Below are 56,794 nucleotides of genomic sequence, written 5' to 3' on the forward strand. Positions count from 1 at the left end.
TCGAATGTCCATCTCGCAGATGCCAGCGTCGGATAACGCTCAGTAACGCCATGTCTATCACTCCAAAGTCCCCTGCAATCAACCAGCAGGGGTGGGTTCAAACATGGGTCACTTCTCAATGGAAAAACCGCCCAATCCCGGGTCAGTTCTCGGCGGAAATCAACAGCACCATCAAAGCCCGAGACTAAACACCTAAAAGGGAGGCGCTTGGCCTATCGGAAATCCTGGTTTGTCCGAATTTCGAACGTCCGCTTTCGGGATCACCGACGACCCATGGCAACGACCGGGATGAGGGCGCATTGCGGCTATTTGGCAATCGCCAGATTGCGTGATCATCCAAAGCTCACCACCAGTTCCGGATCAAACTTCGCATTTTCATCCTCATAGCCCCTCGGATTGCACACGGCCCGCGTGGCGCCGACATGGTAGTCGCAACTGTCATGCGTGTGTCCATGAACCCATAGCGCGGGCTGCTGCTCCTCGATGATTTGCGACAAGTCCGAGGCATAGGCGGCGTTCAGCAGATCGCCCCTGAACCTTGCCGGAATGGACTTTTTGTGCGGCAGGTGATGGGTGACGACGACGGTGGGGATGGGATCGGATTTCAGGGCCGTTTCGATGAAGCGCCGCGAATCCTGGTGCATCCGGTAAGCGGTCTGCGGGATGAAGCGCTGCCAGGGGTTTCTTTGGGCGGCGATCTGCCTGTAGTCGTTCATGCGCTCCCTGGCGTAACGCATCGCCAGTTCCGGAGAGCCTTCGATCCGGTAGTCGGTCCACAGCGTGGCACCAAGGAAGCGGATGCCGTCGATGACGACCGACTGGTTTTCGAGAAAGTGAACGGCGGGGAAACGGGCGGCAGCGGCGTGACCATCCTCGAGTCCCTCACGGATCCCACCCTTGTAGAATTCGTGATTGCCGGCGACGTAGACGCAGGGCATCGCATGGGCGACGTTTTCGGCGAGCCAATGGACGCCGTTGGCAGGCGCTCGGCAGAGATCGCCGGCGACGACACAGACGTCGGCATCGGGAATGGCGAGCGGCGCTCGAAGATCGGCGACTTCGAGATGCAGGTCGGAGAACAGCCAGAGTTTCATGGGATCGAATCCTTTGGGTGGCGTATGGGCGTGCCTGTCCGACCGGGGTTTGGGCCCCGGCTGAAGGACTGAATGCTTGTCTGGGCGTGTTTCCGGCTCAGCCGGGCCGCTCGCGGATGCGTTTTCGGGTTTCGGTCAGGACGGCGTCGAGTTCCGGCCCGTCCAGCGTTCCGGCATCGAACAGGCGCTCGGCCAGGAAGTCGATGGCGTCGGCCTGTTCGCGCACGATGGTACAGGCTGCCTGGTAGGCACGCTCGAGCCGCTCATGGACGCGGGCGGCGAGCTCCGGATCGGCGGCAAGCGTGGCGGCGATGTCGGTCGCCTTGCGGTAGATCAGGGGCCATCTGCCGCCGAGGCCAAGGATCGTTTCCATCTCGACCGCAAGCTTCGTGGCTGACGCCAAATCGCTATGATCCACGCCGCCGCTATTCGCCGAAACAGTCTCCAGCATGATTTCCTCGGCCGCGCGTCCCGCGAGCGTTTCGACGAGGACGGCAGTAAGCCAGCTCTCGGTCATTTCGTCCTGACCCGTGCTTCCGATCACGAAGCCACCGCCAGCCTTGGCGTCGACTGTGATTTCGGCAATGGGGCCGAAACCGACCAGCATGCGCGCGACGGCGTGGCCTGCCTCATGCGTGGCGATGCGTGATCGCAACGCCGTCGAGCGCAACGGTCTTGTCCCGACAAGCTGGGTTTCGAGATCGGCATAGGACAGCGCATGACGGTCGCGTCGTGCCTTCTGTCTTGCCTCCCGGACCCATCGCTCGATGTCGGCGCCCGTCATGCCCTGCGCCTTGCGGGCAAGTGCCTTCAGGGCATTCGGAGCCAGTGTCTGTCTGGACGATGCATTGACTTGTAGGAGCGTCATAGCCGCCGAGCCTCCGTCCGGGTTGGAATGGCGGCCTGCACCAGCGCGGCATAGGGCTTGTCCGACATCATCTCGAATCCTTCCTCCAGGACTTTCCGAAGGTCGTTCTCGACCAGGACGGACTTTGAGACGCTGGCCGTGACCGTCTCGATGTCCCTGCCGAGATGGTGGCGCAGGATCGCCAGCCGTGCCTCGGCATCGGGCAAGAGAATCTCGATCTGCCTGTCGATCCTGCCGGAGCGTAGCAATGCCGGATCGATGACGGATGGGTTGTTGGTGGCACAGACTACGATGACACCGCTTGTGCGGGCCGCCCCGTCCAGCAGTTCCAGGCAGCAATTGACCACCGAGTTCCAGTAATCGGCATAATCCCTGGAAAGATCGACGCGACGGCCGATGCCGTCGAACTCGTCGACGAACAGAATGCAGGGCCTTTGCGCTTCCGCCTCGGCGAACGTCCGCTTCATGCGCTTCAGCACGTCGCCGAGATTGGACGGCTCGAGCCAGCGCGCCACCGATGTCGCAAGCAAGGGGACTTGCAACGTATTGCAAAGCGCACGGGCAAAATGCGTCTTGCCGACGCCTGGGGGACCGGACAGCAGCACCTTCGTGCTCATGTCGGTCCAGGCAAGGTCGCCGGCGCGCCAGAGCGGCAATTCATCCCGGATCTGCAAGGCCCATTCCCTGGCCTCGCCATAGCCGGATAAGGTTTCGATCGTCGGCGCAGGATGTCCGGCGCGGGCTTCGGAAGGCGTTTCAGGCTGGATGATGTCGCTTCCGAATCCGGGATCGGCGTTGCGGCGCCACGGATCGGAGGATCGAGCCTTCGCTTTTCCGGAGGGCCTGCCCAGACCATCGCCAGGACGCTCGCCGGATTCGCTTGCCTCGGCTATCCTGCGCAGGCTGTTTGCCGCCGTGTCGGGGGCGACACCGGGGCGGACGGCGATCGCGATGTCGCCGAGGCCGAGCCGCCCGAAGTCGATGCCGTCGAGCCTGCCCGCCGAGGGCGGCGCACCGAGTACGGTCTCGATGATACGGCGAACGATTTCCGCATTCAGCGTTCCGCAGGCAAGATTGAGTTGCGCCGCCTGGACAAGCTTCGGGGAAAGCCGCTCCTGATTCTCGGCGACGGCAAGGATCGGATAGGGGCTGATGGCTGCCGCACCGTATTGCCGGTCGTCCTCCTCCTCGCCACGATCGCTCCCGGCAAAGACGACAACGCGCCGACGGGCGGCGGCGACGTGCTCGAAGCGCACGTTCTCGTAGCGTATGTCATAACCGTTCGAGCGCTCGACGGCGCCGGGCAGGATGTGGCCGCGCTTCAGGAGTTCCAGAAAGGTCCGCTCGAATCCTCTGGTTTCGCCGAGCAGGGTCACGATCGGCCGCCGCAGCCTGAGCGCCCGCAGGACATCGGCAAGGGCGGCCCCATTGTCTGGAACGGCCTGTGCGAGCAGGAGCATGGCGGCGACGTCGGCAGCGGACGGCGGTTCCGCGGCTTCACGTATCGCCTTCACCAAGGCGAGGTCGAAGCGTCGTGCCAGTGTAGAAGACGGGAACTCGCCAGGGATCGCCTTCGAAGATTCTGCTGTAGGTGTTGCGTCCCTTTCTCTGTCCGTATCGAAGGCGAACTCGTCCGACCCGAGGATTGGATGCGTCGTTTCGTCGGGAAGCCTGCGGCGGTGACGCGATAGCATGGCGACAGCTTGAGACGGCAACATCGCACCGGCAGCTTCCGGATGGCGGCGATAGACGGAGAGCACCCGGCCGTGGCTTTCGACATCCTCCTGGCAGAGGATTCCCGCTTCGACGGCATCCGCAAGAGCAAGCGCCGCCGCCTTACGCCGCAGCCGATCGAGGAGATGACGTGCGAGCCGCTCGTTCATGCCGCTTCCTGCCTGGTCGTGTTGCTCGGGCTGAACATGACGGCTCCGTTTCTTCCGGCGTTTCATCGGTGGCTCTCGCTCATTGCTTCACCCTGTGTCGCTCCCGCGCCTCGACCAGCGTTTCCACGAGTTGCTGGAGCCTGCGGATGGAACCGCCGTGCCAATGGTCAGCGAGTGCTGCCAGTTCGAACCGTTCAAGCGGCGTCGCCCAGCGCGGATCATGCCCGGCATCGACATAGATCCGTTCGACGAGACGCGGAGTCAGCACCTCGAGCTGTTCCGGCCCTGGTTCCGGAAAGGCGAGGACCCGGCAGCGGTCCAGCAGCACTGAAGGCACGGTGGTGAGCGTGTTCGCCGTCATCAGCCAGGAGACATGCGACAGGTCGCAGGGGGATTCGATATAAGGGTCAAACCAGCGTTGCGAGGTCTCCCGTTCGAACAGGCCGACCAGCACGTCGTGGACATTGCCGTTGTGCCGCGAGGTGCCGACCTTTTCGATCTCGTCCAGGATAATGACGGGACCGGCGCAACGATGGCGACGGATCGACAGCACCGAGATGCTCGGTTCCCCCGATGACCAGCGCCGGGCGGTTCCGCCGATCGAACTGTCGTTCAATCCGCCGCACGACACCAGTTCGAAGGGAACGGCGAGTTCTTCGCACAACCGCCGCGCCAGCCTTGTCTTGCCGCAGCCGGGCGTGCCGACCAGGACAGTCGGCCGGATATGGACATGGTCCCGGCCGACGAGGCGGTTCAGCAATTCGTCGATGACGGCGACGGCGTATGGGAATTCTTCGACCAGCCGCTCCCGCACGCGGGCGAGATCGGAAACAGGCGGCAGCGGCAAGGCGATATTGAGAAGCTTCTCGAACTCCTTGACGACCCGCTTGCCTTCGGACGTGCTGTCGTTGCCGATCGAGGTGAAGATGACGACGGTGCCTTTCGGTTTGTTGACCTGAGGTGCCTCCGCCGCGGGAACTGTCCGAGCATCATCGACCCTATAGGCAGAAGGAGTTCCGTCTTCCGGCTGTTTTTTCGTTTGCGGTTCCGTCTGCCGGATCGCCGCTTCGAACTCTCGCGCATGGAAGCGCAAATCGCGGCTCACCCGGCCTCGGGGAATGCCGACAGTCCCGTTGTTGCGCATGTGGCCATAGTCGTTGGCCACGACGGACCAGGCGAGTGCCCATGGCAGAAGGCTGAAGTCACAGGAATCACGAACGCCACCGAGCGCAACGGATGCCGTCCTGCCGGCGATCACGGCGGCCGCGTCCGGATCGCCGAGCGAGGCCAGGTAGAATTTGACACGAAGTCGCGCATCGAAGGCAGATATCGTGTCGAAGCCGCCTGCGGCTTCCAGGGCGGCTTCGACACAGCGCAGGGCCTCGTCGCTCTGGTCGACCGCGAGGTCATCAAGGGATGCGACCAGGGGAGCGATTTCGAACTTCGGCTTGTGCTTCAGCCTGCGCGACAGGCGCTCGCCAAACTCCCTGATGTCGCTCGCCATGTCGTCGAACAGGAACGGCATGCCGCGCAGGAGTTCAATCTCCGTCGGCAGGTGCAATCCCGCCTGCGCCGCCTTGCGACGGCGCTCGAAGTGACGGTCCCGACTGCCGCGTGAATCCTTGCCGGACATGGCCATCGCCCCAACCGCTCAGGCGTCCAGGCCGGAACGCTCGGCCGGGCGGCCAAGCCGGTACCAACGGGACAGAGTCCGCGCCCAGCTCATGTCGGCCGACATCAGAAAGACCTGGGACGTGGCGATCGGACGATTGGTTCCAGGAAGAGCCGGATGGCCTGTCGACAACCCCACCAAGGCTGGTGTCAACACGTTCCCGAGAAGCCAACGATCGAGAAGCGGCGGCTCCTCGCTGACAAGCGTCTCCGGAAGCACACCTTCCAGGATTCGCTCCATGTCGGAGAGCAGTGCCCTGATTCTTGCGCTCTCCGCGGCAAGCTGTTCGCCGGCTCCGCACCCCTCGTTGAACAACAGCATCTGCAAGCCTCCGTCTGTCCGGCAAAGGATCCGTTGCAATTGGATCCTTGCGATTCGCTGGAATCAGCAGGACAGGCATACGGCGTCGGGCATTGGGCGTCCACAGGTCATTACAGGCGTCCGGACGCCTGACGATCTGAAGGCTGGTGTTCCCTTTTCGCTCCGGCTAGAACGTTCCCATGCAGGCATCCTACGACTTTCTGCGCGCCGCGCGCGCCCTCTTGGACATCACCCCGGCGCAACTCGCCGAAAAGGCCAAGGTGAGCAAGCGATCGATCGTCCGCATAGAAGCGCGCGAACCTGTCGGCCTGGAAATCAGCCTAAGGGTGCAGCAAGCGTTGGAGGAGCTCGGCGTCGAGTTCCTTCCGGAGACCAAATCGCACGGCCCGGCGATGCGGGTCGGCAAGAACGTCGTCAAGAAGATCGGATTTCAGATTTCCGCGGACTAACTCGTCGACGCAGATGCGCTGGATAGTCGGTGCAAACATCGCGAGACGGTATGTGCCGTAGTAACCAGCGTCCGACTCGCCCCGAGGCGGTTCGGTCTAGCCAACTCGGCGACCGTCTGATGGCGAATCCGGAACCGGAACGGGCCACCGGATTGAGTGCCTCAATGCAAAGCCGCATTTTCGTACGATCCCCGACCTCGACACGGCGTCTTGAAGCCGACACTGGCGGTTGGCAAATCGAAGATAGATCCGCGGTCGTTTGAGTTCTGCGGAAAAACCGTTCTTAAATTCAGCAATTCAACGAGGCCAAGCATTCGCGAAAATAAGCCTGCGCAACCCTGTTGGCTTTTGCCGTGCCTTCTCTGATGACGACCTTTGGTCTCTGCCAAGCAGCTTACGCAGCGGTAACTATCAACGCGCCGCCGGCCAGATTAACCGACGTGGACGCCTGTGAAAAGTTGCCGCTGGGATGTCGCTCTCAAGGCCGGCCTTCGGCCGGGTCAGGGAGCTCTGCATCAACGAATCCGTGAGTCGACCAGCGACTTGCCACCAAGTCGCTGTCGGGGGCGGCTACGGCGCTATTGAGGGCGCGCCGCCCCCGACAGCTCAGGCTGTTAAGCGCCTCAAGAAGTATGCCAACGAAGCGGTTGGTCGCCCACTCAAAGTTGTGACCTTGGCCCCTTCGGATCTTATTGAAATCCCTGTGGAATTTTTTAGGAAGAAATTCCACACCCAAAGTTGTGACTCTGCCAGACGCAAAGTTGTAACCTTGAGTGTTTCCGGAAGGTTTTCCTAGGCGGTTTTTGGCCTTCAAGAAGAGCGTAGGCGGGGTTCCGGATGAGCAAGTCTATCTCGAACTGGGCCAGGTATTGTCGCAACGCAAGTTGTCAGCCCCCTGCTAGAGTTTGCGTCACGAACATCTTAAGAAAAGCAGCCGAAACTTTGCCAACAATATCGATTGCCATCTCACCGACCTTCTCTTTGGCCGCATCCTCAAGGCCATCGCCGATCACCCGTTTTGCCGCTTCAATAAGAGCTTTCCGGGCATTGATATCGTCCCATCGAATCTGACGATTAATGGCCGCGAGTCCCTTATCGGTGATGCCGACATCACTACAAACAGAAGGCCTCCAGTTGTTTCCATTCTTGACCCACTCGTATGGGCTATCGGCCCACATTCGTTCATGTGAGGTGAGGTATCCCTCCACAAGAAGCCATCGAATGGTTTCCCGAGCGACAAAATAGCGTTCGTCAGAATGCCTGTCGTGTGTATCGCCATCAAACTTGAGGCTGACTCGTGTGGGCATGCCATCGGCCGCTTCCACGATGTATTGCACGGCCAATGCTCGGAACATCGTCAAGCGGTCGTCGGCAGACAAAGTGGTAAGTTCCATTCCGACTTTCAGTGCGCGATTTTCCACCTTCAAATCCTTCTTCCGATCCCGCCCCGGGTCATTCTTCTCCGCATTTGACCCATCTCATTCACCACGATGTTCTCCAGCATTCGAAGGGCCTAGGACGTCCGTTATTAACCCTGATTTTCAGGCCTCCTTGCGAGATCCTCTCGAGCCGGCTATCCGTGACCCGTTGACCTGCTGTCTTCGCCCGATGAGGGTTAAGAGGGCTGCGCGCCAAAGTTATCGAGTCCTTTCTGACTCCTCTCGAATCCTACGAGAGTCACAACTTTGGCTGTAGGGTCCAAACTTTGGGTATTGCATCAGGTGACTGATCGTTCACCCAAAGTTGTATCCTGGCCTCTCTGGAAACTATTGAAATCATTGCATGATTTTTTAGGAATTAATTCCACACCCAAAGTTTGGACCCTGCCAGACGCAAAGTTGTATCCTGGGATTGTCCCAGGAGGTTTCCCGATCGGTTTCCGGCCTTCAAGAAGAGGGTGGGCGGCGTTTCGGTCGGTGAAGTCTATCTCGAACTGGCCGTAGTTTTCGCGGTGCCTCTAAATGATCCTTTATCCTACCGCTAGAAGGGCCAATCCGGTCTGGAGCCGTCGCGTCAAAAATCATCCTTGCCAGCAGTTTTGTGGACTCCTTCGTCTGTTCCTGCAGGGCGATGAGCGTATTTTTCCGTTTCCGCCATGCCTTGTTGTTGTGCGAGGTATCGAGCGTCAGAATCTCTGTTTTCCGTTTGTCCTGATCGTTCAACGATGAAAACGACACATGCACATTGACCCCGGAAAAATGCTCGAGCTTTTTGAGAACACCTGTCTCGTTGGTGTGCTTGCTATAGTTCCGGATGATCTTCTGACGAGGAGCAACGACAGATAGTGGATCGAACCCAAGTTGAGAAAGTCGCGGATTAATCCGATCTGAGTTATTCGGACGCTTGTACACATCCAGAACTCTATCCGGGACAAATCTGAACTCGACATCATAAGCAGGATTATCGGTAACATTCTCGAAAACGATGTCAGCGAATTGTTCGACCTCATCGATTTGCGTGTAGATAATGAAGTGAGGCTCCCGTGAGTCTCTGTGGATTCGCTCACTCGCCTCTCGCATTCGTCTCGTTTCCCAGAACAAGACTCCTGTCGTAATTGCCAGGACAACCGTCGCGGCAGCCGTCACCCACGTAGACCAATCAATGCCCGGCTCCGGGGCAGGAACTGGGCCGAAACGGGCATAAGCCTCCAGGAAAGCCGATCGCATTTGATCGAACGCATTCACCACGATGTTCTCCAGCATTCGAAGGGCCTGGGACGTCCGTTGTTAACCCTCACCTTCAAACCCCCTTGCGAGATCCATCCGAGCCGGCTATTCATGATCCGTTGATCCGCTGTCTTCCTCGGATGAGAGTTAAGAGGGCAGCCTGCCAGGTTACCGAGTCCTTCTGGACTTCTCTCGAATTCTACGAGAGTCCCAACTTTGGCTTCCTAGGATACAACTTTGGCTCTCCGATCAGTGACTTGATACGAGAGCCAAAGTTGTGACTCTGGCCACTCTGGAAGTCATTGAAATCATTTCATGATTTTTTAGGAAGATATTCCACACCCAAAGTTGTGACTCTCTCAGACGCAAAGTTGTAACCTTGAGTATTTTAGTAATGTTTTCCGATCGGTCTAGAGCGGCTTTCAAGGCTGCGCAAGGTCGGCCGCCAAGCGCCTCCGACTTTGTAGGCTAGATCAGAATCTCGGAGATGCCGAACCGTTCACGACAATCTCCACCTCGAACTGCCTTAGGAGCATTTCCTTTCGGCGATCATCTGCCTCGATGTCTTCCGGAGTCGGAGTTATCGGGCGACCGAGGTCGGCATCGTTGAACTTCTGTTCCTTCTTATACGGCGATCCCGGTGGCGCCGACATGACTTTGTAGACCAGAAAGGCCATCATGGTTTCGCCAGTGAGCCGTCTGATGTCTTCTGGAAGGATTGCCTGACCCACTCCGCGCCAGAAATCGACGCCGTGCCGTTCATGTGTAGGCGTCGGCAGACGGTCCATGAGAGCGTCGAGTTCGTCGCCGGGGACGCCGACAAGGACGCGGTAGCTATATCTGGAGTTTTCGACGGTGAGTTCCCAGAAGGGCGGCAGTGCGGGATCGTGGAAGGGATTGCGTTTGAAGTGGACGGAATAGTCCGGGAAGCGCCGCGTCCCTGATTGATCGCGCCGGCGCGACGAATTTGGGGTGGGACAATCTTCTCTGTTTTTTCGCCTGCGCATGCTCCGCCTCCAGATCGTAAGAAAGGCTGGGATGGAGCGGAGCAAGCGACAATCGTTCGCCTTGCTTTGCAACTCAGAGGCGCCCCAAATCTTTTTGAGGGGTCAAGGCCAGATGCTCGGGCTCAATTGGCGACCTCGGCTATCGGAGAATATCCGGCCTGAACATCACTCCGTTGACATGGCCTGGATTTGTATCGTCCAATGTCATTATCAAGGCGGTTGACTTGCCCTTGTTGGCAGTGTTCCTTCGAGAAACGAGCGGATGACTGTCGACCAAGAAGTCCTGAGAAGCCAAACTATGTGCACATTTCGTGGCACCCAAACAAAGGGCTTGAAATAATCGGTGGTTGGAGTTATATGATTTCCAGCAGCAGACAACGAGGCTTCCGAAAGGACGCTGTTGCAAGTGCACCCTTAGAGGTCGGTACACCACGGTAAGGCACACTCGTTCGGCGGAAACGCCATGGGAAAGGCTCCTCTCTGGAGCCTTTTTTGTTTCTAAGGCACTTTAATCTGCTGGAAGTGAGCCTTTTTTATGAGTTGGCAGACTTTGTACCGTCGCTTGATGTGGCGAAAATCTATTTCCTTCTGATAAGCGCTTTTAACTACAAGTTCCACATTGTGGTCGTCGGACCTGCTGGGGAACAAGTAGTAAACGATAAGATCATTCATACCGGATTTTAGAATTTGGCCTGCGACGGCAAGATTGCTGGCTTTGTTCTTGTCGAGTGATTCCCATGTTAGATAATTGTGGAGAACCATCCTCTGACAGATCCCTGGAAGCGCGAGGGAATTCTCATATCGCCACTCGCAAAACTGCCTTAGAACGCCTGCTTCATCTCGTAACGCGAAGACTGTAGAATCGCCCTGATGGCGCCGAGAAAAGACATGGGTCTGATAAGAGATGCGGATATTGATGTCGGCACCTTCAGCCCCTTGTCCACCTAGGCTCACAGAGGTTGGTGCCAGATGCTCGAACGTGAATCTCGATCCCTCATGTTCGATAGTTGGAAACGAGTCGTTAATAGTCGTCATGAGGCGCGGTCACCTGAAACGGCAAGACAGCACGAACGATCTGAACCCATTCACTAGAGAATTGGACTAAAGATTGCGCCGGGTAGTCTGGCTCTGAACGTTAAATTTTCTGCCGATATAAGGGCACGTGGCGAGCTTGGCAACCTTGCGAAATATAGCGAATACAACGTTCCTTTAGACGCAATATCGTTCTCTTTACATAGGGTTTAGTTCGGATTGACTCGAATAGAGCGCCAACCTTCTGCTTCCATTCGTCAACGGATCTGTCGCCTATTTCCGGCTGACGTGCCGCTGATCTCTCATCCATCTGGCGTACGTTGCCTGATACCAATGTGCTCTTGGCTTAGCTGTGTCCTTTTTCGAATGGTCCTGTTTTTTTGCGTATCCGATTTATCGTAAATCCAAAAAGTGGGAAATGAAGCCTCCAATCCCTCAACCTGCTCACGGAGGTAGAAGAACGCCCCGGCAGTCTCTCGGGGGATCGCTGCGTCGACGTCCGCATTGCGCAGGATCAGGCGGACCTTCTTGTGATGCAGGTCTGTCTTCTGACATAGCTCGCCAAGCGAGACATATCGTGACCTGAATGCCTCCGCGCTTTCCCGCGAGACCACCGGGATCACGCGCCTTGCATCGGGACTGAATTCCTCGATGAGCACGAGGTGACCTGCCTCGATTAACCTGTTCACGACACGCTCGTGCGTGCCGGGAAGAAACGCCTCGGCCTCGGCCTTGGTAAGGTTGGTGCGCGTTCCGTTCGAGCGGACGATCCGGGTGACTTCGTCGGCGTCGAATAGCAACGCCATGTAATCGTATCTTCCAGAAAGCCGTCCTTTCCAGGCGAGCTTTCCTAGGAAGATCATGTCCAGGAGGTCCGGAATGGTGCAGGTGGCTGCGCGTCGCGCGCCAGTTACGTCGACCTGGCGTTCCCCTGGGTTGGAAATTTCTTGAGCGCCTTCAAACAGCTGGTTCCGCAATTTTTCGACGTCGGTTCTCGAGAAGCGGCGCTTGGCGTTGCGGCGGATGCCTGTCCCTGCCAAGGCGGGGAGGTATCCAAGGGCTACAAGTTGCTTCAGGTGAAGCCGCGGCACGCCCAGAAGCCGCTCGACTTCCGGTGCCGTGATCGCATCCTTCAGCTCGGCGACGACCCGATGGACCTCCTCTGACTTGACCAGGATACGATGGTCCATGACCCCCGAATGGTCGGAAGCCTCGTCAACGCCCATCCGCTTGAAGAGCCGCCGGATGCTGAGGGCGTGCATGCCGGAGTCTCTGGCAGCAGTTCGCACGGTATGCACCCTCCGTTCCCCTGCGGTCTCGCCAAGGACGTCGGTACCAGGTTCGATCGGCATGGTTCCGAGAGCGAACCGCCGCACGGCGTCGCGCAGCTTGGCGTAGCCCGGATCGCCGACGGTCTTCTGTAGCAGCCCGTATGCATAGCCGTAGGTGTCGCGCGGACCCCAATATCCTCGAGTCGAGGATTGGGCAGCATTGAGCCCTCGGAGAAGCGCACATAGCGAATCCTCGCCTGCGCTTGCCACACGGAATCCTTCGTCGGCCGCCGCCGACCAGTCCGAGATCGTCAGGCGGGCGACCCGGACCTTCGGCGGGTACAGGGAAGACACCCCGAGCGCTTCGCAAAACGGAGCGGCAACGTGCAGCGGAAGATCGTCGAGCCAGTTTGCCGGAGACCGACACCCGCGAAGGCGATCCTGAAGCCATGCCTGAAACGGGGATGCTGCTACGATGTCGGTTTCGCCCGCCGTCCGCTGCAGGGCAGGGATCAGGCCCTGCATCGTTTCGTTGAAGTCGAAGGGCGCGAAAGGAGTGCGCGTGGGACTCGTCGCCGTGAGAAGCACGTTATGCCGAAGGCAGGAGCGGAAATGGGAGACCGTCCATTCGAGACGCAGCCATGGCCTGCTGAACGGCGGTCCGTCATAAGCATCCATGTCTTCGAGCGCGCAGCGAGCACAAAAGCGGAAATACGTGCGGTTGATGGCGAGACGGGTGAATGTTTCTCCGCCGACTTCGTACAGTTTTTCCGCGTGCGGCACGGGCGTGTACCGAAGGAGGCGTGCCGGATCCGTCCGCCCGAGGACTGCGACGTCCCGCACGGCGGATTCAACGCCCTTGTCGAGATTTCGCTGAGGAATGCTCATGTCGCGAAGGAGGTCCTTCAGCGAACGGCCATTTAGGGCGGCGAGACGGGATGCGAAGCCGGCGGCCGGCTCCCGCTCCTCGAGCGGGTAGGCAAACGCAAGTGGCTCTAGGACCCGCCCGTTCGTCCTCATCGTCAATCGTCCCCGATCATGAACAGGCCGGGTTCAAGTCGTTCCCAATCGTTCACAAGGAAGGGGTTCATCTGGTCGTGTCCACGAGCCTGCGAATGCTCGATGTAGGCATGGGCGAAGTGATTTCTGGACAAACGGGAAGCGTTCCTGGCCGCCGCCTGCTCGATCGCCGCGAGAATGACCTGGGTGATGCGCCCATAACGGTATCGCGCGGCATGTGCGATGCGGTCGGGAATGTCGCTTTCGGTGACAGCGCCATGGTCAAGACCCGCCGCTTCGCACATGGCGCCAAGGATATTGAGGACCAGGACGCGCTCATCGGGAAGGCAGACGTCCGGAAGATGCAGATGCCGCGCTCGGCGTTCGATTTGTTCATCGAGTTTCGCCAGCGACGTGATGGTCGGCATCCCGGACATGACAAAGCTGACCGGCCAAGGCTTGTAGTTCATTACGCCCTTGAGTGCTTTTCGGACCGAGTCCCGCTCCCTGTCGGATTCCGTCAGCTTCAGGAGATGCTGCGTTTCGTCGATGTGGATGAGCAGGACCTTTCTCAGGTGCAGCTGTTCCGGAAGAATGTCCCAGACTTCGCCCTGCTCGTACTTCCGGGTGATCTTGTACCCGGCTTCCTTAAGGATGTTCAGGCCTAAGTACTTCAGCGTCGAAGGCCCCATCAGCGTAAGGGAGATGACGGGCTCGATGATGCCGTACGATTTCTGGATCGGGGCGAGCGCCGGGTTCTCCGCAAGCATGCGCTCGACCAACGAGGTCTTCCCGGCGCCGCTTTCGCCTGTGACGAACAGGACGCGGCCATCGTCGCGCCTTCCTTCTCTTTTCGCGAGCATCATGGTTACGAAGCGGGAAAGGACCTCCTTGGCGAGTTCGTCGCGCCCGCAGCGCACGTACACGTCCTTCGCCCGCTCCAGAGCGGACAGAACGTGCTTTTCCTTCTCCGTCAGACGGCCGGAGATGACTGAGAGGAAATCGTCATCGTCAGACTCGGGGCCTTCCCTCTCCGGGATGGCCGCAAGCCTATGCGTATCCGCTGACGACGTCATTCATCCTCTCCTTCATAGAGATTCATGCTTCCGCCGAATGGCTTTGGCCTGTTCTTCATGTCGGCATCGGCAGGTTGCGGCGGAGGGGAGGGCTCGTCGCTCGAGACTCGACTTCGGGACGACAGGGCGACGACTTGGCCCAACGTGCCTTCGCCGGTTTCCTCGCTGGCGTACTGGACCGACCCCAGCGCGGCCTTGGCCGAGAAGTCGATGCGCTTCTCCAGCATGTCGATGGCCTTCTCGGTGATCTCATGCGTCTGAATGGCCGCCCTTTTGACGACGCTGTTCGCGAGGTCGAGTAGATGCCGATGCGACTCGATGCGGATAGGCTTGCCCTTCTCCGCTTCCGCCCTCAGGAACTCGCGTACGTCGCGCCGGGCCATGAGCACGGCGGCGAGCGTCTTGCCCTTGCCCGTACCGTCCACGCTTGGGGTGACTAGGAAGTGCCTGTCGTCGGGCACTCCTTTGATGCGTCCCCTCAGGTGTTTCGGAATCAGGACGTAGACATGGCCGAGATCCTCCGGGTCGACGACCATGTCGACCTTCTTCTTGCCAACCAGCTCGTGAAGAAGCCCCAATTGCCGCGAGTTGTATGAAATGCCGACGAAGTCGACGCCATGCTTGGAGACGGTCCGCCCCCTCCGCCAGAGGCCGAACGCGACCGCGAGCTGTTCGTCGGAAGGGCTTGGAGGCAATCCCGCTTTGGCGAGCTGCTCCCATTTCGCATAGGGGGTCCGGCCTTCCAGGCCACGATGCGGCCGGAGATGGTAATTGTCGACGATGAAGACGATGACGGTCTTGTAGAACTCGCCAACGGTTAGCGACGCGAGCTGCTCGGAAGGATAGTCGCCTCTCTCAACCACGTTCGCGAAGGCGCGGCCGGCGAAATAACGGCAGAGCCGTTTCATGAACCGAAAGAAGGCTTCGATCGTGCCGCGCTTGCGGGGATCCTGCTCCGGGACGTCGCGGCCGATGTTCACCCGCATCGCTGCCATGTCGAACTCTTCCCCGAAGGCCGGTCCGCCGTCCGTCGCCACGAGGCGCGGACGGCCGTGCATGTGCCACGAAACCTGAGCTCCTGCCGCGGCTGCCAACTCGGTCTTGTCAATCATGATGGATCGAAGCGCGGGCTTGGTCGTGGCGGTTGATGGACCGTTGAGGGTCAGATTGAACCCGACGATGCATCTGGAGGCACAGTCGATCGCAGCCGTAAAAGTCATGCGCACGCGCGGCACACGCTTCCGCTGCTCCTGGGACAGTGCCTTCCAAACGGACGATCTCTCGACAAGCTTGTGGAGGTCGACTTCCCAGTCGTCCATTTCTACGCGGCCGAGGGCAGTCGTGACCTGCAGTCCCATGCCAACGGGAGTGTATTTCCTCAGCGCGTAGTCGCTCCCTTTCCGGCCAGCGTCCACCATGAACGGGTCCAGGCGATGAATCCTGCGTCGGACTGCGTTGTGACTGGCGTAAACCTGATCGTGTGAAGAGAGCGTCTTGTTGATGTCGTACAAGGCGAGATCGACGTTTTCGCAGATGTCGGTCATCGCCGGCTGCAGAAGGCTGGCGTATTTCTGTACCTCGACGGCGATCACCTCGGCCGCGCGAGGATCGAGTTGGTTCCTGTTTCCGCAGTTGGAATAGCGGGGGCGAAGGCTTTCAAGCCGGCAATGTCCCGCGATGAACTTCGCTAACCACTTCTTAAAGCCGGAAGGACTTGGGTAGTCGAAGGCCTTTCTGGCTTCACCCTGCAATCGACGCCCGGGCCGCCTCCGTTCACCGAACGTATCCAAATACCAACGATCCATGCGGTCACGGTTTTCATCGATAAACCGCGCGAAATCGGGGATCACGCGGCGCGGCCGCCAGCATCCGTCGGTGTTTGTCGCGGCATCCAGGAAGCGGACGCACCATTCCTTTTTCCAGGAGAGGGTCCTGAGCTCTTCCTCCGACAGGTCGCTCAGGTCGGAGTCGTCGAACCGCACGCGAAGGATGCCCAACGCCTTGGAATAATAGCCCTCGTCGATGCGGATGCGCTTTGACCGCATGAGCGAACTGATTTCGCTGTCCGTTTTCACGATGAAGAGGTCTTCGGCAATCAGGTCGCCGGTCACGGGCTGCAGCACGTGCGAATCCCTGACCTTGCGTTCCACCCGGTAGGACTGGCCGTCGATCACGAGACGGTCATGGCGGCCAAAGAGATAGGCTCTCTCCGCCCTGGCGATCAGGGCCGGATTAACTAGTTTCACGCTCCCCTCCAGTTTCTTGTTTTCTTTCGGCTTATCCCGTTCGCGTGAGGATTGAATTAACGCGCGCCGTCCCCGGCGGCGCGGTTGACGAGAACTACATCGTCGCCGAGCCGGACGTTAGGCGGGACCTTAAGGATCCCTTTCTGGATCAACGTCAGTGCGGCCCGGCGCGCGCGGTCGCCTTGCCCGGTGGCGCGAACGATTTCGTCGAGGCGCACCTGAGACGGCAATTCGGAAAGCACAGCCTCTACGGCGGCCTGGACCGCGAAATCGAAGTCGGATGCACACGCCAGGATGTCTCCGGCATTTTCGATCTGCGTCCGGGTCAGGTCCTTCTCGGTAATGATGAGGTATTCGTCGGCGAAGCGATCACCGACCTGTTCGCAGACAAGACGGAGCGTCTCGAGCAGATCGTCGTCGACGTCCTGCTCGTACTTCACCGCGTATGCGATGCGCCCCCGCGCCTGACGTTGGACGAAGTCGAAGTAGTGGTGACGTTGCTGCCCATCCCTGACGAAGGCTACGTGCTGCTGCTCGTGGACCCACAGCGTTTCGGGTAACGCCAGAAGGACGGCGAGCACGGATTCTTCGAGGATGCTTTCATACCAGACCTGCCGGCGCCGGAACGGGTCGACGATGAAACCGATCTTCGAGCCGCGTTTCCGCGGGCGCAGCACGCGGTTGGCAACGCTGTCGTCGATTTCCAGGGCAGGGGCGTCCCGGCCCCAGGCTCGCGAAGCATCATCGGTATGGACAAGCCCCCGGCCGAGGCACGGATGCTCTCAGCCTGGAGAGCCTGCAGCCCTCCGGAAGCCACTGGGAATCCATTGGGGCAGTTTTTGAGGGCTTCAGCGAGAAGCAGGTTGTGGCAACGCATCTATGTCTCCCTTGCGTCAACATGGTCGCACCGCCGAAGGGCGATGCACATCGAGTAGCGACGATGAGACGGAGAGGACACAAGCGTGGCGATCTGGACTCGTGGCATAGCAACCACGGACGAGGTTTCGCAGCCGCGATATCCGTCTCGATTGGGGAAGGGACGAAAAGCCGGGCCGACGCCCGGCGACATACCGGGGCTTCAGCCCTGAGCTTCGCGGACCTTCCGCACGGCTATCGATATGTTCAACGCGAGCATCGCCTGTCCTCGTGGCGGCACCCGGTCGGACGGGGCCGCGAAAGGACGGCCGAATACGGCGTCGGTGCGGAAGTTGTCAAGCACTGATTCGAAATGTGGTTAGCAGTTCATTTCGGACCGGAAAGAACACCAGAGGCTGGACGGGAAAACTTTTCCCAATTTCGATCGTAGGCTTCACGACCCAGTCATTGGGGAAGGCCCAGTCGTTGCTCAACATGGGCGAGAAGATAGCATTTTCCAGGATGGCTACTTGCAGATTTCCGCAACGTGACAACTTTGTCGAATTGTTTTCGATGTGGTTATCCCCGAAGGTCGACGGGTCATCGATCTCACCGAGTCGATCCATGACTAAGCCCTGCTGCAACGTCGGCGCATCAAGCCGGTCAACGTCAATATCGCGTCAATGCATCAGCAGGAGGGGAACTTGGGCATGGGTTAGGAGATCGCGAGTTACACGTCCCACGATCATCTCGAGGAACTCGCCGTGCCTGTAGGCGCCGGCGACGATGCACGTTGCGCCGATCGACGCCGCGTGACCGACGAGAGCAGAGGCCACGGACTCCGGATGGGAACGAAGGCTGGCTGTCGTCACGTCGACATGCAATGCGGCGAACTGCTCGGCGGCTGCGTTTTCAGAAGAGCGCCCTTTGTCATCGTCTACGCAGATGGCCGTTACTTGACGGGCTGCCCTCAACCAGGGCAAGGCCGCCTTGATCGTTCGTTCGACTTTGCCGTCGGGTTTCCATCCGACTGCGACGTGGGTGAGTAACGGCATGTCGCCCTGCTGGCGATAGGCAGGGAGCAGGCAGAGCTTATGGCTATGAAACAGCAATCCATGGACGACATCCCTGGCATCCAGATTCCCAGTTCTCGGAACGATGACGAGATCCGCGTCCCTGGTCTCCAGATCCAGGCACTGGTCAATGTCGCCGCTGCAATCACGCCAGGAAACCGGGCCGGTCCCTCGGCGGTTCGATAGCCACTCGTCGAAGACCGACCTAACTTGCGCGACGCGCTCCCCGGCCGTGCCCTCGTAGCGTTCTCGCAGGAATTGGATGTCGATCTCTTCCGCGGAAGAGAGCATGCTCGCTGGATCGGCGCCGATATGAACAACGGACAGCGTTCCTTCGACTGCAAGGGCGGCTGCTTCTCCAACGTCGAGGCATGCGCGTGCGGTGATCGGATCGGGCAGAACAACGGCGATCTTCGGGACGCTCCCGGCAGGCGCTTCCTCGACGTCTGCGCGCTCCGACGAGGGAAGGTAATCGGATACGGTCATCTCAGCGCGCTCCAACATGAGCGCGTCGCCAAACAGTCCCACTGCCGCCCAGCGACGCAGTAGGAGTCATCAGCCATGTGGCGGTTCTTGGAGGGGGACTCCATCCTCACGTGGAAGTTACGCCCGCACCCCGGCATATGCAAGCTCAGCAATTCTCAAACAGAAGCCTGCCAACAGGTCCGTGCGGTGACAATGGAAAGTCCTTGCAAGCGCCTCCCTATTCCAGACTAGGCGTGTCGGCGTCACGACTGTCCAGATCACGCGCGAGTTTCCGCAGGCGATCGGCGTGGCGTTCAAGCCGCCTGATCTCGTCGCGCACTGTGATGTCTTCGGTCCGACGGCGGTCGCGCGCGGAGGCCAGGACGTCCCCCGTCCGCCCGATGCTGTCCTGGACCGATTGGCGGCAAGACGACAGCAGCCGCCTGAAATTATCGTCGATGTTCTGCCGCGTGGCCCAATGCAGGTTCGCGACGTTCTTGCCAACCGCCGCGACCGCAGACCTCCGCAGCATCTTGAGCTTGCGGCGCTCCCTTAGCTTGCCGGGCAGGAGCAGCGCCAGCCAGTCGCGCGTGACCGACCCGAGGTCCTCGGCGAGGCCCCTGGTCGTCCAGTAAGGCTGCTTGAGCGGAATGAACCGGTCTTGCGGCGGGGGAGGCAGGATATCGGCGGCCAAGGCGGCACCGGCCGTCGCATGGACGCGGCGGACAAGGTCCAGATAGCGTCGCTCATGCTCGGCGATCGCCTCACCGATATGGGATCCGATGCGAAGTACGACGGCGCGAAGTTCTCTGTCGAAGAGATCGGGCATGATGCGGTCTAGCGTCGATCGCATTGCTTCCTCCGACGTGCCGTCGTGAAGGATCGGGTCTAATCCGGCGAGAACGCGCCGTTCTCCATCGAGGGCGAGCTCGTCCAGAAGCGCTATGGAACGTCGCCACTCCCCGTTGAGGAGATCGTCGAGTGACTGCTGCTCGGTCTGGAGTCCTTTGACGGCCTCCTCGAAGACGGCGATGTTCTCGTCTAGCTTCTCGAGCGGAAGCGCCAACGCGTGCCTGTTCAGCTCCACGTCGCTGCGCAACTCTGCGATCCCCGCGCGGATGTTGCGAAGCGCTGAGGCCTCCAGCAGTTCGGCTTTTCTCCGCATCAGCCTTTGGCCGAGGTAGCTTTCAAGGCCGCCCAATCCGCTATGGGCAAGGTTCACCTTCTTGCCGCCGAGGCGGGCATCGAGGGCGGCGATGGCGGAAACCGGAAAGATGTTGGGGTCCACCTGGGGCAGATCCGCTTCTGCCAGAACCGTTCTCAGGAACGAAAGCGCGCGTTCAAGGTCGGCGGTCCCGACAAGGTCGACCTTGTTCAGGACGACCACCACGTGGGAAACCGTCCGACAGACCTCGTTAAGATATTTGAGCTCGACCTCCGTTATCGGCGGATCGGCCGAGACCACGAACAGGGCGGCGTCGCATTCGGGCAGCACGGCTTCGGCTACCGTGGTGTTGTGCCTGTATGTCGAGCCGACCCCGGGAGTATCGATGAGCACAATGTGCGCGAGCGATTTCCAGGAAGGCACTTCGACGTCCACCCGCTCCAGGCCGCGGACGTTCCCGGGATTGCCTTCTTCCGTTGTCGCCCCGGAAATCCTTTGCGCGAGTCCGCGCCAGTCTCCGGTCTCCTCGCGCTCTGTCCTGCCGTCGAGATAGGTAAGGGTGATTGCCGGGCATGCGCCAGGCATAAGGAAGGTCGGAATCGCCGTCAGCGGCAGGATCCCGGTGGCGAGCAGCGGCCGCCCGATCATCGCGTTGAGAAGGGTGCTTTTGCCGCGCTTGAACTGCCCCAGCACCGCGAGCTGGAACCTGTCTGCCATCAGCCGTTCGGCATGCCTTTCGATCCGCTGCAGTATCTCGCGTTGACGCGCCGACGGCTTGTCGAACGCCGAGACGGCAGCTGCGACGACTTCAGCCAAGGCGTGCGGACGCGTCGCGGTCATTGATGGTCCGCCCCTCCGTTGATGCGGCAATCCTGCGTTCCTCGGAGCGAAGCCAATCCATGATGTGGCTGCGCTTTCCCGTCAACGGCTTAGCCCACTCCATCGCCCTGAGGCTGGTTTCGCCGCGCACGGTCCACCAGTGCTCCTTGACGACCAGCAGCGACCAGCCATGCGAGCCGGTCTTCGCCATCATGTACTGATGGATGCCGAAACCACAGACGACCCCGGTGAAGCTGTGCCTTTGATGCATCCAGGCGATGCCGCGATGCGACCACTGGGTCTGTTGCCGATCGGGGCACGAATCGTCCAGCAGAGCATGGAAGAGCCGGAAAAAGGACGGGTCCGCGAAAGTTCTCACGGTTTTGGCATCTCCTTTGGGGCGGTCGAATCGGTAGGGGCACGGGCTTTCGGGGAAAGGTCGTCGTGACCAGGGATCGGCTCGACGAACCGGGCTGTCGCGAGGACCCGACGCATTTTGGCGGATCCGATCAAAGGCCGTCGTGGCTGAGGCTTGCGAACGACTGCGGCCGCGCGCCGATGGTTGGGTTTTGTCCTGGACTCGTTGGCCATAATTCTCCTGCCTGCACGCATTACGGCGTACATTCGAAAAAGCAGGAGTCATCAGCTGATAGGGCAGGAAAGGGGGACTCCATCCCGCACGCAAACCTACGCGGAAGGCATCGCATGGTCAATGGAAAGCCAGATGTTGGCGGTGTTCGGGCCGAGGGATCACCGTGCGCGCCCGGAGGTTCCCATGCAGGAGCTCCAGCGCGCGTTCCGCATCTCCTCTAGCCGGGACGCCGTCCTGCGATGATCGTCGGGTTTTCCGTCCTCGAAGAGGTCGTGTGGTTCCACTTCGGTCAGGACGAGGAGACGCGCTTTTGCTTCGTACAGGGCGTCGATGAGGGTGACCAGCCGACGGGCCTCGTCCTCCTGGTCTCGTGCAATGACCGGAACGTTCTCCAGAAAAACGGTCCCGAAGCGATGGGCAAGCGCGAGGTGGTCGTCCGCGCTCAGCGCTCGGCCGCAAACCTCGCCGAAGGTGACGCGCAGGCAACCGTTGCCCGTCCGCAGGTAGGTGACGCCGCGTCCGTGCACGGTGACTTCTTCCGGACGTTCGGGCGCGCCTCCCAACGCCTTTTGCCAGAGACGTTCAAAGCGTTCCGAGTTCTCGCGGTCGACCGGGAACATATAGAGCGCGGTCTCGTCCTCTTCCCCGAGCCGGTAGTCATGGTCGCCGGCGATCTCCACGACGCTGACACGCTCCTTCAGCCGTTCGATGAAAGGAACGAAGAGGTCCCTGTTCGCGCCGTTCCCATAGAGTCCGTCCGGAGGCTCGTTGGAGGTTGCGACCATCGTCACGCCTCTTTCGAACAGGCCGTCGAACAAGCGGCCCAGGATCATCGCGTCGGCGATGTCAGTGACCTCGAGTTCATCGAGGCATAGCAGACGGACATCACGGGCGAAGCTTTCGGCGGCGGACGCGATCGATCCGCCTGAGGACGAGGTTTTCCCGGAGGACTCCATGCGCGCGTGGACGTCGGCTATGAAAGCGTGGAAATGGATCCGGCGTTTCCGTGGCTCCGGGACGTAGTCGAAGAAAAGATTCATGAGCATGGATTTTCCGCGACCGACCTTGCCCCATAGGTAGACGCCGCGTGTCTCCGGCTTTCCTTCGAACCGCTCGAAAAGCGAGCTGGGCTTACTGGCGCGTTCAAGGTCGATGCCTAGACGGTCAAGCGCATCGACCGCCTTCTTGTATGCGGGATCAGGAACGATCGCATTCGTCGCAATGCCGTGTTCGTATTCCTGCTTGAACGAACTCAACTGGACATCCCTTTGACGCGTAATCGCCCTCTCAAACCGACTTCTCCCGGACGCCGCCGATCAAGCGCAGCCACGCCAGTGCGCGCGTACCTGTTCCAAACGCCCGAAACGAACGCGGCTGTACCGGGCTATCCAGCGGCAAAAGCGCAATGTGACCATCGTTCGCACCTCCATGTTCGGTCGTTCAGACGGCATGCTCGCCGGAGCGGCCTTGCCGTTTCATGCCCAGTTCCCCTGGATCGAGGAAAGATGGAACGTCTCGTTGATCCTCAGCGCCCGCGGGGCGTCGCCGAGGAATTCCACCTCGCTTATTCCGCACGGATCGAAATGAAGGTGCCAGTAGGCCGAGAGCGGCTGGTCGAGGACCTGCATCAGCAATGCGCGGCAGACGCTGTTGTGGCCAACCATCACCACAGTGCGTTCCCGGTACTCCCGCAGGACATGCCTGATGGCGTCGCTTGTCCTCGCCGTCAGGTCCTGCAGGGATTCGCCCTCAGGGAAGCGGAAGAGATTCGGCGTGGCGAGCCACCTCAGGTAGAGATCGGGAAACACGCGGCCGATCTCTTCGTGCGTCTTCCACTGCCATGCGCCGTAGTCCAGTTCGTTGAGGGCCTGGAGAACCTCGATCCGGAGGCCGCACGCATCGGCGATCGCCGTTCCGGTTTCCTTGCAACGGATCATCGGACTCACGAGAACGCAGTCGGGCTTCCACGTCCCGCTTATCACCGCGGCGGTGGCCTTGGCTTGGGACCTGCCGAGGGGAGTCAACGGAACGTCTTCCCGGCCGCGAAATCGTCGTGGCCGAATGCCCTCTACATGGCCGTGTCGCACGATAACGATCCTGGTTTTCATCACACAGCCTCCTCGGTGCCTTTCAGCCTCAGGGCGGTGGTGGATCAATGGGACATCAGGAGGGGCATGGAGACGTTGGCGAGAAGCTGTTCGGAGGCGCCCCCGAAGAGGCGTTCCCAAAGCGGCGATTTGCCGTAGGCACCCGCAACGATCAGGTCGGATTGTTGCCGGTCGAGCGACGCGAACATAGCGTCTATGACGTCCACCTCCCCGGTGTTCCGCCATCCGTCGAGCGTCACGTCGATCCCGTGTCGCCTGACGTGCGCCACGACGTCCTGAACATCGGAATCCCCTGAGTCGAAGCCTGGCTCGAAGATGAAAAGGGTCACGTGCTCCGCCTTGGCGAGCATCGGCATCGAATCATGGAGCGCCCGCGTTGATTCACGGCTGAAGTTCCAGGCCAAAAGAACGCTGCGTCCGATTTCCTGCCCGGCTTGCCATTCCGTGGGCAGGACAAGCATCGGAACCCCTGAATTCAAGAGCACGTCCTTGGGCACCGCCGGAGCGGCGAGATGGGCGCTGTCGATGTGGGGCTGGCTCGAAACGATGAGGTCGGTGCAATGCGCGAACAAATCCTGCGCCGTAGTGGCCGACGCTCCGGCGGACCGGCACTCCCTTTCCACTTGGGTTTGCGCCAGGCGCTCCTCGAACGCGTCCTGGATGGCACGGGCCCGCTCACGCCTCTCGCCCTCCAGGGCCGCTGTAGTGCTCACGTCGACGCCGATAAGCCTCGCCCCATATCGTTCGGCCAGCGTGATGGCCGTTTCGAGCCTAGCCTCGTTCAGGTCGCTGGCGTCTAGATAGACGACGATATCCTTGTACGACATGATCTCCTCCACCGGAACTAGACGCGGACGAACTCGTCGGCCGCGCGGAAGTCGATATGGGGTAGGGATCATTAGCCAAAGAGGCGGTTGAAGGTGGAGCCCATCACCTCGCCTTCAACGCTGCACATTGCTCCCGGTTCCAGGTGTTCGTTTCCGACTATGGTCGGCGTAGCGTGGGCAGGTTAGCCGGACCTGCCGCCAATTCGTGCCGAAGGGCATCCAGCCTTCCCAGACTTTCCAGGGTCTCATCCGGAAGCTTCGCGGCCACGCCGACCAGGAGCGCTTCGATAAGGGCGAGGGTAGCCGTATGCGTGCTGAACATGTCCGCGCGGCCGCGCGCGACAGGAAGCACCAACTCGACGCGATCGCGCAGCGGAGCAGCCAGCGTGTCGGTAATGAGGACGGCCTTCAGCTTCGCCCGTCTCGCCTCGCGCAGGAGCACGTCGACCTCACGGTAGACCCGCCCGTAGGCGAGAACGATGACCAGGTCCCGCGGCCGGAGCGTTTGAAGATCGTCCGCGAACAGGATGCCCGTCCTCGTAAGGCTGCTTGCTTCGAGACCGAAGCGCCGCAGCTGGATTTCGAGATACGTCGCCATGGCGCTCGACGGGCCGATGCCGAAGACGACCGTTCGGCCTGCGTCCGCGATCAGCCCTACCGCATTCTCGAAAAGCTTGGCCGACAAATCCCGGCGCAGCCGCTCAATGCACTCCTGATGGATATTCAGGGTCGCCTCGAGGGCTGCGCCGATACCGTCCCCAACCTGCTGGAGCGTGGCGGCGACGCGTGTTGCAGGCGAAAGATTTTCCTTCATTTCGGCGGCGAGCGAACGGCGTAGTTCCTCCATCCCCGAGAATCCGAGCGTGCGCGTGGTCCGCACGACTGTGGCATCGCTGGTCCCGGCTTTCGCGGCAAGCGCCGCCGCGGACGTCATGAGAACCTCTTCCTTGCTCTCTTGGAAGACGCGGGCGACCCGCTGCTCCGCGGCACTCATTTTCTCCATTCGAGCCGTGATGCGCTGGTCGAAGGTCTCGTGAGCTGGCATTGCGAGAAATCCACTCGTTGCGGACGCTACATTTCTGGAATACGTCTGTAGCATATGCTACACGAGTCGTCTTGCTGGAAATGCCCTCGGCGGCATCGCAGGTGGACCGAAAGGGATGAGATGACCATCGACTGGGCTCATGCGTGGCCTCCTTTCGTGGCCGCCTTCCTCGCCTCGACCGTGGAATTCGTCGAAGCGCTGACGGTGGTGCTGGCGGTCGGCGCCGTGCGTGGATGGCGTGGGGCGCTGACGGGCGCTAGTGCGGCCATGTTCTTGCTCCTGCTGATCGTGGCCTTCCTCGGGCCCGCGCTGACCCGGATTCCCTTGGCGACCGTCCAACTCGTGGTCGGAGGGCTTCTTCTCCTGTTCGGCCTGCGTTGGCTGCGAAAGGCGATCCTCCGGGCGGCAGGAATCATCCCGTTGCATGACGAGCAGGCGGCCTTCGCCAGGGAGACGGAAAGCCTGCGGCGTGAAGGCGCCGTCCGCAAATGGGACGAAGTCGGCATCGCAGCCGCCTTCAAGATCACCATGCTGGAAGGGCTGGAAGTGGTGTTCATCGTCATCGCGGTGGGCGCGGGTGGTTCCGGCCTGCTTCTTCCCGCCGGCGTCGGCGCGGTCGTTGCGCTTCTCCTCGTCGTGTTTCTCGGTGTCGCGGTTCACCGCCCGCTGGCAGCCGTCCCCGAAAACACGCTGAAATTCACCGTCGGCGTGCTGCTTTCAGGTTTCGGCACGTTCTGGGTGGGCGAGGGGATGGGACTTGCCTGGCCGAAAGAGGACTGGTCGATCCTGGCGCTGGTGGCAGGTTTCCTGCTGGTCGCCTTGTTGGCGGTCCGGGTTTGCAGGGCTGCCAGGCGTGTTGCCGTCCAGCATTAGGAGGAGCGCATGGTTTGGCTGAGAACGGTTGTTCGAGAATTCTACGGCCTGTTCGTGGACGACGGCAGGTTCGCGGTGACGGTTGTCATATGGCTCGGCGCCTGCTGGCTGATACTACCGCACGTCGCCGTAGGCGCGTTCTGGCCGGGAGTGCTGCTCTTCGCCGGGCTAGCCGCGATCCTCGTCGAAAACGCCTCGCGCCGAGCAAGGAAATAGGCTGAACACTATGCCGGAGCCATTAGCAGGAGCCTCGCAGGAGCCGTCGCGGACGAGCCGGACCGCCTTCCGCTTCGTTCTGCTTGTCGGCGTATTGAGCTTCTTCGCCGATTTCACCTACGAGGGCGCGCGCGGCATCCTCGGACCCTACCTAGCGTTGCTGGGCGCCAGTGCGACGGTCGTTGGCCTCGTCACCGGATTCGGCGAACTGCTCGGTTACGGCTTGCGTCTGGTCTCGGGCCGCTGGGCCGACGCGACAGGGAAGTTCTGGCCCATCACCATCTTCGGCTACGTCGTGCAGATGACCTCGGTTCCGGCCCTCGCGTTCACGCACACATGGCCGCAGGCGGCCGCCCTCATCATCCTGGAGCGCGTCGGCAAGGCGATCCGCAATCCGCCTCGCGACGTGATGCTGTCACACGCCGCCGGCCAGGTCGGCGGTTATGGATGGGTGTTCGGCGTTCATGAGGCGATGGACCAGTTCGGCGCGATGTTCGGCCCGCTCGCGATCGCCGCGATCCTGGCGCATCGCGGCAGCTATCACGAAGCCTTCGCCGTGCTTCTGGTTCCGGCACTGATCAACCTTGCCCTGGTCGGCGTGGCACGATGGCTATATCCGCGGCCGCAGGACATGGAGTCGGTACCACCGTCCGTCGACACGCAAGGGTTGCCACGCATTTTCTGGATCTACCTTGCCGGTGCGGCTCTCGTCGCCGCAGGATTCGCCGACTATCCGCTGATCGCCTATCACTTCAGCAAGGCAGGCGTCGTGCCGGGCGACTGGATCGCCATCTTCTACGCTGTTGCCATGGGCGTCAGCGGCGCCGGATCGCTGGCGTTCGGGCGGCTGTTCGACCGCTTCGGATTCAAGGTGGTTATCGCCCTGACCCTGATCTCCGCCTTGTTCGCGCCGCTCGTCTTCCTTGGCGGTTTCTGGATCGCGATGCTTGGCGCCGCTCTCTGGGGCATCGGCATGGGCGTGCACGAATCCATCATTCCGGCCGCGGTCGCGCCGATGGTGCCAATGCAGCGGCGGGCTTCGGCCTTCGGGCTGTTCACGGCGGGTTACGGCATTTTCTGGTTCGCCGGAAGCGCGGCCATCGGCATCCTCTATGACGCGTCGGTGACGGCTGCCATCGCGTTCTGTCTCGCCGCCGAACTGGCTGCCGTACCGATCTTCATCCGGGTAGGGCGGCAATACGACGCCGATTTCCTGCGAACCTCGGCAAGCGGCCACCGATGACCCGCCCACTGGGCGATCGTGCAGTTCCGAAGTCACTGGAAGGCGATCTATAATGGCTGATTTCTGCGCCTACGGGATGAACACCGGCTTCGTCGCACTTGGCTATGCCAAGGTGGCGATCCTCGGGGTAGTCCAGGGCATCACAGAATTGCTGCCCATATCCTCGACAGCCCATATGCGCGTCGTGCCGGCTCTCATGGGCTGGCCCGATCCCGGCTCGGCCTTCTCGGCGGCCATGCAACTGGCGGCGCTGGCGGCGGTGATCAGCTATTTTTATACAGATATCCGCGCTCTCGCCATGGGCTCGACAATCGCCATCGTCAGGCGAGACTTCGCCGACCCCCATCTGCGTCTTGCGCTCAGTATCCTGATCGCCACCATTCCGATCGTCCTAGCGGGACTGGCGTTGTCGCCGGTGCTAAACGCCTGCAATTCCCCGTTGCGCGGGCTGCCGGTGATCGGCTGGGCCTGCGTTGCGATGGGAGTTCTTTTAGCAGGGGCCGAACTTTTCGCGCGCCACAGCCGCGGAACCGAACAAGCGACTTCCATCGATGCCATCCTGGTGGGCGTCGCGCAGGTCGGCGCCCTGATCCCTGGAGTGTCGCGCTCCGGCTCCACGCTGACGGCGGCGCTGGCGCTCGGCTTCAGGCGCGAGGAGGCGGCGCGGTTTTCCTTCCTGCTTGGCATCCCGGCGATCACGCTCGCCGGATCGAAGGAGCTTTGGGAACTGCACAGATATAACCTCGACCCGCACGGCTGGTCGGTGCTTGCGGTCGGCCTGCTCGCCGCGTCAGTGTCGGCCTTTGCCGCGATCTGGAGCCTGATGCGCATTTTGGAGCGCCATTCCGCCTGGCCGTTCGTCGTCTACCGGATGCTGCTGGGTGTGTTGCTGCTGGCCGGAACGGGTCTGGGATGGCTTTGACGTGTCGAAACCGAGGCGATCCAATTCACCGCCGCGACCCGCATCTTGAAACCGCGTGCCAGCCACGCTACGTTCCCTTGACGCATTGATTGACAGCGGTGGAGTTCGCTGACAACCGCCTCGGGCCGATGACTCCTGCTCACTCTGTGAGTTGGAGAAGGCCGTGGAACAGAAAGTCTCCGAGGCGCGCAGCAAGCCGCGTCGCAAAATCCCCACTGGTAGCGAAGCTTCCGTCGGCAATGCCGCAGGAGCGAACGCCTTGCGCAAACAGGCCCCTGGCACGGATGCCGGGGAACCGTCTCATGGCGAGGGATCGCGAGGGGACCAGAGCTTCGAGAGCATCCTATTTGCTCGCTCTGGGACCTATCCCGATGCCGCGGATGCCACTGAACCATCGTGTTTCGGCGACCTCAATCTCGACCAGGTGGTGGCTTCCGTTACGGCGAACCGTGCCGAATACAACCTGAAGGGTTTCTTCCACACCAACCTGCTAGAGGTCGACGACGTCGCCTACCGCCACGAGGTCATGAGGGACCTCGAGCGCAATGAGATGCGCGACTGCGTCCTCGCCTTCGCCCAGGCGATGAAGACGATGCGAGAGCATTTCGCGCAGATGGAGAAGATCTTCGTCCCGATCCAGAAGCAGGCCTGGTTCCTGGACGCCGTCGACATCTATTCGAGGGGCGTGCTGGACCTGACCGAGGCGCTCGGCCGGAGCGAGCCGAGATCACGCGGATTGCGGGGCTTGCTCGGCTGGCTGCGCGGCTATGTCGCCTCCAAGGACTTCCCAGCCATGCGGTCGTTCATCGAAACGCTCCAAGCCGATTTCGCGAAAATCCGCTATTGCGTCTACATTCGCGGCGAGGGTTTCGTCGTCCATCGATACGAAGGCGAGAACGACTACAGCGCCGAGATCGAGCAGACTTTCAGGAAGTTCCAGCAGGGATCGGCCAAGAGCTATCTGACGAAAATCCACGACTACGTCGAGATGAACCACATCGAGGCGAAAATCCTCGAATTCGTATCGCTGCTTTTCCCGGATCCGTTCAAGCGTCTCGCCGAATTCTGCAGGACATATCAGAACGCCTATCTGCCGGCGCTCGTGGCCCGGTTCGACCGCGAGGTGCAGGTCTACCTTTCCTATCTCGAATACATCGACCGCCTGCGGCCGCTCGGCCTGAAGTTCTGCTATCCGGAGCTGTCGAAGACGGACAAGTCGCTGCTGTGCCGGGAAGGATTCGACATCGCTCTCGCCACGAAGCTGGCCGCCGACGATACCGTCGTGGTCACCAACGACTTCGAGCTTTCCGAAGACCAGCGAGTGATCGTGGTCTCCGGCCCCAACCAGGGCGGCAAGACGACGTTCGCGCGGATGTTCGGGCAGCTTCACCATCTTGCCTCTCTCGGCTTTCCGGTGCCTGGCAAGAAAGCCAAGCTGTTCCTGCCGGACAACATCCTGACCCATTTCGAGCGGGAGGAAGACCTCGAAAACCTGAGCGGCAAGCTGCAGGACGACCTCAAGCGCGTCCACGACATCCTCGACGTCGCGAGCGGCCGCAGCATCGTCATCATGAACGAGATCTTCACCTCGACCACGCTTCAGGATGCCACGTTCCTGAGCCGCAGGATCATGCGCAAGATCATTGCGCTGGACGCGTTGTGCGTGTGGATAACCTTCATCCATGAACTGGCGTCGTTCTCGAAGGAGACCGTCAGCATGATGAGCATGGTGGTGCCTGAAGACCCGGCGCAGCGCACCTTCAAGGTCGTGCGCGCGCCTGCCAGCGGCCGTTCCTACGCCATGTCCATCGCCGAGAAGTACCGATTGACCAGCGATGACCTGGAGGGACGTCTGCCATGAAAGCGTTTCTCATGCATGCGGGCCGCGACTTCGACCTGAAGGCACCTTTGCCGTGGAATGCGGAAGCCCTGGTCCAGGACCTGGAACTGGACACGCTGTTCGACGCCATGGCCGACGGCGACGAATTTCTGCGCGAAGTCGCCCGCGTCGCCCTCCTGACGGGCGGAGGCAACGACATCGACACGATGCGCTACCGACAGGCGGCGTTGCAGGACTCCCTGCGGAATCCCCAGGCGGTAAGGCAGATCTACGGAAGCGTCGTCGGCACAATAACGGGCCGGCGCACCCGGGGCGGGCTCATGTGGCTCGGCAACTATCCCGGCGCCATCCTCAGCCGGTCGGTCGAACTGCTGGAGGCGCAGGTGGCGGGTCTGCGCGAACTGAGACATCTCTGCGAGGCGAACGCCGGCAGGTTCCGTTCGCCGGCCTTCTCGACCCTCTTCGAGATGCTTCAACGCGAGCTCACCGACGAGTACCTGCAAACGGTGGAAGGCCATCTCAAGGAGCTGAAGTTCCGCGACGGCGTGCTCGTCAGCGCCGAGTTCGGGGAAGGACTCAAGGCGAGAGACTACGTCCTGCGGAACGCCCTGGCCGAGCACCGCAACTGGCTGCAACGCCTATTCGGGCCGAAGCAAGAGGCTTACACCTTCAACCTGCATCCTAGGGACGAGGCGGGAGCGCGGGCGCTAAGCGAGTTGCGTGACCGAGGCATCAACATTGCAGCAAACGCCGTCGCCCAGTCCGCCGAGCACATACTGAGCTTCCTGACCATGCTGCGCACCGAACTGGCCTTCTATGTCGGATGCCTCAACGCACACGACCATCTGGAGGCCAAGCAGGAGCCCACGGTGATGCCCGATCCTTCGAAACCGGACGAGCGTCTCTATCGCTTCGACGGGCTTTACGACGTCTGCCTTTCGTTGCGCACCGAAAAGCGGGTCGTGGGAAACGACCTAGCCGCCGACGGCACGCTGCTCGTCATCGTCACGGGCGCCAACACGGGCGGCAAGTCCACCTTCCTGCGAAGCGTCGGCCTCGCCCAGGTGATGATGCAGGCCGGGATGTTCGTGCCTGCGACGTCCTTCGCCGCGAACGTCTGCGACGCGGTCGTCACCCACTTCAAGCGGGAGGAGGACACGGCGATGAACAGCGGCAAGTTCGACGAGGAGCTCAACCGCATGGACGAGATCGTCGGCCATCTCACGTCGAACTCGCTCGTGCTCTTCAACGAATCCTTTGCCGCGACCAACGAGCGCGAGGGCTCGGAGATCGCGGGCATGATCGTCGACTCGCTGCTGCGGCATCGGATCAAGTCGCTTTTCGTCACCCACCTCTACGAATTCGCGCATAGCTTCGTCGGCCGCGATCCGAAACGGATCGCGTTCCTGAGGGCCGAGCGGCGCGAGGACGGGACGCGCACGTTCCGCATCATTCCCGGAGAACCGCTGCGGACCAGTTTCGGCGAGGATCTCTACGGCCGTTTCTTCCCCGGCGAGCCTCTGGAAGACGACAAGGACGCCGCATGATCGCGGCGTCTCGCCTTGCCTGGGCCACAGGCGCCGTTACGGATGTCGTGGGCCGTCTCCGCCTTCGCGGGGAGACCTTCAGGCAGTGGCTGACGCTCTCCCTTGCCGCGTCGCCGGTTGTCGGTCTTAGGCTTTTCTGCTACTCCTTTCTGACGAGGGGATGGAGTCCCCCTTGAACCGCCGAAAGGCTGATGACTCCTGCTGCGCCGGTGCGCCGCGGGAGAACGTGTTGAACCCGCCGCGAGGGCGGGTTGCCAGGCTCCTCTCCTGCGACGCTCCCGTTCTTGCGGAAACCGAAGGCGCCGCCGTCAGGGTTCAGGACGGCGACGGGAGCGAGGTCGCAATGAGTCCCTCTGCCAGGAACGGGCGGGTGCCGCACGGCGTTGACTGTCCCACGCCTTCCGAACTGTCCGCGATCGAACTCCGTTACGGCGATCTTTTCTCGATGCTGACAGATTTGGGGTTCCGGGGCGACTCCAGCAGGAAGACCTTCAACGACTACATCAAATCGCTGCGGAGAATTGGGCTCCCCGTCACGGCGTCGAAAGCTCCCCGCCGCGGCCGCCAGATCATTTACAGCTACGAGAACGTCATGGATCTCGCGTTGGCGCTGACGCTGAGAGTCTATCACGTCATCCCGGACGCGGTCGTAAAGGCACTGGTCGAAGCCCGGGACGAACTGCATCCAATCTACCGCACGGCTTACCGGGATCGCAGATCGGGCCTCGGGGAGCCGATGCTCCTGACGGCTAATGGCGAGCGGCTCGAGCTTTCCGGCGTTTTCCTCGACCTCAACATCGAATATGCCGCCGGCCGCCTCCTGCGCTTCGGTCCGCCTCAGGCTTTGAACCCATTTCAGGCGGTGCAGCGCTTCGCGCAAGCCGACAATATGGCGCGATCGTTCCTGCCCATCCCCATCTCCGCGCTTGCGGAAAGAGTATTCGAACTCTGTCGACATCATCCGGCCGACGCCGGCCGCGGACAGGTTGCAGGCCTGATCCGGAACTCTGAGCGGATCGCCTGAAATGGGAAAAACCGCCGCTCGAGACACCGAAACCACCTTTGCCGGGCCCAGGGTCACGAGGATCTTGGCGGTTCTCGAAGAAGCGCAGACGGCGCGGCAATGCCTTGCGCTTGCCGCCGAAGCCGCAAGGATCGAACTCGGCGCGACCTTGACGGCGCTGCACGTCGAGGCCGATCCGTCCCATATCTTCAGTTCGCCCGAGGAAGTCTCGCTTCAGCGCCTGCGCGTTCCGGAGGAGGGGACTTCACGCGACCGCGCCACGCGCGTTCGCCAGGCATTCGACCAGTGGATTGCCTTCAGCGGTTCGGAGGCTGCCCGCTACCTTCATCAGGTCGGTCCCGTGGAGGCCACGCTCGACCGTGAAGCGGAGGCAGCGGACTTGATCGTCGTCGCCCGTCCGCACAATCTCGATTCCGGCGACGCGCTCCACGCAGCCCTGTTTGACACCCACAAGCCTGTCCTGTTCGTCCCGGATGGCTCGGTGCGACGCCACGCCTTTACCGAACATCTGGCGGTGGTCTGGCGGCTGGAAGTGCCGACTAGACGAGCGCTTCGCTACGCGATGCCCTGACTACGCGCGGCAAACAGGGTAAGCGTCATTCCGGCTAGCGAAGCCTACCCGGTCGACGAAGCGGTGGAGGCGCTTCGCAGGAACGGAATCGTTCCGGAAATATGCAGGCTTGGTCCCCGATTGCCTGGCGAGCATGCGGGCGCGCATATACTGCGCCGCGCCGACGAGGTGCATGCGAGCGGCCTTGTCATGGGAGCCTATCGGTTCGGCATGGTGCTCGAATGGCTGTTCGACAGCACGACGAACCAGATATTCGCCGCGACCAGGTTGCCTCTTCTCGTGATGCATTGAAGAGGGCACGACGGTAGATGGATCGCGGCGCCTGGATTGCGGGTTGGTGCGCTCAGGTTGCTTGGTCAAGGGTTTCCGGTATGATCGAAGCAGGAGATGGAGTCCTCCTTGAACCGCCCCGTGGCTGATGACTCCTGCTGCTTCAAACGTGCCGTTGTGGCCGAGCGCAGGAGGCGACCATATGGACGAACCGAGCCTTCAGGAAATTCTGTCCGACCAGATCGTCCGGCTCGTCATGCGGGCGGACAAGGTCGACGAGCGGGCCTTGAAGGCGCTTCTGGAAGAGGCCTCGACAAACATCCGCGAAGCGCGCACAGCTCCGCAGGACGACGCGGACCGTTCGCCCTCTCTCCCGCCGTCAAGCAGGAGGTATCGTCTGGGCGTTGGCATTATGCTCATGAATCGAAACGGCGCGATCTTCGTAGGCCGGCGCATGGATCGGTCGGGGGAAGCGTGGCAGATGCCGCAGGGCGGCATCGAAGAAGGCGAAAGCCCGAAGCATGCGGCGCTCCGCGAACTGCGTGAGGAACTTGGGACATCGCAGGTCGAGATCGTGACCAGCACCGATTCCTGGCTCCAGTACGATCTGCCGGACGAGGTGGTGAAACGCCGCGGTCATGAGAGCTGGCATGGCCAGACGCAGAAATGGTTCCTCATGCGATTTATCGGCGAGGATTCCGACATCGACGTTGCCGCGGAGCACCCGGAATTCTCGGAATGGAAATGGGTCTCAGCCGAAGAGCTGGTCCGGTTGATCGTCCCTTTCAAACGGCCGCTCTACGTGGCTGTCCTGAAAGAGTTCGACACCCATCTGAGAGGCAATTCACGGTAGCTTGATCACCGCCGAGGGCCTGACCCGCATTGCGATGGCCACCTTGTGATGCTAGGCTCCCGGCCAAGGGAATGGAGTCTCCCGCAAATCGCCTCGGGCTGATGACTCCTGCTGTGGTGACAGTCACGGCAGGAGCGGGTTATCGCGCAAGGCGTACTTTCTCCTTCGATCACCGCAGGTTTGGCAATCGCCGCGAAGGACCGACGATCGTCCTCGCGCGCGCCTAGGCAGAGGATGGAGAACCAGATGACTACCGCCAACCCGAACTATGCAGCAGTGTACCAGCCTTACTACCTCGATGTGGCGCCGATGATCGAGGCGCTGCGGTTCCAGCCTTCGGATTTTGAATTCAAGCAAGGCTGGCTGCGCCATGTTCCCAGCCGGCATCTCTTCCGCTTCGACCGCAAGGGAAAGGTCGTCATCGACGCCCGCTGCAGTTGCACGGGCCAGGCGGTGGCCCGGGAGCAGGGGGAACAGCTCCACACCGCTTTCAAGGCCTGGCACGAATACTACTGGCGGCCGCTGGAGATCGACCGGGACTTCGCGTCGCATTTCGCCGAACCGAACGCCTGGGTCCGGTTGTTCCGCGACATCAGGATGGCGTGGCGCAGGTTCAGGAGGCAGGCCGCGCCCGTAACGCTTCCGTCGGAGGTCATGGGCGTGGCCCCCGCCGAATAGCGTCAGGTCACGATCCGTCGAAACCGCCCCCATGACGCGCATTGCCGCGTAAGCGGGCAGCCGCGTCTTGCGACCGTCGCCGCCCTCGAAAGCGCGGCGACGGGGCAGGTGTCGAATGGATGGCATCTCACCCACGTCCATGACGTTTCCCAAGCCGAAAGAACGCGAGCGAGATGTCGTGCTGTCCGTCAGCGACGTGTCCGTCTCGTTCGGCGACGCCGTCGTGCTCGACGGGGTCTCATTCGACGTCTTCCGGGGAGAAATACTCGGCTTCGTAGGTGCGACAGGCGGCGGCAAGTCGGTCCTGCTGAGAACTGTGCTCGGACTCCATAGGAAAACGTCCGGCACGATCCGCCTGTTTGGCTTCGACATCGACAGGTTGGCTGATGAGGAACGGCTCCGTATCGACATGCGCCTTGGTGTTCTTTTCCAACACGGGGCGCTGTTCTCGTCGTTGAACCTGCTGGAGAACATCCAGGTGCCGATGCGTGAGTACCTCGATCTGCCGAAGCCGCTGATGGACGAACTGGCGCTGCTCAAGATCGAACTGGTCGGGCTGAGTCCCGGCGATGCGCTAAAGTTTCCGTCGGAACTGTCCGGGGGCATGATCAAGCGCGCCGCCCTTGCCCGCGCCCTCTCGATCGATCCTGAAATCGTGTTCCTGGACGAGCCGACGTCCGGCCTCGATCCCATCGCCGCGGCGGAATTCGACGAGCTGGTTGCGAAGCTGCGGGAAACGATGGGGCTCACCGTCTACATGGTGACCCACGATCTCGACAGCCTGTTTTCGGTATGCGACCGGGTGGCCGTGCTGGGCGACGGGAGAGTGATCCTCGAGGGGACGATCGAGGATATGCTGCGGAGCGAGGAGCTTTGGATCAAGGCCTACTTCCGAGGCAAACGCGCCCGGCAACTCGATTTGGCCGGCCGACGGCGATGAAGTCTCCGGCTCGCAGGCACGAAGCTACCAGTGCCCTCGATAGCGCGCGTGCGCCTCGCTGATCAGCCTCCTGGCCTCCGCAGCGTCTCCCCAGCCGACGATCTTGACCCACTTGCCTGGCTCGAGATCCTTGTAATGCTCGAAAAAGTGCTGGACTTGTTTCAGCGCTATCTCCGGCAGCTGCTCTGCTTCTTCTATCTGTTCGTATCGGCGGGTTATCTTGCTCGTGGGGACTGCGATGATCTTTTCGTCGGGGCCTGCCTCATCCTGCATCAGGAGAACGCCGATCGGTTTCACTGCGATAACGGCGCCCGGGATGAGCGGGCGACTGTTGGCGATGAGAACGTCGCAGGGATCGCCGTCGGCCGACAAGGTTTTTGGAATGAAGCCGTAGTTGCCCGGGTACCGCATCGGCGTATGCAGGAACCGGTCGACGACCAGAACTCCCGACTTCTTGTCCATCTCGTACTTGATGGGCTCGCCGCCGATAGGAACCTCTATGACGACGTTCACTTCCTTGGGAGCGCGCGCGCCTATCGAAATCGCATCGAAATTCATACCTGCTCTCGCTCGGTCGCCGAACCGGGCGTGAGCCGGGATTCGGGAGTTTGACGGACGTAGGAGTCATCAGCCGAGCGGCGGTTACGGGGGCACTCCATCCCCATGGGATGGCGTAGGGGCACCGCACGCGGGTGTCAATCGCCATTTGATCGTCGCGGGCGCTCCCTCGTCCCAGGCGGAAGAAAAAGGCGGCCCAAGGGAGAGGGCTCCTCGGGCCGCCAGTGAACAACAGACCGCTGGATCGCCCTGATCGGCTGGAGGCAATCCAAGCATGGACGGACAGAACGGGGGACCTGCCCTGTCCGCTTTCAAGCCCGTTGTCGGCCGGCGGCGATACCTCCCAAGGTCGCTTGCGCACGAACGGTCGAAATCGACCGTCCTCGCCGCCGGCTACGTCGGATTTTGGCAGGATGAAACGGATTCCTGCCGTCGTTCCGACTGGCAGGAGTCATCAGCCACGAATGGCGTTCAATGGGGGACCCCATCCCCGCGGCTACGTTAGGGCGTGTGCCGTGCCGCATCAAGAGTGCGGTAGCGAAGGTCACAAAAATCTGTCGGAGATTGCCGCGAGGCTCGTGCGTTCCTATCTTCGGCAAGGGATGGAGTCCCCCGACATGCCCGATAGCTGATGACTCCTGCCGTTTGGACGGCGCGCCATCCGTGGCCGCCGAGGCAGGAAGGTCGCTATGGATCTGCGCGAATACGAACGGGCCAAATTCGCCTTGGCGGAAATCCTCCGGTCGGCCGCGACGCTGGCGAAAGGCGATCACGGCGGGGAAATAGAGGACAGGTTCCGGGATCTGTTCGCCAGGCTGGCGGAAGACAGGTTCAACCTCGTATTCATCGGACGCTTCAGCCGCGGCAAGTCGTCCCTGATGAACGCCATCCTGGGAACCGACCGCCTGCCGACGGGCATCGTGCCGCTTACTTCCGTCGTTACGACGGTCGGCTACGGCACCAGCGAGAAGGTGATCCTGCGCTATCGAGGAAAGCATCTGGATATCCCGGTCTCGATCGAGGACCTGTCCCGCTACGTTACCCAAGAGGGCAATCCCGGAAACGAACTTGGGATCGCGACGGCCAACATCGAACTGCCCGCGCAGATCCTGCGCAGAGGCTTTCACTTCATCGACACGCCGGGACTGGGATCGGCCATTGCCGAAAATACGCTGACCACCGAATCCTTCCTCCCCGAAGCCGACGCCCTCGTGCTTGTCACCAGCTACGAAAGCCCACTGTCCGAAGAAGAAATCCGGTCCCTGGAGACCATGGGGTCCGGCCTGCAGGTCTTCGTGATAATCAACAAGCAAGATCTCGCGTCGGAAGACGAACGGCGCCAGGCGGCGAATTTCGTCCGTGAGCAACTGAAAGCGCGCTTCGGCGACGCGGCGCCGGAAATCTTCTCCGTCTCGGCGCGCGACGCGATCGCTGCAAAGCTCTCGCGTGACCAGTCCTTGCTCGCGTCGAGCGGCATGCCGGAGTTCGAGGCGCGGCTCGCGGAGTTTCTCGTCGACCGCAAGCAAAGCCGCTTCCTGGCACGGATGTGCGATCGCGTCCGTTCGTTGCTGGAAGGCCTGCCGCCATTGACGGGGATCGCTGACCTTCTCGGACAGGTCGAGGCGTTGGGCAAGACGTTCGGAGTGAGCGTCGAAGGCAGGCGGTCCGCCCCGAGGGTGGGGGAAGCCTTCAGCGCGCGTCAGCTGCGCTCTTGCGAGATTTGCGCGAGTGTCGACGAGGCGCTGTGGGAGTTTCTCCGACGCTACCAGTACCGGCTGGTTGCCGAGGGCGACGAACGCGAGCGGTTCGCGGGCCGCTCGGGCTTCTGCCCGTTTCACATCTGGGAATACCGTGCGATAGCCTCGCCCTACGGAACCTGCGTCGGTTTCCCGCCGCTGCTCGACCGGTTGGCGGAACAGTTGCGAAAGGCGGTCGCATCCGGCCGCTCCAGTTTCGTGGCGTCGGCGGTCGAAACCGCTCAGCTTGCCGAGCACGACGCTTGCGCGATGTGCGCGATCCGCGACAAAGCCGAAGCGCGAGCCATTAGCGGGTTGGCCGGCCGGTTCCGGAAGAGCGCGGACGAGACGCTCACCGGGCTCTCCGCAGTGTGCCTGACGCACCTCGGTATGCTGGCGGAAGCCCTGGCGGACGATTCTTCCTTGCTGCGGACGCTGGCTGCGCACCATGTGGAGCTCCTGGAACGCGTCGCCGAAGACATGCGCGCCTTCGCTTTGAAACACGACGCCGTGCGGCGTCCTCTCGAGACAAGGGAGGAGCAGACCGCCGCCGAGCGTGCGCTTTTCCTGCTCGCCGGCCTGCGCAACGTGAATTTCGCGGCAGGCGCCACAGGTCCCCGGACAAACGGGCGTCGCTCCGAGCCGACGCGAATCCGAAAGCGAGGCTGACGCTCATGTCGTCGAACGAAAACCATGATCTCGAAGCCGCGATAGGCCTGCTGCGTTCCCTACATGACGGCGACCGCGGCGTCCTCGCGGTCATAGCTTGCGGGCACGACGCCATTCCCCACTTGCAGGACGTGCTGCTCAGGAGCGATCCCAGCGGATTGTTCGAGGCCAGATGCCGCGCGGCAAGGGCGCTCAAGGCACTGGGAGGCGGCAACGTATTGGCCTCCTTCCTGTCGGCTCCCCGTCTGGCCGCAGATCCCATGCAGCGTCTCGGTGACGAGGCGGTTGTCGAGGCGGCGGCGCGCGCCCTGGCGGAAGCGCGTCGCGACGATGCGAACTTCCGGCTCCTGTTGCGGCTTGGACACGAGTTTTCGTATCTCGCGGGCGTGGTCGAGGCTCTCGGCAGCTTCGACCGTCCCGAGGCAGCGCGTGTTCTCGTCCTGGCGCTGGGAGAGGACACGGCAAGACCTTCAGCCGAAGCGGCCCTACTGCGCCTTGGCCGAGCCGCGTTGCGCTTTCTCGTTCCGGTGGCAGCATCGCCATATCCCTCGGCGGAGGTCGAGAGTGATGCGAGCCGGCGCAAGCGACGGAGCGCGTTGGCACTCGTTTGGCAAATAGGCTGTACAAAACGTACGTGGCGGCGCCTGCGAAGCCTCGTGCACGACAAGGACGCGCGGATTGCGGCTCTCGCCTGCAAGCTCTGCCTGTTGCACGGCTCGGCGGCGGAGCGGGCGAAGGCAGCCGGGCGCCTTGCCGAACTGTTGGCCGACGCCGACTGGATGCTGCGGGCGGAAATCCAGGGTGGCTGGGCGGGGCGTACGGACCTTTCCGACATCCATGCCGATCCGAAAGGCCGGACCGCCATCGCCCACCCGCCCATTGACAAGTTCGGACGGAGCCCGACATAGTGCCGGGCAGGCGATGGAGTTCGCCTTTAAGCGCCTTGCGGCTGATGACTCCTCCGACCGTTCACCGAACGGAAAGGAGGTTTTGGAAAATGCCCGCAGCGCGCGTTCCCGACCAGGATAACGATGTCGGTCCCGGCAACCCTACTGGCGAACTGGCGGTTCGCCAGACCCCGCGGCAAGCCCCGCCGGGGAAACGTCCGCCGCCAGGCGGTTCCGGACACGCCGAGATTTTCGACGCTGCCGAAGCGGAGCCTTTCGAAAGCATCCTGTTTCCGCCTGGATCGGAACGGGAACGGCGCGAAATGGATGACGAACCGGGCTGCTTTGTCGATCTCAATCTCGACCAGGTGATCGCGAGCGCTGTCGCCAAGTACGACGAAAGTCGACTCCGTCCTTTCTTCTACTCGACCTACCGCAACGAAGACGTCGTCCGCTATCGCCAGGAGGTGTTCCGCGACTTGGAGGATCCCGAGGTTCTGGGTCTGATACCGACCTTCTGCGATGGGATGCGCAAGGTCAGGCTGGAGTTCGAATTCGCCGGGAAGGTGCGATACAAGCGCCACCGCCAGATGGTGCTCTTTGGGGCAATCCAGAGTTATTGCGGCACGGTCAGGGGCTTCGCAGGAAATCTGGGCGACGCCAGGCTGCGCTCGCGCGGCCTAAGGAACCTGCGTGGGTATCTGGACAGCTATGTCGCGTCTCTGCCGTTCACTGCGCTGACCGCCGAGACCGACGAAATGCACGAGAAGCTGTCCGCCATTCGCTACAGCATGCTCATCCACGGTGACAAGGTGACGGTGCGCAAATACGCCGGAGAAGCCGACTACAGCGCTATGGTTCGCAGCCAGTTTGAACGGTTCAGGAACCTCGACCCCGAAGGAAAGGAGTCTGAGGAGAAGAAGCCAGACACGTCGCTGAATCATGTCGAAGAAGGCATACTGGATTTCATTGGCGACCTGTACCCAGAGATATTCTCGGCTCTGGAAGCTCACCTGAAACGCCATGCCGATTTCATCGACGAAACCGTGGCGCTGTTCGATCGGGAAATCCAGTTCTTCCTTGCCTATCTCCACTTTGTCGAACCGTTGAAGCAGGCAGGCCTGAACTTCTGCTATCCCGAGGTTTCGGCTTCCGACAAGTCGATCTCGGTACGGCAGGGCTTCGACCTGGCGCTCGCCGCCAAGCTGGCCGGAGAGAAGAAACCCGTCGTCGGCAACGACTTCCTTCTCGACGGACCGGAGCGCCTGATCGTCGTGTCCGGCCCCAACCAGGGCGGCAAGACGACCTTCGCGCGCATGTTCGGCCAGCTCCACTTCCTTGCCGGGCTCGGCTGCCCGGTACCGGGCATGGAGGCGAAGCTGTTCCTCGCCGATCGGGTCTACACCCATTTCGAGCGCGAGGAGGACATCACCAATTTGCGCGGCAAGCTGGAGGACGAGCTTGTGCACCTGCATGAGACCGTCGGCCAGATGACCGGCGACAGCATCGTCATCCTCAACGAGATCTTCAACTCGACTAGCCTGCAGGACCAGATATTCCTCAGCCGCCAAGTGCTGGACGGCATTCTGGCGACCGACGCGATCGGCGTATGCGTCACCTTCATCGACGAACTGGCGTCGCTTAGCGAGAAGACGGTGAGCATGGTCAGCACCGTCGTGCCCGACAATCCGGCTGTGCGCACCTTCGAGATTCTGCGCAGGCCCGCCGATGGCCTCGCCTATGCGCTGTCGCTGGCCGAGAAGCACAACGTCACCCACGAGCGCCTGCGCGACCGGATCAAGCCATGAAGACGCTGCTCATGCATCCCGACAGGGATTTCGACGCCACGGTTCCGAAATCGAAGGAAAACGACGACTACGCGCAGGATATCGAGCTTGGCGTTCTGCTGGACGCGATGGCAGCCGGCGATCCCTATCTCAGAGAGATCGCGCAGGCGGCGCTGTTCGGGGCGTGGGGCAACGACATGGGCACTATCCTCTATCGGCAGGATATCCTGAAAGACTGCCTTGCGAACAAGGACGTCGTGCGACTGTTTTATGAGCTTGCCCAGGAGCCATTCAACCGCAGGAACGACCGGCTTTATAGGCCGTTCGGAGACGAGCCGTCGGTGAAGGTCTCGACCTCGGTGCGGACATTGAAGGACGCGCTCGACGTGCTGCGGCGGCTGCGCAACACCTGCAACGTCTACTATAAGGGCTTCAGCTCGGCAGGTTTCACCCGCTTCTTCAAGACACTGAACGACAGCCTCGACGACGGCTATCTCGCTTCCGTCAATTCCGATCTCGAGCAGCTCCAGTTTTCGTCCGGCGTCCTGATAAGCGCCGGGCTGGGGGAGGGCGGCAAGGGCGTCGACTTCATGCTGAGGCACCCGCAGGAGCGCGACACGCATCTGATCCAACGGCTGACTACGTCGGCGCCCAAGAGCTATACCCTTCAACTGCATCCGCGCGACGAGGCGGGCGCGCAGGCTCTTGGCCAACTCCAGAACCGCGGCCTCGGCCTCATTTCCGACGCTCTTTCGCAATCCGCGGAGCATGTCTTCGGCTTCCTGAAGATGCTTGCCGCCGAGCTCGCCTTCTATCTCGGCTGCCTCAACCTTCACGACGCGTTGACTCGCATCCACGAGATCACGACGTTCCCCGAGCCTTCGTCCGAACCCCGCATCTTCTCATGCCGCGAGCTGCGCGACACATGCTTGGCGCTGACCCTGAAGCAGCCGGCGGTCGGCAACGACGCCGACGCTGACGGCAAGCAGCTCGTCGTCATCACCGGCGCCAACCGCGGCGGCAAGTCGACCTTCCTGCGCAGCGTTGGCCTTGCCCAGTTGATGATGCAGTGCGGGATGTTCGTCACCGCGCAGGTCTTCTCTTCGTCCCTGCGCACGGGACTGTTCACCCACTACAAGCGCGAGGAAGACCGCAGCATGAAAAGCGGCAAGTTCGACGAGGAGCTGGCGCGCATGGACCGTATCGCCGACCGCATCCGCAGCCGTTCGATGATGCTCTTCAACGAGTCGTTTGCGGCGACCAACGAGCGGGAAGGATCGGAAATCGCCAGGCAGATCGTGCTCGCCCTGCTTGACCGCGAGATCATGGTCTTCTTCGTCTCGCATATGTACGAGTTCGCGCGCGCCTTCTTCGACGACAAGGACGTGAAGACCCTCTTCATGCGCGCCGAACGCGGGGAAGACGGCGAGAGGAGCTTCCGACTTCGCGAGGAAAAGCCGCTGCCGACGAGCTTCGGGGCCGATCTATACACCGCGATATTCCAGACGGCGCCTGAGCCGGAAACGGCTGACGGAACGTCGAGGTAGCTGAACTGATCGGAGCAGGGAGGAAGACGAATGCCTAAAATCCGTGGCGGCCTGATCCAGATGGGCCTGAAGCGATCGTCCGGCGATACGCCCGCCGAGATCGCAAAGGCGATGCTCGAAGCCCATGTTCCGTTGATCGAGAAAGCCGGAGAGGCCGGCGTCCAGGTGCTTTGCTTCCAGGAGGTGTTCACGCAACCCTATTTCTGCCCGAGTCAGGATTCGAAATGGTATGCGGCAGCCGAACCTATTCCGGACGGTCCCACCACGAAGCTGATGCAAGGTTTCGCGAAGAAGCACGCTATGGTCATCGTCGTGCCTATCTACGAAGAGGCTATGACCGGCGTTTACTACAACACCGCGGCCGTCATCGACGCGGACGGCACCTATCTCGGCAAGTACCGCAAGACGCATATCCCGCAGGTGGCGGGTTTCTGGGAAAAGTTCTTCTTCAAGCCTGGCGCTTCGGGATACCCCGTGTTCGAGACGCGCTATTGCAAGCTGGGAGTCTACATTTGCTATGATCGCCACTTTCCGGAAGGCTGGCGCGCGCTGGCGCTGAACGGGGCGGAATATATCGTCAATCCATCCGCGACCGTGGCGGGCCTTTCCGAGTATCTCTGGAAACTTGAGCAGCCGGCCGCGGCCGCAGCAAACGGCGTCTATATCGGCGCGATCAACCGTGTCGGGAAGGAGGGGCCATGGAACATCGGGGAGTTCTACGGCCAAAGCTACTTCGTCAACCCGCGCGGACAGATCGAGGCCGTCGCAAGCCGCGGCGAGGACGAACTTCTCGTGCACGATCTCGACTTCGACATGATCCGCGAGGTGCGCGACACTTGGCAGTTCTTCCGCGACCGTCGGCCCGAGACGTATGCGCCGCTTGTCATGATCGAATGACGGGAATGGCGTGGGGTTTGCCGAAGCGACGGCTTCGGGGCCATCCCTCGGTTCAGGACGATTATTCACAAGCGAGGTAGGACGTGTCCAACAGCCATCCCGTTCCGGAAGCCGTGGCAACGGCAATCTCCGCCGGAGAGAACGCGGTCAAGGCGATGCGCGAGTTCGTCGGCTACACCGTGGAAGAGCGCGGTCGCGTGCGGGCTGGCCGCCGACGAGATCGCGCGCATCGAATCCGGTGACGACAGCGATTCAGCCAGGCTAAGCCGTGTCGCGCACGCGCTGGGACTGCCGGAGGACGCGGTTCTTCCTCGTTGAGGCAACGGCCCGCTGCGCCGCGCCGCAATCCTTGCGGAACGCGGCATAGCGCGAAGCTGTCATGTCATCGGACGGTCTTGCGGGGGGCCGTTTTTCTGGTACGGTGAAGCCGGGAATGGAGTCTCCCAAAATTGCCTTCGGTGGCTGATGACTCCTGTCGCAATCGCGATGGGAGCCGTGTTGGCCGCTTTGCCTTCAGGATGCGCCCGTCGCCGTGAGGTGGAGAGAGGTGCATCATGCTTCCCGCATTGCTGAAAATTTCGCTCCAGTGGCTGTGGCAACGCTCCATGGGGCTGATTGCGCCTGCAGACTGGCTTGTTCCCCGCATGGCCCGAAGCGATTCCAAGGCGCGCGCTGACATTGGTCGCGGCCACCGGATGGCGTACCATCGATGGCACGCTTGGTATCCCGTCTGGCCAGAAGACGACTTCGGCGTCTTCTGGCTCGAGCCCGTCTGGGTTCGATACGATCCGGTTCGCGACCGTTGGTCCTACCGGTCGCTCAGGACCGAAGTGCAGAAGCGAGAGGAGCTTGAACGGGTATATCCGTTCTGAAAAGCGCCGCCTGTCCCGGCCGGGTTGACTTCCATCCGAGGCGGTCCATATTATCCCGCACGATACAAGGTGATGGAGTTCACCTTTAACCGCCCTCAGGGCTGATGACTCCTCCAGGCGCCGCCAAGGCACGGAGGAGTTATGAGAAAATCTCCAGACAGGGAAGTCGGGTCAAAACCCGGAAGCGCCGCAGGATTTGTACCGCGTAGCGTCGCGGAGGCTGTGTCGTGAGCCTGCGCGAGATCGTCCTGCAGGTCTGCCAGGTCTTCACGGTGATCGCCTTCGCGCCGCTGCTCCAAGGCTTCATCCTGTGGGCGGAGGAGCGCGTGCAGCGCTCGGCAGGCCCGAGCGTCTTCCAGCCATATCGCGATCTGGCGAAACTGTTCCGCAAGCAGATCGTCGTGCCGCGAACCGCGTCGTGGATTTTCTGGATCGCGCCGGTCGTCGCGTTCACATGCATGCTGACTGTGCCGGTCCTTATCCCGGTGCTGACGAACTTTCCGCTGCCCTATTCCGACATGGGCGACATCCTCGGCGGCGGCCTTATTCTCACTCTCGGCTCCTTCATGATCGTGCTGGCTGGCCTCGATTCGGGAAGCGCCTATGGCGGCGTCGGGTCGAGCCGCGCCGTCATGCTGGGCATCCTCGCCGAGCCTACGCTGATCCTGGTCTTCGTCGGTATCACGCTGCTCGCCAAGGCGATGATCCCGTTCGTGGTCAACCACCTGCTGGTCGACAGCCCGGCCGTCTACTGGAGCCCAGCGCATCTCTTCCTGGTCGCCGCTTTCTTCGTGCTTCTGCTGGTCGAGACGGATCGGCTGCCGATCCATTCGAGCACCCACATCGAGGTCTACATGATCGAGGAGGCGCGCGTCCTCGAATATTCGGGGCCGCTGCTCGCGCTCATCAAATGGGCGTCGATGATGAAGCAATTCATCCTCTACACCATTTTCTGCAACGTCCTTATCCTGCCCTGGGGCCTGTCGGCCCAAGGCACGGCTATCGGCGCGCTCGGCGCGCTGGGCGCCATCCTGCTGAAGTTCCTGCTGGTGGCGCTCGCCGTCGTCGTGGTCGAGACCATCCAGTCGCGGCTGCGCTTCTACCGCTACCAGGAGCCGCTCGCGGCCTCCTTCCTGCTCGCCGTCGTCGCCATCATCAGCACGCAGCTGGGGTAGTCCGGATATGGTCATCGCGCATCTCGAGCCGCTCGCCGCCTCCTTGTTCAGCCTGATGACGATCATCAGCCTGCTGCTGGCGTTCGTCATGCTGGGGTCGCGTTGGCTCGACAACTACCTCTACGCCTTTGCCGCCGAATCCTGGGTGATCGCCGGGCTGTCAGCCTCGGTCGGCTACTACGGCGGCTATCCCGAGCTCTATCTGGTGGCGATCCTGACCGGGCTGTTCCGCGGCCTGCTGCTGCCGTACCTTCTGTGGCGGATCATCAAGCGGCTTTCGGTCAGCCGCGAGCTGCACGAGATCCTGCGGCCGAGCTCGGCGCTGGTCGCAGGCGCCGTGGCCGTCGTCTTTTCGCTGGTCGTCGCCTACCGCATCGGCGGCGAGCTCGGCCTGTCGGGGACGGTGGCGGTGCTGGCGCTCACCGTCATGCTGTCGATGAAGCTGATCGGCTTCCTGATGCTGACGGTGCGGCACGAGGCGATCAGCCATATCCTCGGCCTGCTGATCCTCGAGAACGGCATCTTCCTCGGCGCCCAGATCCTTGTGCCGGGCATGCCTCTGCTGATCGAGCTCGTCATTCTGTTCGACCTGCTGATCGTCGTCGCCTGTTTCGGCGTGCTGGTGCGTTACCTGGTGAGCCAGGTCGGCTCGACGTCGAGCCTCCAACTCAAGCGGCTGGTGGGATGAGCATGTCCGGGCTTCTTCTCATCCTCCTGGTGGCTGCGCCCGCGATCGCGGCGGCGAGCGCGCTGGTGAGCAACAATGCCCGCCTTGCAGAGGGCGTCAATCTGCTGGCCGCCGCCGTTTCCCTGGCATGCGCGATCCTTCTGGTCATCGCGGCCGGGGCCGGGCGAGGGGGCACCTGGTGGGCTGGGTACATCCTGCTCGACGTGACTGGCGCCTGGGTCGTGCTTTGCGGAGCGGTCGTCTATCTGCTCGCCTCGATCTACGCCATCGGCTACATGCGCCTGCTGGATGAGGAAGAGCGGCTACCGCGCTTCTACGCACTGTTCGCCGCCTTCGCGCTCACCATCCTCGCTGGCCCATTGATGAACAACGCCGGGCTCTACTGGATCGCAATCGAGCTGACCACGCTGGTCAGCACCTTCCTCGTCGCCTTCGAGCGTGACGCGGGCGCCATGGAGGCCGCCTGGAAATACATCATCGTCGTGTCGGCCGGCATCTCAGTCGCGTTGCTCGGCACCGTGATCTTGTACTGGGGCGGTAGCCTTGTGCTCGGGCCGACCTACGACCTGACCTGGCAGGAGCTGCGCCGCGCCGCGCCTGAGATGAACCCCGGCATCCTGACGCTCGCTTTCCTGCTTGTCCTGGTCGGCTACGGCACGAAGGTAGGACTTGCCCCAATGCATACATGGCTTCCGGACGCGCATTCGGAAAGCCCGGCTCCCGTGTCGGCCATGCTGTCCGGGGCGCTGCTCAACGCCGCCATGCTGGGAATCGTACGCTTCCTGTCGATCGTCGACGCTGCCAAGGTGGGTTCGCTGCCGCGCGGGGCCTTCATCGGCCTCGGCCTGTTTTCGGTGCTGGTCGGAACGCTGTTCATCGTGCGCCAGCGGGGCGTGAAGCGGCTGATGGCCTATTCCAGCGTCGAGCACATGGGCATCATGGCGCTCGGCTTCGGCTTCGGCGGGCCGCTCGGCGTCGCCGGCGCGCTCTATCACATGCTCAACCACTCTCTGAACAAGTCGCTGATGTTCTTCGGCGCGGGCAACGCCATGCGCGCCTACGGCACCAAGCGCATCGCCGGCATCGGCGACGTCATGGGACGGATGCCGTCCCAGGGCGGGCTGTGGCTCGCTGGTGCGGCCGCGATCACGGGCGCGCCGCCCTTTGGCCTTTTCTTAAGCGAACTGACGATCCTGCGCGCCGGCTTCCACGGCGGATACGACTGGATCGCCTGGGCGATGGCGCTCCTCCTGATCGTCATCTTCATCGGCTTCCTGAACCATTTCCGCATCATGTATTTCGAGGTGGAGCAAGCCCGTCCGGCCAAGGCACTGGCGCGGCTCTCCACTTGGTGCATCGCGCCGATGTGGCTGGCGCTGCTGCCGCTGCTGGCGTTCGGCGTTTGGTGGCCGCAAGGTTTCAGTGCCTATTTCGATCTCGTCGCGCATTCGCTTCTGGGGAGCCAGCCATGAGCGGCGAGACCAGCGTGGATCGCATCGTCCCGGTCAACGCGGCGACTCTGCCCCAAGCGGTCGCCGAGACAACGGTCGGGCCCGACGAGCTTCCGGCAAAGGCGCGACAGCTATGGGACGAAGGCGGCCGCATGCAGACGGTCTATGCGCGGTGGAAGGAGCCGCGCCGGCTGGAGCTGCGCTATCTCGTCAGCCGCCCGAAGCCCAAAGGATTCGAGACCTGGATCGTTGAGCCCGGCCGCAAGCGCGTGCCGAGCCTTGCCGATATCTGGCCGCTGATCGGCTGGTCCGAGCGCGAGGTCACCGACCTGTTCGGCTTCGCTTTCGCCGAGCATCCCGAACCGTTCCGTCTGGTGCTGCACAAGGGCGCCCGGGTCGAGCATCCGCCTTTCGATCCGCGCGCCAGCGACATGCCGATCCCGGTAAGTGGCGAGAGGCGCACCGTGCCTGCCGTGGCCGGGGACAAGGAGGACGTTCAGCTCCTCCCTTACGGCCCGGTGCGCGCCGACGTCGTCGAGTCAGGCGAGTTCCTGTTCTTCTATCTTGGCGAGCACATTCTACACTATCACCCGCAGCTCTTCTTCAAGCATCGCGGCATGGAGAAGCGCTTCGAGGGGCTGGAGCCGCAGGCCGGCACGGTACTTGCCGAGCGCGTCTCCGGGGTCGGCAGCGTCGCGCACGCGCTCGCCTACTGCCAGGCGGTCGAGGCGGCGGCCGGCTGCGCCGTGCCGAAGCGGGCGGCGTGGCTGAGGGTATTGCTGGCGGAGATGGAGCGGCTCTACAACCATCTCCACTATCTCGGCCATCTTGCCGACACCACGACGCTGAAGGTCGGGCAGGCTGAAGGCAGGCTTCTCGAGGAACGCGCCAAACAGCTTAACGCGCGCCTAACCGGTAGCCGCTTCCTTCGCTCGGTGCTGAAGCCCGGCGGCCTGCGCCGAGAGCTGTTGCCAAAGGACTGGCTGCCGGACGAACTGGAGGCGATCCGCCGGGAGGCCGCGCGCTACGCCCAACTTCTGAGCGACACCGACAGTTTCCTCGACCGCCTCATCACCACGGGGCCATTGTCCCGCAAGGTGGCTTTCGACCAAGGCGCGACCGGACCCGTTGAGCGCGCCTCAGGCGTCGACCGCGATCTGCGCCGTGATTATCCCTATGCCGCCTATGCCGACCTGCCGCTGACGGTACCCGTGGAGACGGCGGGCGACGCCTATGCCCGCTTCAAGGTGCGCGCCGCCGAGATTGACGCCAGCTTCGTGCTGATGCAGCGCGCGCTCCTGCTGCTGCCGGACGGGCCGATCGACGTCCCGTGCAGGGCGCATGGCGGCTCGCATGGGCTGGGGTGGGCGGAGTCCTCGCGCGGCACGCTGTTCTATGCCGTCCATCTCGGAAAGGACGGCAGGCTCGATCGGGTGAAGATCAAGTCGCCGTCCTTCTCGAACTGGCGCGTGTTTCCCTTCACCGTGCACGATTCCAACATGATGGATTACGCCATCAACGAGGCGAGCTTCGGCCTCACCATCGCCGGCTGCGACAGGTAGGAGGCGGACATGGCGCTGTGGACCCTGTTCGGACTGAAACGCGGTAAGGCCACGACGCGATGGCCGACTCCAGGCCAGACCGACGACGGCCAGGACGGCGTGCTGGGCATGCCGCGCTACCATCCGGAGCTGTGCGTGGAAGGCTGCCAAGCCTGCGCCGAGGTCTGTCCGACCGGGGCGATAACCATTCGGGAAAACGGTCGCGACGGCGACGGCATGTTGGCGGTGGACTACGGTCGCTGCGTGGTCTGCCAGCTCTGCACAGAAGTCTGCCCATCTGGTGCCATGGCTCCATCCGGCGACTGGGCGTTCGGCGTTTCCCGGCGCGAGGACCTCGTCTGGGCGCAGCGTGCCGACGCCTTGCCCGCCGCAATCGAGCGTCCGGGATTCACCCGCAGCCTGCACATCCGCCATGTCGACGCCGGCTCCTGCAACGGCTGCGAGTCGGAACTTCAGGCGCTCAACAATCCGTTCTACAATTTGCACAGGCTTGGCATTTTCTTCACGCCGTCGCCGCGCTTCGCCGATCTCCTGCTGGTCACCGGCCCGGTGACCAACGCCATGCTGGAGCCGCTCAAGGCCACCTACGACGCTATGCCGGAGCCGCGCTGGGTCATGGCGGTCGGCACCTGCGCCGTGTCCGGCGGCGTTTCCGGCGGCGGCTATGCTTCGGGGCATGGACTTGAGGGCGTGCTGCCCGTCGACGTGTGGCTCCCGGGCTGTCCGCCCAATCCGGCCGCGATCATCGAGGCGCTGCTGATGTTCCTGAACCGCAAGCCGCAACGCGTCGTCGGCGGGAGGGTCGACCATGGCGAATGAGCTTCTGGGTGCCGCAGCGCTGCTGTGGGCGGCCGCCGCGATCATCGCCCTGATCGGTGTCGGCGGGATCGTTGCACGCGCGCTGTTAGTGGCTGGCGGGCTAGCGGGGATCGCCGCCGCGCTCGTCTGCCTGCCGAAGGGGACGGAAACTCTCATGTTGCCCACCACCTTGGGCGAGGGACCCGTGCTGTTCAGGCTGAGCGCCGATGCGCTGTGGCTGATGGGTTTCGGGCTTGCGCCGGCCGTGCTTGCATGCGCACTTTCGACTCCTTCCACGAGAGGCGAATACGGCTGGCTGTTCGGCGCGGCGGCGAGCCTTCTCGGGGCGCTCGGCGTCTTCGGCTTGCAGGACGGCGCGTCCTTGCTGATCGCTTGGGAGGTGATGAGCTTCGGCGGCGCGCTGATGATTCTCAGCGAACGGCTCGCTGCCGCCGCCGCGCGCTCGGTGCTGTTCATGCTCGGCCTGCTCGAGGTCGGCGCAGTGGCGCTGATCCTCGCCGTCGTACTCATGGCCGTGCCGACGGGCAGCCTGTCGTTCGGCGCATTCGCCGGGGCAGCCGCGACCCAGGGCGCAGGCTGGGAAATTGGAATAGGCATCCTCTTCCTGGTCGGCTTCGGCGCCAAGCTCGGCATCCTTCCTTTCTACGAATGGTTCCCTGCCGCCTATGGGTCCGGTAGCGGCGCTTCAGGAGCGATCATGTCCGGGGTCGTGCTCAACGCTGCCTTCTTCGGCCTGGCGCGCGCGCTTGTCGGTTGGCTGCCAGCGGCTACGCCCGGGATCGGCATCGTCGTCGTGGCGGTGGGCACTGTAAGCGCCGTGCTGACCATCCTCTATGCCTTCCAGCAGGAAGACTGGCGTTGCCTGCTATCCTTTTCGTCCGCGGAGAACGCTTCCATCGCCGTAGCGACGCTGGGAGCCTGCATCATGTTCCGAGCGGACGGCCAGATGCGGCTCGCCGGCCTCGCCTGGACGGTGGCGCTCATCCATCTTGCCGGACATGCGCTGGCCAAGGGGGCGCTGTTCCTCGCCGCCGACGGCGTCTACCGCTCGACACGCAGCTACGCGATCAGCCACACCCATCTGCTCGCCCGCAGCGCCTGGCCGTTCGGCCTAGGCGCGTTGTTCGCCGCCATGAGCCTTGCAGCCATGCCGCCGCAGGCCGGCTTCGTCAGCGAATGGTACGTGTTCCAGACGATCTTCCAGGGCTTCCATCTGTCGACGCTCGGCGACCGCCTGACGCTCGCAATCGCCGGTGCCGGCCTCGCGCTGACGGCCGCCGTCGCCTTCGCGACCTTCGTCAAGGTATTCGGCATCGGACTGCTCGGCCGAACCGCGCGGGACACAAGGCCGATGTCCGTCGGAATAACGAGGTCCGTGGCCTTGCTCGGGCTCTGCGTCATCGCCTTCGCCGCAGGCATGCCTGTCTGGCTCGCAGGCCTCGATCCCGCTGCGGGCGGCCTGTTCGGCAGCCATGTGCCGCTCGACATGCGCGTCGGCTGGGTGCTGGTGCCGGGCACCGGCGCACCGATCGCGCCAGACCGCAGCTTCGCCTTCATCTCGCCCAGCCTGCTCGTGATCGCCATGCCGCTGCTGTCGCTCCTGCCGATCCTGTTGCTCGCTCTGTCGCGCCGCTTCGCCGTGCGCCGCGCCCCGGTCTGGTACGGCGGCCTGCCGCAGGACCCGGAACGCGCCTCGACCACGGCGCTGACCTTCTCCAATGCGCTGAGGACCTTCTACGCCTTCATCTACCGCCCGACGCTGACGACCACGCGCGAGACCAACGGCCAGCCCTATTTCATCCGCCGGCTGGTCTTCAGCCACGATGTGGCGCCGATCTTCGGCCCATACCTTTTCTCGCCGCTGGTGCGTTTCGTGCGGCTACTGGCGGAGAAATTCAGCCATCTGCAGTCGGGACATCTCAATTTCTACCTTGCCCTGATCGGCGCCCTGCTGGTGCTGATCCTAGCGCTGACGCTGATATGAGAAAGACGAAAGGCAATCATGTGGACCTACATCGCCATCGCCATAGGAGGGACGCTCGGTTGCTGGGCGCGCTATGCGATGACCAACCTCGTCCAGGCGATCTGGGGCAACGCCTTTCCCTACGCCACGTTGAGCATCAACCTGCTCGGCAGCTTCGCCATGGGCTTTCTGTTCATCGAGACGTTGGAGCGCCTGACGCTCGCACCGGAGCTGCGCACGGGAATCCTGACCGGCATTCTCGGCGGTTTCACCACCTTCTCCACCTTCGAGATGGAAACCTTCCTGCTGGTCGAGCAGGGCAGCTTCGGCAAGGCGGGCCTCTATGTCCTGCTCTCGGTTGGCCTCGGCTTTCTCGGCGCGTTCGGCGGCGCCTATCTCGCACGCAACCTCTGAGGAGCGTCCCATGACCAGCGAAGTCATCGTCGTACGCATCTACATACACGAGGCCGAGCAGGGCCGCCGCACCAACCTCCAGCAGGAGATCCTGACTCTTCTGCACGATCAGCAACGGGTGCAGGGGGTTACCGTCTTCCGCGGCATCGCCGGCTTCGGCGCCAGCGGTGCGGTGCACGCGGCCGACCTGCTCAGGCTCACAGTCGACCTGCCGATCGTCATCGAGTTCTACGACAGGCCGGACGTCGCCCAAGCGGCCATGAAGCTGCTGCATGGACTGGTGCCGGACGGCCACGTCATTTGGTGGCGCGCCAATTGCAGCGACCTCTCGCAGGATCCGCCTGCGGCCTGACCGCCGTTTTCCACTCTTCCCTCCAATCCTATGGACCATCCATGAAGCACCAGATCGAAACCGTCAGCGCCCAGGAAATCCTCGATTCTCGCGGCAATCCCACCATCCATGTCACCGTCAGCCTGACGAACGGCGTCATAGGACAGGCTGCCGTGCCGTCCGGCGCCTCGACGGGCGAGAACGAGGCCGTTGAGCTGCGCGACGGCGATAAGAATCGCTTCGGCGGCAAGGGCGTTCTCAAGGCGATCGCCGCGGTCGAAGGAGAGATCGCCTCGGCCGTCGCCGGGCTGTCGGCGCTCGATCAGGCCGCGATAGACGGCGCGATGATCGCGCTCGACGGCACGCCCAACAAGACCCGGCTCGGCGCGAACGCCATTCTCGGCGTGTCGATGGCGGCGGCCCGGGTGGCCGCTTCCTCGCTCGGCCTTCCCCTGTGGTCGTGGCTTGGCGGCTGCGGCGCGCGCCGCCTGCCCATGCCGATGATGAACGTCATCAACGGCGGCGCCCATGCCGATAACGGCCTCGACATGCAGGAGTTCATGATCGTTCCCGTCGGCGCGTCGAGCTTTGCGGAAGCCGTCCGCTTCGCCAGCGAGACCTTCCATGCATTGAAGGCGCTGCTGCACGAACGGGGTCTCTCGGTTTCGGTCGGCGACGAGGGAGGCTTCGCGCCGCGCCTGTCCGGCAACGACCAGGCCTGCGAGGTCATCGTTGAGGCGATCGAAAAAGCCGGGTACGAGCCCGGCAAGGACATCGCCATCGCGCTCGATCCTGCGGCCAATTCGATGTGGCGCGACGGGCACTACGAATTGCGCGGCGCCAAAATGCTGACCAGCAACGACATGACGGCGCTCTACGGCCGCTGGATCGACCGCTTCCCGATCATCTCGATCGAGGACGGGCTGGCCGAGCACGACTGGGAGGGCTTCGCCGCGCACACCGCGGCGCTAGGCGACCGCGTCCAGGTCGTCGGCGACGACCTTTACGTCACCAATGTCCAGTACATCGAGACCGGGATTCGGCGGAAGGCGACGAACGCGGTCCTCATCAAGCTCAACCAGATCGGCACGGTCACCGAGACGATCGCCGCCGTCGATGTCTGCCGTTCGGCGGGCTGGGGCTACGTCATCTCGCACCGCTCTGGCGAGACGGAGGACGCCTTCATCGCCGACTTCGCCGTCGCCATGGGCGGCGGCCAGATCAAGGCGGGAGCGCCCAGCCGCGGCGAACGGACCGCGAAGTACAACAGGCTGATGGCGATCGAGCGCGCCTTGGGCGACAGCGCGCTGTTCGCCAATCCTTTCGCCTCCCGGGGCAGCGGCGAGGCAAACAGCGGGTGACCAGAGTTCCTGACAGCCGTGTCCTTGTCCTGCTCCGTCATGGCGAAAGCCAGGGAAACGCCAGGAACGTGTTCACCGGCTGGATGGATTTAGGGCTTACGCCAAAGGGCGAGAATGAAGCCCATGCCGTTGGCAGGAATTTCCGGCAGGAAGGCCTGTCGTTCAGGCACGTGTTCGTTTCGGCTCTTGGCCGGACCATGGAGACCGCTCGGTTGCTCGCGAGCGAACTGGAGCGCGTTCCAGATGACTTCTATGTCTCGGCGGCCCTGAACGAAAGGGACTACGGCCAGCTCGCGGGATTGAACAAGGACGAGGCGCGGCAGCGCTGGGGCGACGAGCAGGTACGGGTCTGGAGACGTTCCTACGCCACCGCCCCTCCCAGCGGAGAATCCCTGCGCGACGTCGTCGCCCGCGTTGTTCCGTACTATCTCCGGTCGATCCTTCCCCTGGTTCTGCGCGGCCAGGAGACGTTGGTCGTCAGCCACGGCAACGTTCTGCGCGCCTTGACGATGGCGATCGAAGGTTACGGACCCAACGAGATCGAGACGGTCGAATACGCGCCGGCGGAGGCCGTGGTCTACCGATTGCATGCCGACGCCACGATCGGCGGCGAAGAGCGCGTCGCTCCGCCTGTGATCGATGGGGCGAACCGATGATCGCGCTCGCGTTCTGGATCCTGCTGGCGACCGTACTCTGCATGACCTGCTCGCTCCTCGAGGCGACGTTGCTGAGCGTCCGCGTGCCGAAGCTGCTTGCGGCGGCGAAGAGAGGCGATGGTGGCGCGGCGCGTCTCGCCGAGATCAAGCGCGGGCGCACAAGCGATGCCATCAGCGCCATCCTGACCATCAACACGCTGGCGGGCACGATCGGCGCGGGCTTTGCAGGTGTGCAAGCCGCACACCTGTTCGGCGACGCCGCCGTCGGCCTGGTTTCGGTGCTGCTGACGATCCTGCTCCTCGTTGTCTCCGAGATCATTCCCAAGACGTTCGCCGCGACCCATGCGATGACGCTGGCCGGAGCGGTTGGGAACGCGCTGTTCTACCTTCTTAAGGTCATGGCGCCGGTCCTGTTCCTGACGCGGGCGATCACCAGCCGTCTTTCCGGCGGAGATGCGGAAAGCCTGACCCGAAAGGAACTGGCGGTGATCATCGCGTCCGCTCCGGACGAAGGCGCCATCTCGGGTTCCGAAGCGGAGCTGCTGTCAAGCATGGTCTATGCCCAGAACGTCACGCTCAGGGAGGTCAACACGGCGGCCGACTATGTCGTCATGATGGACGAGGCGGCGACCGTCGAGGAGTTCGTCGCCGCCGAAGAGGCTGCCTCTTTCAGCCGCATTCCACTCTATCGCGGAAGCCGAAGCGAAGTCGTTGGCTACGTGATGCAGCGCGACGTCCTGCGGGCCGCGATCGACAAGAGCGCCGGTCATCGGAAGCTTTCGGAATTCCTGCGGCCGATGCCTCCTCTACGATCCGATCTTAACATCCGTGCCGCCACGGACCGTCTCCTCCATGCGCGCGAATCCATGGGGGCTGTCGTGGACCGTCAGGACGGGTTTCTCGGCATCGTG

At 62.3% G+C, this 56,794-nt stretch carries 53 protein-coding genes and 11 riboswitches (1 of these 64 cut by a window edge); of the genes, 31 read left to right on the forward strand and 22 right to left on the reverse strand.

From position 1 onward, the window contains the following. Positions 1–332: 332 nt before the first annotated feature. The 5 genes from E6C48_RS05830 to E6C48_RS05850 all read right to left on the reverse strand — a co-directional run bounded on the left by E6C48_RS05830 (position 333) and on the right by E6C48_RS05850 (position 5,838). A complete protein-coding gene (locus tag E6C48_RS05830; protein ID WP_136355033.1) occupies positions 333–1,094 on the reverse strand; it encodes a metallophosphoesterase in 762 nt (253 codons plus the stop codon). Between the two features lie 97 nt (positions 1,095–1,191). After that, entirely contained in the window at positions 1,192–1,962 is a 771-nt protein-coding gene (locus E6C48_RS05835; protein WP_136355035.1) for an ATP-dependent metallopeptidase FtsH/Yme1/Tma family protein, read from the reverse strand. After that, positions 1,959–3,845, reverse strand: a complete 1,887-nt coding sequence (locus tag E6C48_RS05840) for an AAA family ATPase (RefSeq protein WP_168734458.1) — start codon at positions 3,843–3,845, stop codon at positions 1,959–1,961. The genes E6C48_RS05835 and E6C48_RS05840 overlap by 4 nt, the downstream gene beginning before the upstream one ends. Positions 3,846–3,924: 79 nt before the next feature. Then, positions 3,925–5,478 carry an AAA family ATPase gene (locus tag E6C48_RS05845; RefSeq protein ID WP_168734459.1) on the reverse strand — a complete coding sequence of 518 codons (1,554 nt, stop codon included), beginning with the start codon at positions 5,476–5,478 and terminating at the stop codon, positions 3,925–3,927. 18 nt (positions 5,479–5,496) lie between these two features. Continuing rightward, entirely contained in the window at positions 5,497–5,838 is a 342-nt protein-coding gene (locus E6C48_RS05850) for a DUF6634 family protein (protein ID WP_136355041.1), read from the reverse strand. A gap of 179 nt (positions 5,839–6,017) precedes the next feature. On the opposite strand from E6C48_RS05850, the gene E6C48_RS05855 reads away from it, so the two are divergent. Continuing rightward, entirely contained in the window at positions 6,018–6,287 is a 270-nt protein-coding gene (locus tag E6C48_RS05855; protein WP_206086442.1) for a helix-turn-helix domain-containing protein, read from the forward strand. An 887-nt stretch (positions 6,288–7,174) separates the two neighbouring features. Here E6C48_RS05855 and E6C48_RS05860 read toward each other — a convergent pair. The 16 genes from E6C48_RS05860 to E6C48_RS05935 form a co-directional block, all read right to left on the reverse strand. Then, positions 7,175–7,708 carry a hypothetical protein gene (locus tag E6C48_RS05860; protein ID WP_136355044.1) on the reverse strand — a complete coding sequence of 178 codons (534 nt, stop codon included), beginning with the start codon at positions 7,706–7,708 and terminating at the stop codon, positions 7,175–7,177. 465 nt (positions 7,709–8,173) lie between these two features. Next, on the reverse strand, positions 8,174–8,989 hold the full coding sequence (locus E6C48_RS05865) for a hypothetical protein (protein WP_136355046.1): 816 nt from the start codon (positions 8,987–8,989) through the stop codon (positions 8,174–8,176). Between the two features lie 437 nt (positions 8,990–9,426). After that, on the reverse strand, positions 9,427–9,960 hold the full coding sequence (locus E6C48_RS05870; RefSeq protein ID WP_136355048.1) for a hypothetical protein: 534 nt from the start codon (positions 9,958–9,960) through the stop codon (positions 9,427–9,429). Positions 9,961–10,458: 498 nt separating this feature from the next. Continuing rightward, positions 10,459–10,995 carry a hypothetical protein gene (locus E6C48_RS22485; RefSeq protein WP_168734460.1) on the reverse strand — a complete coding sequence of 179 codons (537 nt, stop codon included), beginning with the start codon at positions 10,993–10,995 and terminating at the stop codon, positions 10,459–10,461. A gap of 299 nt (positions 10,996–11,294) precedes the next feature. Then, on the reverse strand, positions 11,295–13,283 hold the full coding sequence (locus E6C48_RS05880; RefSeq protein ID WP_136355052.1) for a TniQ family protein: 1,989 nt from the start codon (positions 13,281–13,283) through the stop codon (positions 11,295–11,297). A gap of 2 nt (positions 13,284–13,285) precedes the next feature. After that, positions 13,286–14,338, reverse strand: a complete 1,053-nt coding sequence (locus E6C48_RS05885) for an ATP-binding protein (protein ID WP_136355054.1) — start codon at positions 14,336–14,338, stop codon at positions 13,286–13,288. Beyond that, the gene (locus tag E6C48_RS05890) at positions 14,335–16,584 is read right to left on the reverse strand and encodes a Mu transposase C-terminal domain-containing protein (protein WP_136355056.1); all 2,250 of its coding nucleotides are present in this window, start codon (positions 16,582–16,584) and stop codon (positions 14,335–14,337) included. Before E6C48_RS05890 ends, E6C48_RS05885 begins: the two co-directional genes overlap by 4 nt. 56 nt (positions 16,585–16,640) lie before the next feature. Beyond that, entirely contained in the window at positions 16,641–17,261 is a 621-nt protein-coding gene (locus E6C48_RS05895) for a hypothetical protein (RefSeq protein ID WP_136355058.1), read from the reverse strand. Between the two features lie 534 nt (positions 17,262–17,795). Beyond that, on the reverse strand, positions 17,796–18,065 hold the full coding sequence (locus E6C48_RS05900; protein ID WP_136355060.1) for a hypothetical protein: 270 nt from the start codon (positions 18,063–18,065) through the stop codon (positions 17,796–17,798). A 54-nt stretch (positions 18,066–18,119) separates the two neighbouring features. Beyond that, positions 18,120–18,998 (reverse strand): universal stress protein, encoded by an 879-nt coding sequence (locus E6C48_RS05905; RefSeq protein WP_168734461.1) that lies wholly within the window; start codon positions 18,996–18,998, stop codon positions 18,120–18,122. Positions 18,999–19,051: 53 nt separating this feature from the next. Beyond that, positions 19,052–19,115, reverse strand: a riboswitch (Fluoride riboswitch). A gap of 100 nt (positions 19,116–19,215) precedes the next feature. Continuing rightward, positions 19,216–20,982, reverse strand: a complete 1,767-nt coding sequence (locus E6C48_RS05910) for a dynamin family protein (protein WP_136355064.1) — start codon at positions 20,980–20,982, stop codon at positions 19,216–19,218. After that, positions 20,951–21,340 carry a hypothetical protein gene (locus E6C48_RS05915; RefSeq protein ID WP_136355066.1) on the reverse strand — a complete coding sequence of 130 codons (390 nt, stop codon included), beginning with the start codon at positions 21,338–21,340 and terminating at the stop codon, positions 20,951–20,953. The genes E6C48_RS05910 and E6C48_RS05915 overlap by 32 nt, the downstream gene beginning before the upstream one ends. A gap of 371 nt (positions 21,341–21,711) precedes the next feature. Next, the gene (zapE, locus tag E6C48_RS05920; protein ID WP_136355068.1) at positions 21,712–22,809 is read right to left on the reverse strand and encodes a cell division protein ZapE; all 1,098 of its coding nucleotides are present in this window, start codon (positions 22,807–22,809) and stop codon (positions 21,712–21,714) included. Between the two features lie 219 nt (positions 22,810–23,028). Beyond that, the gene (locus E6C48_RS05925) at positions 23,029–23,661 is read right to left on the reverse strand and encodes a histidine phosphatase family protein (protein WP_136355070.1); all 633 of its coding nucleotides are present in this window, start codon (positions 23,659–23,661) and stop codon (positions 23,029–23,031) included. Between the two features lie 44 nt (positions 23,662–23,705). Continuing rightward, positions 23,706–24,488, reverse strand: coding sequence for a universal stress protein (locus tag E6C48_RS05930; protein WP_136355072.1), 783 nt, complete (start codon positions 24,486–24,488; stop codon positions 23,706–23,708). A 55-nt stretch (positions 24,489–24,543) separates the two neighbouring features. Next, positions 24,544–24,605: riboswitch (Fluoride riboswitch) on the reverse strand. Between the two features lie 40 nt (positions 24,606–24,645). Continuing rightward, positions 24,646–25,533, reverse strand: a complete 888-nt coding sequence (locus E6C48_RS05935; protein ID WP_136355075.1) for a MurR/RpiR family transcriptional regulator — start codon at positions 25,531–25,533, stop codon at positions 24,646–24,648. Positions 25,534–25,653: 120 nt separating this feature from the next. On the opposite strand from E6C48_RS05935, the gene E6C48_RS05940 reads away from it, so the two are divergent. The 12 genes from E6C48_RS05940 to E6C48_RS05995 all read left to right on the forward strand — a co-directional run bounded on the left by E6C48_RS05940 (position 25,654) and on the right by E6C48_RS05995 (position 36,510). After that, positions 25,654–26,406 (forward strand): COG4280 domain-containing protein, encoded by a 753-nt coding sequence (locus E6C48_RS05940; RefSeq protein ID WP_136355077.1) that lies wholly within the window; start codon positions 25,654–25,656, stop codon positions 26,404–26,406. 9 nt (positions 26,407–26,415) lie between these two features. Continuing rightward, the gene (locus E6C48_RS05945) at positions 26,416–26,622 is read left to right on the forward strand and encodes a hypothetical protein (RefSeq protein ID WP_136355079.1); all 207 of its coding nucleotides are present in this window, start codon (positions 26,416–26,418) and stop codon (positions 26,620–26,622) included. 10 nt (positions 26,623–26,632) lie between these two features. Further along, on the forward strand, positions 26,633–27,865 hold the full coding sequence (locus E6C48_RS05950; protein ID WP_136355081.1) for an MFS transporter: 1,233 nt from the start codon (positions 26,633–26,635) through the stop codon (positions 27,863–27,865). Positions 27,866–27,917: 52 nt separating this feature from the next. Next, positions 27,918–28,787, forward strand: coding sequence for an undecaprenyl-diphosphate phosphatase (locus tag E6C48_RS05955; RefSeq protein WP_136355083.1), 870 nt, complete (start codon positions 27,918–27,920; stop codon positions 28,785–28,787). 85 nt (positions 28,788–28,872) lie between these two features. Then, positions 28,873–28,932, forward strand: a riboswitch (Fluoride riboswitch). Positions 28,933–28,950: 18 nt separating this feature from the next. Continuing rightward, complete coding sequence (locus tag E6C48_RS05960) at positions 28,951–30,648, forward strand: MutS-related protein (protein WP_230978678.1); 1,698 nt, start codon at positions 28,951–28,953, stop codon at positions 30,646–30,648. Further along, the gene (locus E6C48_RS05965; protein ID WP_136355085.1) at positions 30,645–32,174 is read left to right on the forward strand and encodes a MutS-related protein; all 1,530 of its coding nucleotides are present in this window, start codon (positions 30,645–30,647) and stop codon (positions 32,172–32,174) included. Before E6C48_RS05960 ends, E6C48_RS05965 begins: the two co-directional genes overlap by 4 nt. Positions 32,175–32,321: 147 nt before the next feature. Then, positions 32,322–32,382: riboswitch (Fluoride riboswitch) on the forward strand. A gap of 162 nt (positions 32,383–32,544) precedes the next feature. Beyond that, positions 32,545–33,198: a hypothetical protein gene (locus E6C48_RS05970; RefSeq protein ID WP_269142499.1), complete on the forward strand. Its 654-nt coding sequence runs from the start codon at positions 32,545–32,547 to the stop codon at positions 33,196–33,198. A gap of 1 nt (position 33,199) precedes the next feature. Continuing rightward, positions 33,200–33,769 carry a hypothetical protein gene (locus E6C48_RS05975; RefSeq protein WP_136355089.1) on the forward strand — a complete coding sequence of 190 codons (570 nt, stop codon included), beginning with the start codon at positions 33,200–33,202 and terminating at the stop codon, positions 33,767–33,769. A 120-nt stretch (positions 33,770–33,889) separates the two neighbouring features. After that, a complete protein-coding gene (locus E6C48_RS05980; protein ID WP_136355091.1) occupies positions 33,890–34,060 on the forward strand; it encodes a universal stress protein in 171 nt (56 codons plus the stop codon). A gap of 83 nt (positions 34,061–34,143) precedes the next feature. After that, a riboswitch (Fluoride riboswitch) is annotated at positions 34,144–34,204 on the forward strand. 37 nt (positions 34,205–34,241) lie between these two features. Continuing rightward, positions 34,242–34,892, forward strand: a complete 651-nt coding sequence (locus tag E6C48_RS05985) for an RNA pyrophosphohydrolase (RefSeq protein ID WP_230978679.1) — start codon at positions 34,242–34,244, stop codon at positions 34,890–34,892. A gap of 58 nt (positions 34,893–34,950) precedes the next feature. Then, a riboswitch (Fluoride riboswitch) is annotated at positions 34,951–35,010 on the forward strand. A 128-nt stretch (positions 35,011–35,138) separates the two neighbouring features. Next, positions 35,139–35,570: a hypothetical protein gene (locus E6C48_RS05990; protein WP_136355093.1), complete on the forward strand. Its 432-nt coding sequence runs from the start codon at positions 35,139–35,141 to the stop codon at positions 35,568–35,570. Between the two features lie 115 nt (positions 35,571–35,685). Further along, positions 35,686–36,510: an ABC transporter ATP-binding protein gene (locus tag E6C48_RS05995; protein ID WP_136355095.1), complete on the forward strand. Its 825-nt coding sequence runs from the start codon at positions 35,686–35,688 to the stop codon at positions 36,508–36,510. A 24-nt stretch (positions 36,511–36,534) separates the two neighbouring features. On the opposite strand, the gene ppa is transcribed toward E6C48_RS05995, so the two are convergent. Next, positions 36,535–37,068 (reverse strand): inorganic diphosphatase, encoded by a 534-nt coding sequence (gene ppa / locus E6C48_RS06000; protein ID WP_136355097.1) that lies wholly within the window; start codon positions 37,066–37,068, stop codon positions 36,535–36,537. Positions 37,069–37,121: 53 nt separating this feature from the next. Next, positions 37,122–37,182: riboswitch (Fluoride riboswitch) on the reverse strand. A gap of 324 nt (positions 37,183–37,506) precedes the next feature. Then, positions 37,507–37,569: riboswitch (Fluoride riboswitch) on the reverse strand. A gap of 188 nt (positions 37,570–37,757) precedes the next feature. Here ppa and E6C48_RS06005 point away from each other — a divergent pair. The 18 genes from E6C48_RS06005 to E6C48_RS06090 form a co-directional block, all read left to right on the forward strand. Beyond that, positions 37,758–39,473, forward strand: a complete 1,716-nt coding sequence (locus E6C48_RS06005) for a dynamin family protein (RefSeq protein WP_136355099.1) — start codon at positions 37,758–37,760, stop codon at positions 39,471–39,473. A gap of 122 nt (positions 39,474–39,595) precedes the next feature. Further along, complete coding sequence (locus E6C48_RS06010) at positions 39,596–40,381, forward strand: hypothetical protein (protein ID WP_136355101.1); 786 nt, start codon at positions 39,596–39,598, stop codon at positions 40,379–40,381. Next, positions 40,382–40,442, forward strand: a riboswitch (Fluoride riboswitch). Positions 40,443–40,683: 241 nt separating this feature from the next. Next, complete coding sequence (locus tag E6C48_RS06015) at positions 40,684–42,168, forward strand: MutS-related protein (protein ID WP_136355906.1); 1,485 nt, start codon at positions 40,684–40,686, stop codon at positions 42,166–42,168. Then, entirely contained in the window at positions 42,165–43,694 is a 1,530-nt protein-coding gene (locus E6C48_RS06020; RefSeq protein ID WP_136355103.1) for a MutS-related protein, read from the forward strand. Before E6C48_RS06015 ends, E6C48_RS06020 begins: the two co-directional genes overlap by 4 nt. Before the next feature lie 30 nt (positions 43,695–43,724). Further along, entirely contained in the window at positions 43,725–44,591 is an 867-nt protein-coding gene (locus E6C48_RS06025; protein WP_136355105.1) for a nitrilase-related carbon-nitrogen hydrolase, read from the forward strand. A gap of 83 nt (positions 44,592–44,674) precedes the next feature. After that, positions 44,675–44,833 carry a hypothetical protein gene (locus tag E6C48_RS06030; RefSeq protein WP_230978680.1) on the forward strand — a complete coding sequence of 53 codons (159 nt, stop codon included), beginning with the start codon at positions 44,675–44,677 and terminating at the stop codon, positions 44,831–44,833. Positions 44,834–45,011: 178 nt separating this feature from the next. After that, positions 45,012–45,073: riboswitch (Fluoride riboswitch) on the forward strand. A 72-nt stretch (positions 45,074–45,145) separates the two neighbouring features. Beyond that, complete coding sequence (locus tag E6C48_RS06035) at positions 45,146–45,463, forward strand: hypothetical protein (RefSeq protein ID WP_136355107.1); 318 nt, start codon at positions 45,146–45,148, stop codon at positions 45,461–45,463. 59 nt (positions 45,464–45,522) lie between these two features. Further along, positions 45,523–45,584: riboswitch (Fluoride riboswitch) on the forward strand. A 106-nt stretch (positions 45,585–45,690) separates the two neighbouring features. Beyond that, the gene (locus E6C48_RS06040) at positions 45,691–46,638 is read left to right on the forward strand and encodes a respiratory chain complex I subunit 1 family protein (protein WP_136355110.1); all 948 of its coding nucleotides are present in this window, start codon (positions 45,691–45,693) and stop codon (positions 46,636–46,638) included. A 7-nt stretch (positions 46,639–46,645) separates the two neighbouring features. Continuing rightward, on the forward strand, positions 46,646–47,326 hold the full coding sequence (locus E6C48_RS06045; protein WP_136355112.1) for a hydrogenase: 681 nt from the start codon (positions 46,646–46,648) through the stop codon (positions 47,324–47,326). A gap of 2 nt (positions 47,327–47,328) precedes the next feature. Continuing rightward, positions 47,329–48,798, forward strand: coding sequence for a proton-conducting transporter transmembrane domain-containing protein (locus tag E6C48_RS06050; RefSeq protein WP_136355114.1), 1,470 nt, complete (start codon positions 47,329–47,331; stop codon positions 48,796–48,798). Beyond that, a complete protein-coding gene (locus E6C48_RS06055) occupies positions 48,795–50,339 on the forward strand; it encodes an NADH-quinone oxidoreductase subunit D-related protein (protein WP_136355117.1) in 1,545 nt (514 codons plus the stop codon). The genes E6C48_RS06050 and E6C48_RS06055 overlap by 4 nt, the downstream gene beginning before the upstream one ends. A 9-nt stretch (positions 50,340–50,348) precedes the next feature. Then, a complete protein-coding gene (gene nuoB, locus E6C48_RS06060) occupies positions 50,349–51,158 on the forward strand; it encodes an NADH-quinone oxidoreductase subunit NuoB (RefSeq protein WP_136355119.1) in 810 nt (269 codons plus the stop codon). Then, positions 51,148–53,142 carry a proton-conducting transporter transmembrane domain-containing protein gene (locus E6C48_RS06065; protein WP_136355121.1) on the forward strand — a complete coding sequence of 665 codons (1,995 nt, stop codon included), beginning with the start codon at positions 51,148–51,150 and terminating at the stop codon, positions 53,140–53,142. The genes nuoB and E6C48_RS06065 overlap by 11 nt, the downstream gene beginning before the upstream one ends. An 18-nt stretch (positions 53,143–53,160) precedes the next feature. Then, positions 53,161–53,535: a fluoride efflux transporter CrcB gene (crcB, locus tag E6C48_RS06070; protein ID WP_206086443.1), complete on the forward strand. Its 375-nt coding sequence runs from the start codon at positions 53,161–53,163 to the stop codon at positions 53,533–53,535. Between the two features lie 10 nt (positions 53,536–53,545). Further along, positions 53,546–53,887, forward strand: a complete 342-nt coding sequence (locus tag E6C48_RS06075; protein ID WP_136355125.1) for a DUF190 domain-containing protein — start codon at positions 53,546–53,548, stop codon at positions 53,885–53,887. A gap of 41 nt (positions 53,888–53,928) precedes the next feature. Continuing rightward, on the forward strand, positions 53,929–55,227 hold the full coding sequence (eno, locus tag E6C48_RS06080; protein WP_136355127.1) for a phosphopyruvate hydratase: 1,299 nt from the start codon (positions 53,929–53,931) through the stop codon (positions 55,225–55,227). Continuing rightward, positions 55,224–55,883 carry a 2,3-bisphosphoglycerate-dependent phosphoglycerate mutase gene (locus E6C48_RS06085; protein WP_136355129.1) on the forward strand — a complete coding sequence of 220 codons (660 nt, stop codon included), beginning with the start codon at positions 55,224–55,226 and terminating at the stop codon, positions 55,881–55,883. Before eno ends, E6C48_RS06085 begins: the two co-directional genes overlap by 4 nt. Continuing rightward, a protein-coding gene (locus E6C48_RS06090; RefSeq protein WP_136355131.1) for a CNNM domain-containing protein crosses the window boundary here: on the forward strand, positions 55,880–56,794 show its 5' portion. 156 nt of this gene lie beyond the right edge of the window; only the first 915 of its 1,071 coding nucleotides appear in the window; it begins with the start codon at positions 55,880–55,882; its stop codon lies beyond the right edge, outside the window. Before E6C48_RS06085 ends, E6C48_RS06090 begins: the two co-directional genes overlap by 4 nt.

Origin of the sequence: Ollibium composti (assembly GCF_004801285.1) — a bacterium.
GTDB lineage: Bacteria > Pseudomonadota > Alphaproteobacteria > Rhizobiales > Rhizobiaceae > Mesorhizobium > Mesorhizobium composti.

Bases quoted from the DNA above. Each gene is read 5' to 3' on its own strand.
- E6C48_RS05900 (WP_136355060.1), bottom strand. From the start codon at position 18,065: ATGGATCGACTCGGTGAGATCGATGACCCGTCGACCTTCGGGGATAAC.
- crcB (WP_206086443.1), top strand. From the start codon at position 53,161: ATGTGGACCTACATCGCCATCGCCATAGGAGGGACGCTCGGTTGCTGG.
- E6C48_RS05985 (WP_230978679.1), top strand. From the start codon at position 34,242: ATGGACGAACCGAGCCTTCAGGAAATTCTGTCCGACCAGATCGTCCGG.
- E6C48_RS22485 (WP_168734460.1), bottom strand. From the start codon at position 10,995: ATGACGACTATTAACGACTCGTTTCCAACTATCGAACATGAGGGATCG.
- E6C48_RS05840 (WP_168734458.1), bottom strand. From the start codon at position 3,845: ATGAACGAGCGGCTCGCACGTCATCTCCTCGATCGGCTGCGGCGTAAG.
- E6C48_RS05955 (WP_136355083.1), top strand. From the start codon at position 27,918: ATGGCTGATTTCTGCGCCTACGGGATGAACACCGGCTTCGTCGCACTT.
- E6C48_RS05835 (WP_136355035.1), bottom strand. From the start codon at position 1,962: ATGACGCTCCTACAAGTCAATGCATCGTCCAGACAGACACTGGCTCCG.
- E6C48_RS06075 (WP_136355125.1), top strand. From the start codon at position 53,546: ATGACCAGCGAAGTCATCGTCGTACGCATCTACATACACGAGGCCGAG.
- E6C48_RS05965 (WP_136355085.1), top strand. From the start codon at position 30,645: ATGAAAGCGTTTCTCATGCATGCGGGCCGCGACTTCGACCTGAAGGCA.
- eno (WP_136355127.1), top strand. From the start codon at position 53,929: ATGAAGCACCAGATCGAAACCGTCAGCGCCCAGGAAATCCTCGATTCT.
- E6C48_RS06045 (WP_136355112.1), top strand. From the start codon at position 46,646: ATGGTCATCGCGCATCTCGAGCCGCTCGCCGCCTCCTTGTTCAGCCTG.
- E6C48_RS06005 (WP_136355099.1), top strand. From the start codon at position 37,758: ATGGATCTGCGCGAATACGAACGGGCCAAATTCGCCTTGGCGGAAATC.
- E6C48_RS05905 (WP_168734461.1), bottom strand. From the start codon at position 18,998: ATGACCGTATCCGATTACCTTCCCTCGTCGGAGCGCGCAGACGTCGAG.
- E6C48_RS06065 (WP_136355121.1), top strand. From the start codon at position 51,148: ATGGCGAATGAGCTTCTGGGTGCCGCAGCGCTGCTGTGGGCGGCCGCC.
- E6C48_RS05945 (WP_136355079.1), top strand. From the start codon at position 26,416: ATGGTTTGGCTGAGAACGGTTGTTCGAGAATTCTACGGCCTGTTCGTG.
- E6C48_RS05870 (WP_136355048.1), bottom strand. From the start codon at position 9,960: ATGCGCAGGCGAAAAAACAGAGAAGATTGTCCCACCCCAAATTCGTCG.
- E6C48_RS06050 (WP_136355114.1), top strand. From the start codon at position 47,329: ATGTCCGGGCTTCTTCTCATCCTCCTGGTGGCTGCGCCCGCGATCGCG.
- E6C48_RS05880 (WP_136355052.1), bottom strand. From the start codon at position 13,283: ATGAGGACGAACGGGCGGGTCCTAGAGCCACTTGCGTTTGCCTACCCG.
- E6C48_RS05885 (WP_136355054.1), bottom strand. From the start codon at position 14,338: ATGACGTCGTCAGCGGATACGCATAGGCTTGCGGCCATCCCGGAGAGG.
- ppa (WP_136355097.1), bottom strand. From the start codon at position 37,068: ATGAATTTCGATGCGATTTCGATAGGCGCGCGCGCTCCCAAGGAAGTG.
- E6C48_RS05830 (WP_136355033.1), bottom strand. From the start codon at position 1,094: ATGAAACTCTGGCTGTTCTCCGACCTGCATCTCGAAGTCGCCGATCTT.
- E6C48_RS06035 (WP_136355107.1), top strand. From the start codon at position 45,146: ATGCTTCCCGCATTGCTGAAAATTTCGCTCCAGTGGCTGTGGCAACGC.
- E6C48_RS06055 (WP_136355117.1), top strand. From the start codon at position 48,795: ATGAGCGGCGAGACCAGCGTGGATCGCATCGTCCCGGTCAACGCGGCG.
- E6C48_RS05995 (WP_136355095.1), top strand. From the start codon at position 35,686: ATGGATGGCATCTCACCCACGTCCATGACGTTTCCCAAGCCGAAAGAA.
- E6C48_RS05975 (WP_136355089.1), top strand. From the start codon at position 33,200: ATGGGAAAAACCGCCGCTCGAGACACCGAAACCACCTTTGCCGGGCCC.
- E6C48_RS05930 (WP_136355072.1), bottom strand. From the start codon at position 24,488: ATGTCGTACAAGGATATCGTCGTCTATCTAGACGCCAGCGACCTGAAC.
- E6C48_RS05935 (WP_136355075.1), bottom strand. From the start codon at position 25,533: ATGCCAGCTCACGAGACCTTCGACCAGCGCATCACGGCTCGAATGGAG.
- E6C48_RS05855 (WP_206086442.1), top strand. From the start codon at position 6,018: ATGCAGGCATCCTACGACTTTCTGCGCGCCGCGCGCGCCCTCTTGGAC.
- E6C48_RS05845 (WP_168734459.1), bottom strand. From the start codon at position 5,478: ATGTCCGGCAAGGATTCACGCGGCAGTCGGGACCGTCACTTCGAGCGC.
- E6C48_RS05865 (WP_136355046.1), bottom strand. From the start codon at position 8,989: ATGCTGGAGAACATCGTGGTGAATGCGTTCGATCAAATGCGATCGGCT.
- E6C48_RS05850 (WP_136355041.1), bottom strand. From the start codon at position 5,838: ATGCTGTTGTTCAACGAGGGGTGCGGAGCCGGCGAACAGCTTGCCGCG.
- E6C48_RS05925 (WP_136355070.1), bottom strand. From the start codon at position 23,661: ATGAAAACCAGGATCGTTATCGTGCGACACGGCCATGTAGAGGGCATT.
- E6C48_RS06020 (WP_136355103.1), top strand. From the start codon at position 42,165: ATGAAGACGCTGCTCATGCATCCCGACAGGGATTTCGACGCCACGGTT.
- E6C48_RS05940 (WP_136355077.1), top strand. From the start codon at position 25,654: ATGACCATCGACTGGGCTCATGCGTGGCCTCCTTTCGTGGCCGCCTTC.
- E6C48_RS05990 (WP_136355093.1), top strand. From the start codon at position 35,139: ATGACTACCGCCAACCCGAACTATGCAGCAGTGTACCAGCCTTACTAC.
- E6C48_RS05910 (WP_136355064.1), bottom strand. From the start codon at position 20,982: ATGACCGCGACGCGTCCGCACGCCTTGGCTGAAGTCGTCGCAGCTGCC.
- E6C48_RS06015 (WP_136355906.1), top strand. From the start codon at position 40,684: ATGGATGACGAACCGGGCTGCTTTGTCGATCTCAATCTCGACCAGGTG.
- nuoB (WP_136355119.1), top strand. From the start codon at position 50,349: ATGGCGCTGTGGACCCTGTTCGGACTGAAACGCGGTAAGGCCACGACG.
- E6C48_RS06025 (WP_136355105.1), top strand. From the start codon at position 43,725: ATGCCTAAAATCCGTGGCGGCCTGATCCAGATGGGCCTGAAGCGATCG.
- E6C48_RS05950 (WP_136355081.1), top strand. From the start codon at position 26,633: ATGCCGGAGCCATTAGCAGGAGCCTCGCAGGAGCCGTCGCGGACGAGC.